The organism is Prevotella corporis DSM 18810 = JCM 8529, from assembly GCF_000430525.1.
GTDB classification, from domain to species: Bacteria; Bacteroidota; Bacteroidia; order Bacteroidales; family Bacteroidaceae; genus Prevotella; species Prevotella corporis.
The window spans coordinates 8,961-60,540 of record NZ_KE387158.1; the positions used below are offsets into that span (position 1 = coordinate 8,961).

At 44.7% G+C, this 51,580-nt stretch carries 37 protein-coding genes; 10 read left to right on the forward strand and 27 right to left on the reverse strand.

From position 1 onward, the window contains the following. The 4 genes from H515_RS13625 to H515_RS0111985 all read left to right on the forward strand — a co-directional run. Window positions 1-299 (forward strand): PcfK-like family protein (locus H515_RS13625; RefSeq protein WP_036891959.1); only part of this gene is annotated, 299 nt, incomplete at its 5' end. A 4-nt stretch (window positions 300-303) separates the two neighbouring features. Continuing rightward, the gene (locus tag H515_RS0111975) at window positions 304-1,578 is read left to right on the forward strand and encodes a PcfJ domain-containing protein (protein ID WP_028902005.1); all 1,275 of its coding nucleotides are present in this window, start codon (window positions 304-306) and stop codon (window positions 1,576-1,578) included. 34 nt (window positions 1,579-1,612) lie between these two features. Further along, complete coding sequence (locus tag H515_RS0111980) at window positions 1,613-1,867, forward strand: hypothetical protein (RefSeq protein WP_021668384.1); 255 nt, start codon at window positions 1,613-1,615, stop codon at window positions 1,865-1,867. A gap of 4 nt (window positions 1,868-1,871) precedes the next feature. Further along, window positions 1,872-2,102: a hypothetical protein gene (locus H515_RS0111985; RefSeq protein ID WP_025064844.1), complete on the forward strand. Its 231-nt coding sequence runs from the start codon at window positions 1,872-1,874 to the stop codon at window positions 2,100-2,102. A gap of 161 nt (window positions 2,103-2,263) precedes the next feature. On the opposite strand, the gene H515_RS0111990 is transcribed toward H515_RS0111985, so the two are convergent. The 18 genes from H515_RS0111990 to H515_RS0112075 form a co-directional block, all read right to left on the reverse strand. Next, window positions 2,264-2,626, reverse strand: coding sequence for a VOC family protein (locus tag H515_RS0111990; RefSeq protein WP_021668742.1), 363 nt, complete (start codon window positions 2,624-2,626; stop codon window positions 2,264-2,266). Window positions 2,627-2,635: 9 nt separating this feature from the next. Next, window positions 2,636-3,361 (reverse strand): class I SAM-dependent methyltransferase, encoded by a 726-nt coding sequence (locus H515_RS0111995; protein WP_021668741.1) that lies wholly within the window; start codon window positions 3,359-3,361, stop codon window positions 2,636-2,638. Window positions 3,362-3,374: 13 nt separating this feature from the next. Next, window positions 3,375-3,968 carry a type 1 glutamine amidotransferase family protein gene (locus H515_RS0112000; RefSeq protein WP_021668740.1) on the reverse strand — a complete coding sequence of 198 codons (594 nt, stop codon included), beginning with the start codon at window positions 3,966-3,968 and terminating at the stop codon, window positions 3,375-3,377. 119 nt (window positions 3,969-4,087) lie between these two features. Continuing rightward, complete coding sequence (locus tag H515_RS0112005) at window positions 4,088-4,594, reverse strand: glycoside hydrolase family protein (protein ID WP_025064845.1); 507 nt, start codon at window positions 4,592-4,594, stop codon at window positions 4,088-4,090. After that, on the reverse strand, window positions 4,581-5,066 hold the full coding sequence (locus H515_RS0112010; protein WP_025064846.1) for a DUF3872 domain-containing protein: 486 nt from the start codon (window positions 5,064-5,066) through the stop codon (window positions 4,581-4,583). The genes H515_RS0112005 and H515_RS0112010 overlap by 14 nt, the downstream gene beginning before the upstream one ends. Window positions 5,067-5,078: 12 nt before the next feature. Continuing rightward, on the reverse strand, window positions 5,079-5,672 hold the full coding sequence (locus H515_RS0112015) for a conjugal transfer protein TraO (protein ID WP_025064847.1): 594 nt from the start codon (window positions 5,670-5,672) through the stop codon (window positions 5,079-5,081). After that, window positions 5,666-6,616 (reverse strand): conjugative transposon protein TraN, encoded by a 951-nt coding sequence (gene traN / locus H515_RS0112020; RefSeq protein ID WP_028902006.1) that lies wholly within the window; start codon window positions 6,614-6,616, stop codon window positions 5,666-5,668. Before traN ends, H515_RS0112015 begins: the two co-directional genes overlap by 7 nt. Window positions 6,617-6,665: 49 nt before the next feature. Then, complete coding sequence (gene traM, locus H515_RS0112025; RefSeq protein ID WP_028902007.1) at window positions 6,666-7,934, reverse strand: conjugative transposon protein TraM; 1,269 nt, start codon at window positions 7,932-7,934, stop codon at window positions 6,666-6,668. Continuing rightward, window positions 7,927-8,229 (reverse strand): hypothetical protein, encoded by a 303-nt coding sequence (locus H515_RS0112030; protein WP_025878019.1) that lies wholly within the window; start codon window positions 8,227-8,229, stop codon window positions 7,927-7,929. The genes traM and H515_RS0112030 overlap by 8 nt, the downstream gene beginning before the upstream one ends. 4 nt (window positions 8,230-8,233) lie before the next feature. Then, window positions 8,234-8,857 carry a conjugative transposon protein TraK gene (traK, locus tag H515_RS0112035; RefSeq protein WP_025878018.1) on the reverse strand — a complete coding sequence of 208 codons (624 nt, stop codon included), beginning with the start codon at window positions 8,855-8,857 and terminating at the stop codon, window positions 8,234-8,236. Window positions 8,858-8,907: 50 nt separating this feature from the next. Next, window positions 8,908-9,945 (reverse strand): conjugative transposon protein TraJ, encoded by a 1,038-nt coding sequence (gene traJ / locus H515_RS0112040; RefSeq protein ID WP_025878017.1) that lies wholly within the window; start codon window positions 9,943-9,945, stop codon window positions 8,908-8,910. A gap of 51 nt (window positions 9,946-9,996) precedes the next feature. Continuing rightward, entirely contained in the window at window positions 9,997-10,626 is a 630-nt protein-coding gene (locus tag H515_RS0112045) for a DUF4141 domain-containing protein (protein WP_025878016.1), read from the reverse strand. Window positions 10,627-10,654: 28 nt separating this feature from the next. Further along, window positions 10,655-13,168, reverse strand: a complete 2,514-nt coding sequence (locus tag H515_RS0112050; protein ID WP_028902008.1) for a TraG family conjugative transposon ATPase — start codon at window positions 13,166-13,168, stop codon at window positions 10,655-10,657. Next, window positions 13,165-13,500 (reverse strand): DUF4133 domain-containing protein, encoded by a 336-nt coding sequence (locus tag H515_RS0112055; RefSeq protein ID WP_025878015.1) that lies wholly within the window; start codon window positions 13,498-13,500, stop codon window positions 13,165-13,167. The genes H515_RS0112050 and H515_RS0112055 overlap by 4 nt, the downstream gene beginning before the upstream one ends. A gap of 5 nt (window positions 13,501-13,505) precedes the next feature. Next, entirely contained in the window at window positions 13,506-13,808 is a 303-nt protein-coding gene (locus H515_RS0112060; RefSeq protein ID WP_004354999.1) for a DUF4134 domain-containing protein, read from the reverse strand. A 154-nt stretch (window positions 13,809-13,962) separates the two neighbouring features. Continuing rightward, the gene (locus H515_RS0112065) at window positions 13,963-14,736 is read right to left on the reverse strand and encodes a hypothetical protein (RefSeq protein ID WP_028902009.1); all 774 of its coding nucleotides are present in this window, start codon (window positions 14,734-14,736) and stop codon (window positions 13,963-13,965) included. Then, on the reverse strand, window positions 14,733-15,260 hold the full coding sequence (locus tag H515_RS0112070; RefSeq protein ID WP_028902010.1) for a DUF3408 domain-containing protein: 528 nt from the start codon (window positions 15,258-15,260) through the stop codon (window positions 14,733-14,735). Before H515_RS0112070 ends, H515_RS0112065 begins: the two co-directional genes overlap by 4 nt. Beyond that, window positions 15,247-16,050 carry a division plane positioning ATPase MipZ gene (locus tag H515_RS0112075; protein WP_025876768.1) on the reverse strand — a complete coding sequence of 268 codons (804 nt, stop codon included), beginning with the start codon at window positions 16,048-16,050 and terminating at the stop codon, window positions 15,247-15,249. Before H515_RS0112075 ends, H515_RS0112070 begins: the two co-directional genes overlap by 14 nt. A gap of 589 nt (window positions 16,051-16,639) precedes the next feature. Between H515_RS0112075 and H515_RS0112080 the strand changes: the two genes are divergently transcribed. The 3 genes from H515_RS0112080 (at window position 16,640) to mobC (ending at window position 20,397) form a co-directional block, all read left to right on the forward strand. After that, window positions 16,640-17,053, forward strand: coding sequence for a plasmid mobilization protein (locus H515_RS0112080; protein ID WP_025877523.1), 414 nt, complete (start codon window positions 16,640-16,642; stop codon window positions 17,051-17,053). Next, window positions 17,050-18,327, forward strand: coding sequence for a conjugal transfer protein MobB (gene mobB / locus H515_RS0112085; RefSeq protein ID WP_028902011.1), 1,278 nt, complete (start codon window positions 17,050-17,052; stop codon window positions 18,325-18,327). Before H515_RS0112080 ends, mobB begins: the two co-directional genes overlap by 4 nt. Window positions 18,328-18,393: 66 nt before the next feature. After that, window positions 18,394-20,397 carry a conjugal transfer protein MobC gene (mobC, locus tag H515_RS0112090; protein WP_028902012.1) on the forward strand — a complete coding sequence of 668 codons (2,004 nt, stop codon included), beginning with the start codon at window positions 18,394-18,396 and terminating at the stop codon, window positions 20,395-20,397. Here mobC and H515_RS0112095 read toward each other — a convergent pair. The 9 genes from H515_RS0112095 to H515_RS0112135 form a co-directional block, all read right to left on the reverse strand. Continuing rightward, a complete protein-coding gene (locus tag H515_RS0112095; RefSeq protein WP_021668932.1) occupies window positions 20,387-21,865 on the reverse strand; it encodes a RagB/SusD family nutrient uptake outer membrane protein in 1,479 nt (492 codons plus the stop codon). The two genes, mobC and H515_RS0112095, sit on opposite strands and share 11 nt — an antisense overlap. Before the next feature lie 12 nt (window positions 21,866-21,877). Continuing rightward, entirely contained in the window at window positions 21,878-23,551 is a 1,674-nt protein-coding gene (locus H515_RS0112100; RefSeq protein ID WP_244870084.1) for a TonB-dependent receptor, read from the reverse strand. Between the two features lie 21 nt (window positions 23,552-23,572). Then, on the reverse strand, window positions 23,573-24,886 hold the full coding sequence (locus H515_RS0112105) for a PKD domain-containing protein (RefSeq protein WP_021668934.1): 1,314 nt from the start codon (window positions 24,884-24,886) through the stop codon (window positions 23,573-23,575). Window positions 24,887-24,937: 51 nt separating this feature from the next. After that, entirely contained in the window at window positions 24,938-25,975 is a 1,038-nt protein-coding gene (locus tag H515_RS0112110) for a hypothetical protein (RefSeq protein ID WP_004350150.1), read from the reverse strand. Window positions 25,976-25,983: 8 nt separating this feature from the next. Then, entirely contained in the window at window positions 25,984-31,206 is a 5,223-nt protein-coding gene (locus tag H515_RS15175; RefSeq protein WP_021668935.1) for a fibronectin type III domain-containing protein, read from the reverse strand. 19 nt (window positions 31,207-31,225) lie between these two features. Further along, window positions 31,226-34,018, reverse strand: a complete 2,793-nt coding sequence (locus H515_RS0112120) for a SprB repeat-containing protein (RefSeq protein WP_244870085.1) — start codon at window positions 34,016-34,018, stop codon at window positions 31,226-31,228. Between the two features lie 446 nt (window positions 34,019-34,464). Beyond that, entirely contained in the window at window positions 34,465-36,522 is a 2,058-nt protein-coding gene (locus H515_RS0112125) for a fibronectin type III domain-containing protein (protein ID WP_025064654.1), read from the reverse strand. Window positions 36,523-36,524: 2 nt separating this feature from the next. Continuing rightward, window positions 36,525-40,934 (reverse strand): hypothetical protein, encoded by a 4,410-nt coding sequence (locus H515_RS0112130; RefSeq protein ID WP_244870086.1) that lies wholly within the window; start codon window positions 40,932-40,934, stop codon window positions 36,525-36,527. Between the two features lie 188 nt (window positions 40,935-41,122). Then, the gene (locus H515_RS0112135; RefSeq protein ID WP_021668939.1) at window positions 41,123-41,329 is read right to left on the reverse strand and encodes a helix-turn-helix transcriptional regulator; all 207 of its coding nucleotides are present in this window, start codon (window positions 41,327-41,329) and stop codon (window positions 41,123-41,125) included. A gap of 218 nt (window positions 41,330-41,547) precedes the next feature. Between H515_RS0112135 and H515_RS0112140 the strand changes: the two genes are divergently transcribed. The 3 genes from H515_RS0112140 (at window position 41,548) to H515_RS0112150 (ending at window position 51,395) form a co-directional block, all read left to right on the forward strand. Next, a complete protein-coding gene (locus tag H515_RS0112140; protein ID WP_025064659.1) occupies window positions 41,548-42,957 on the forward strand; it encodes a DUF3945 domain-containing protein in 1,410 nt (469 codons plus the stop codon). Between the two features lie 21 nt (window positions 42,958-42,978). Beyond that, window positions 42,979-45,090, forward strand: a complete 2,112-nt coding sequence (locus H515_RS0112145) for a type IA DNA topoisomerase (RefSeq protein ID WP_028902015.1) — start codon at window positions 42,979-42,981, stop codon at window positions 45,088-45,090. Between the two features lie 95 nt (window positions 45,091-45,185). Then, window positions 45,186-51,395, forward strand: a complete 6,210-nt coding sequence (locus tag H515_RS0112150; RefSeq protein ID WP_028902016.1) for a DUF2958 domain-containing protein — start codon at window positions 45,186-45,188, stop codon at window positions 51,393-51,395. Window positions 51,396-51,580 lie beyond the last annotated feature (185 nt).

Consider the following 51,580-nt stretch of genomic DNA (forward strand, 5'->3'; position numbering starts at 1 on the left):
CCTACATTCTTAATGAAGTGCAGAAAAGCGGTTGCAACGGCTTTGATGATGATGAAATCTTCTCTATGGCTGTTCACTACTATGATGAGGACAATTTAGAGATTGGCAAGCCTACCAATTGCCAAGTAATGGTTAATCACATGGTGGAACTCACGGAGGAAGAAAAAGCCGAAGCAAAGCAGGAAGCCATTAAGCAATATCAGCGTGAGGAACTTGCCAAGATACAGAGCCGTAACGCACGAGTGAAAAAGACCGAGAACGCAGCAACCCAAGTACAACCGTCACTATTTGATTTTTAAGCCTATGAAACCGAGAAACAAATTTGAAAAGGCTGTTTTGGAACAAAGCAAGCATCTTCGCCCAATAACCAAGATACAGATTAAGTGGGCATTCCGTGAGTGTATTGACCACTTCGCCTACCGCTTGCCAAAAGGTCGCACCACTTGTATGGATTGTGGGCATAGTTGGACACTGAACAAACATAGAAAAACTTGCACTTGCCCTCATTGCAGGGCTAAGTTGCAGGTCAAGGAAACATTCCAAAGGAAATTGCAGCAGAAGCACTATTTCACGACACTCACCGCTTGCGGAGAATACCAAGTGTTGCGGATGTTCCTCCTCGTGGCTGAAATGGAGAAAGGTTGCAAGGCAGAGTACTACGCACTTGAAATCGGTCAGTATTGGTGGAACGCACAAGGACGAAAGACGATTGTTGCCGTTCAGAGAGTATTGGGTAGATATGTTGATACATTTTCCTATTGCGCACCTATGGCAATCCGCAATGACAACGAAGCCTACAGATATGTAGCCTATTCGCAGATATATCCGAAGTTCAAGGTATCAGACACACTCCGCAGAAATGGTTTCAAGGATAATTTTCACAATATCCCCCCGACAACACTCATTCCTGCCTTGCTTTCTGACAGCCGTGCCGAAACATTGATGAAGTCGGGACGTACAGACCACCTAAGCTATTTTCTTGGCAAAAGAAGAGTGCTTGACGAGTATTGGCAGTCTTATAAAATTGCAGTTCGTAACGGCTACGATATAACGGATATTTCCCTTTGGTGCGACTATGTGGATATGCTCCGCAGATTGAATAAGGACATACACAGCCCGAAGTTTCTTTGCCCCACCAACCTCAAAGCCGAACACGACCGCAGACAGGAGGAACTCAATAGACAAAGGGAAAGGGAAGAGATAGCCCAAAAACAGCAGAAGGCAATGGAAGACGAAAAACGTTTCAAGGAACTCAAATCCAAATTCTTCGGTATCCATTTTACCGACGGCACAATCCAAGTCCACGTATTGGAGAGCGTGCAGGAACATTTAGAGGAGGGAGTAACCATGCACCATTGCGTATTTTCCAACGAATATTATCTTAAAGAGGACTCACTAATCCTATCGGCTACCATTGAGGGCAAGCGGATAGAAACAATAGAGGTATCACTGAAATCATTTGAGGTGGTGCAAAGTCGTGGAGTGTGCAACAAGAATACGGAGTATCACGAACAGATAGTGAACCTTGTCAATGCCAACCGCAGGCTAATCAGCCAACGAATGAAGGCAACGGCATAAAGTATAAAGTATAAATCATTAAATTATCAGAGATATGAAAACAGAGATAGAGAACGTCATTTTTAATTGGTCGGATGAGATACCTCCCATTCTTGTCCGGGTTATCAATGCGATAACCCTATCCGACAACAAAGAGGAGTTAAGGTCGGCTATCAACCAAATAGCCGAAGAAACAGAACTTGACAAGTTCTTTGCCTATGGTTATGGTGCGCATCACTTTTGGCTCAAACACCGCAGATTGTCAAATGGAGAGCCAAAGGAATATAGATTATTAAAAGTTGAATTTTAAGATTATGAAGAAGAAAGTTTACAGAGTACGGACACAATACATCTTCGAGGGAGTTTTTGAGGTGGTTGCCGAGAGCAGAGAAGAAGCACGACAAAAGGTCATTCGGGATTGCGGATTGGTGATGGGCGGAAATGTTCACAGCACCCTTCCCGATGAGGAAATCAATTGGGCTTTCTCCACGCACCCCGAAGTAAGGATGGGACGGATAACCATTCAAGAAGAACAGACGGAATAATGCGGTCGGCAGATTTGCCGACCGCTCCTTTCTTTCGTGAGCTTCGAGCGGACAAAGAAAGGAGCAAAGAAACCCCGATGAAAAACATTTCGTTACTTTTGACAGTGAGTTGAAACGGCTCAAAAGTAACAAAAAGCCAAAATCAAAAACTCATAGTTCTCTTAATCATCACAAGAAATTCTTTGATAAAATTCCAGCCAATGTCCGTCAGGATCTTGAAAGGTCAGCAATTTTCCGTAAGGCTCTGCTCTTATTTCTCCAATCATTTTTACTTTTTTCTCTTTTAACTCTTCATACACCAACTCTATATGGTCAGTCTCAAACATAATTCTTGTTTTGCTTGCAACTACATTACCTTTGTGTGCCGGTCTTTGAAGAATGGCAAATGATGTTTCACCTAAATCAAACTCTATCCAATCTCCATCTGTCAGTTTGACCTCAAAGCCTATATCCTGATAAAAACACTTTGACTTCTGCAAATCACTTACATAAATCCAACAGGCGTATATCTTTCTCGGTTTCATTCTTTCAAGTTATTGATGTTTGATTTTCAGCAGACCGAAGAATGGAGTTATCTCTTGAATGTCCACAAGTTTCAAATGTACTTTTCTCAATGTCGTTTTCAAATCTTCGATGGAGTGGAACCAATATTCAGGAGGCGTATTCTCTTTCATGTCCTGCCAAGTATAGACATGTCCCTCTTGCAGATATGGCTTGATATGATTTTCATACACTTCTTTCGGGGTGGTATATTCCAACAGATAGCGATAGACTTCATTGAACTTTTCGGGAGATACGTCCGGATTGAACAAGATGATTTCATCTGCCATTATCATTTCGCCATCTGCTTTCAGCACTTGCTTCACAGCTTCAAACAGTCTTTCCTGCTCGTTCCATTCCACTTGGTGCAGAACAAGCGAGGAGATGATTAAATCCACGCTTTCCGCTGACAGTTCCAAATTCTGAATGTTACCACACTGAAACGAAACATTATCATAGTGCTTATAAGCATCCTTTGCCTGTGCAATATTCTCTTGGCTCGTATCTGTTCCGAGAGCGAATAGAAAATGAGGTACGAATGGTTGCAGGGATTTTCCCCAACCGCATCCCAAATCCATCACCTTGTTCCCTTTCTTGACTGTCGCAAATTCAAACATCCGTTCGCTCAATGCCTGTGTGGACTCAAACGTGTCTCTGCCATCAGGACTAATCGTTCTTTCGATATATACGGATAAGTTCTTCTCCCAGTTCTTTTCCATATGAAATTATTTATTATCTCACGAAACTATTTTTGTAGAAATCGTACCAAGCATCTATCTGTTCGGGACTGTTGGCTTTCAGCAATAAAAGCATCTCACGAGTGAATTCCAAATGTCCTACACCATTTGCCGTAACAATATTCTTGTCACTAACGGCTTGTGCTTCCACATATCCTGCTTCATTCGTATATTTCTCACCGCCCCATTTTTTGAGTTGGTCAAGACCATTGCCTGTATGCTTTACATTGTTCAGGAAACCGTGTGAACAGAGGAATGAAGCACCGTTGCATATCGCCCCGATGATTTTACCTTTATCTAAAGCCTCCTGTACCAATGGTACGACAAGTTCTGCTTCAGGTGAGCCCCAATGGTTGCCACCGATAAGCACTAAAGCGGCATAATCTTTCGGCATATTCTCGAAAGAATAATCGGGCAAGGTTCTGAAACCTCCGATGGAACGGACAGCGTCTGATGTCGGGGCAACAGTATGCACTTCGTACTTCACGTCACTGCCCGGTATCACGCCCACATGAAGAGCCGTTGAGAGAAATGCTCCTTCCCAGTCTGTGTATTCATTTAATAAGATAAATAAAACTTTCTGTCTCATAAATTGTACATTGTTTAATCCGTCACAAAGTTACTCATTCATAACAAGAAAGGCGAAGGAAATGGTAAGAAAACGCCTCTTACGAAGCATAAAAATGTCGCAAGAGGCGTATTTGATAATCAGGGTATATAAAACAAGGCAAACTCCACTTTTCGTCGTTTGACGAGACCTCTGAGGACTTTGCCTTTGTATCGGCAGAAAGAGACAAATTCACGGTAGAAATTCCTGTCGCCCGATTCTATCTTCCGCAGCAATTGGCTCTTAGCATGTTTGCCGTATCCCAGCAATCTGCCCACTCCGACATTATAGGACAGGACGGCAAGCAGCAGGGCATCCTTTCCGTAGTCCTTGAACATCATCAGACGCTTCATCAGATCTGTCCGAAGCAGAGAGTCTGCCTGTCGTTCCGTCATCGCTGCCGTAAAGTGTTCGCCCGGCAGGAGTTGATGCCCATATCCCACATACGGATAGCAACCCTTTCCGTGTAGTCCCTCAAAGTATTTCACGACCACCACGGCGCGCTCAAAAGGAGGTAAGTCTGCCAACCGTACCCTGCGCTGGGCAAGGATCGGCTGGCAGAGCAAGCACATTATACAGAATAAAGCAAAGCGTTTAGCTGTTCGCATCGTTCAAGGCTCTGGTTACTACTGCGGTGGTCTTTCCCTTTTCCTCCGCCTTTTCGTTGTTGAAACTGAAAGTCAGTTGCTGCATCTTACCGAAACTGTCCTCCACGTACACGTCAATCGTCTGGCGGTCGGTGGAGAGCGAGGTGTAGTACAGACGGAACACGTCCTTTGTGAGCGGATAGCGGTCGTTGGGCTTGAATACCGTTCTATCGTCCATTTTCAGTGTTCCCTTGCCGTCGGGCTGGAAGTATCGGATGGTGTAGCGTGTGTCAGCAAAATCGCCCCCTCGCTTGAGCGTGCAGCGTATCTCTGCCGTCTGTCCCTTGACAATGTCCTTCTGAACGGGCATCGTCTCGACAGTGAACGGATAAGACTGCTGAACATCCAGCTCCCTATCACAAGCAGATAGACAAAACACGGCAAGGGCAAGTACGCCCATTACCCATATCGAACTTAATATCTTCTTTTTCATGTTTCTTTTCTATTAAATATTAAACCTAAGTCCTGCTGATAGCGCAGGACGGAAACGATGCACGTCCGTTCCAAAGAGGAACCGCCCTTGTGCCTTGACAAGAAACAGAAGCCTGTCCGTAAGGAACACCTCCACCGAGCCGTGAACGGCTCCGCCATAGACAAAGCATGAGCGGTCGAGCAACGTAGCCCCATCGGGCAGCAGCTTTTGATCCTCGTTGATTTCTTCATAACCACCTAATGCGGATATGCCACCATAGAGGAACACGTTCTTGCCATTGTCGGAGAGTATCTGGTGCATATAGCCTACCTGCAAAAGCGCATCCTTGAGGTTTACGTTATAACTCCTGTACGGCACATTCTGCTGTTCATACTCTGCCAAGACAAAAGTATAGTTCTCACGCTTCAAATAACGGGTAAGTGATATGCCAAGACCGAAGTTATCCTTGCCAAAGAACTTTTCTCCTTTGATAAGCGGAACACTCCCTACGACCTCTATTCCCCTTTGCTTGGGGATAAGTCGCTGTGCCTGCGATGGCAGACTGAAAGCCATTGCCACCGCCACGCAAGCCGATAAAATAAGTTTCTTCTTCATAAAACCTACCATTTGAGTTTGAGGTTGTCAATCTTCTTTGCCAGCTGCAAGTCTTCCTGCCCGACATAAAAGGCCAGTGTGCGTCCGCCGTTTCGCTCGTAGATTGTTACCTCCAGTTGTTTTTCCTCCGAGAGGGCAAACTGCTCCAATACGAACACGGAATGCTCGTGGCTTTGTCCTTTCACCTGCATCACCTGATGATAAGCACGCAAGGGCTGAAGTACTTGCTCCTGAATGGCGGTACGCTTTGCCATCTTCTTATCAACCACCTTGAAGGTGATGAAGTCCACCGAGTACGGCATATTCGTGCCATTTTCCATTCGGGTGTGGAAATACAGCAAGCCATTATGGGCATACAAGCCACGAAGCAGGAATTTCATACCAAACTGCTGCGCACCGATATGCTTAATGCAGCCTCTGTCATTCTGATAGATAGTCTGCATCATCAGTTTGACTAATATAGGCGACTCATTGCCGAGTTCCTTAAAATAAATGTCAGAGCGGTTGCTTGGCAGCCTGCCTTCTGTCGTAGAAAGAAAATCCTTCATCTCTATGCTGAGTTTCTCTGGTTCATCGGCATACTTCACGTTAAAAGCATAGAAAGAGCCGTCCTCACAGATAACACTCATATTGGTCTCCGTTTCAAAGCCCTTCACCGAAGCCTTTACACGCAACACGTTCTCAGCATCCTCCGCTTTCCCTGCAATGATATTCTGCGAACCTAAGTCTACATAACGAATAGTAGAAGGGAATATAAGATGCACGGTCTTGTCGAAGGTAACGCCCAAGCCGTAGGGCAAGACGACACGCCCATTAGGAATGGCACGGCTCATCCCTTGAAAGAGTTCGCCCGAAGTAAGCGGACGGTTTGGTGTCAAACCATCATTGTTTTCCTGTGCTGTGGCTGTTGCTCCCACCATGGCAAGCATAGCCATTGATAAAATAATTTTCTTCATTGTTCCTTTTTTATTTGATGTTATTTTTTACTTATCATTTTCGATTGTTTTATTTGGACTGAACCAGGAAAAGGCGATAGCCCCCTTTGAGCGTTACCTTGATAGTGCGCAGTTTCTTCTGAAGCAGCTGACTTGCACCCTGCATCACCCCACGGGCAGCCTCGGAGATAATCTGGTCCTTGGCAGAGGAAGCGAAGGTAAAGGAGGTTCCCATTGAACCACCGATGTTCGCCCCGACTTCCTTAAGCGCATTGATGTCCTCCGAACCTGGTATATACACCCCCTCCTGTCCGTCTATATCGTATGCTGAGAGCTTGACGGCTATGATATGCCCTCCAACCTCAATACTCTTAATGAGCAGGTGCATACGGTTGCCCTCAATCTTGGCAGATGCAATCAGCCGGCTCTGCCTTGGAATACGCAGTCCCTGAACCTTGGCAGTTTCCAGCAGGCGAAGCACCACATTGTCGCCCTCCTTGAGCGTGGTCGTTCTGTCCACTACCACTTTGAGCGTGTTGCGCATCGTGGGAGTGGCTGTGCTGGTGAGCGAATGGAAGCCCATGTTGCGTGCTTTCGTCCCGTATTCCTTGATGAAATCCGCATCGCTCATCGGCTGACCGAGTGAAGTCACCACCTGTTTGCGCTCCGCCAAGACCTCCATTGACGGTGTACCAACTTGCGCAGCCTGCCCTTTGGTCACACCCATATCGGTGGTAGAAGTGGTGTTTCCTTTGCTTTCCGTAAAGGCATTACTCAATGACGGTGGCACAGATGATGTCTTGGGTAGATACTTTGCTGCCATCTGATAGCTCTTTTCCATCAAGGCAAGCTGCCGTTTCTCTTCATTGTCCTCCCTGCTTTCCTTTTGGGATAGCTCTTTTTTGAGGTTATCTATCTCCGAGCGCAAGGCTTCACGCTCTTGCTCGTGCGGATCGGGAGTGTAAAAGGAGTTCAAAAGGCGATTATTCTCCTCATAACGATGCATGGAGTTTTCTATCTTTGCCGTAGAAGCAGCTGTCTCTGCACGCTGCTCCTCTGATGGGGCTGTGTTCTGTGCGAAATAGTCCGACAGCTTGCCCATCTCCTCGCGGGACTGTTCTTCCTCGTGTGCCTTGTCGCCTAATTCGTAGGCTTTGAGCTTGTTTTCGGTGAGCTTTTCTGTCGTTGCCTGCGGGATGCTGTCATTGAGCCCCTGCTCCGCAGCGGTCTTATCCTTGCCCGAAGGTGCGAAGATAAACCACATTGAAAGGGCAAACAGCAGTCCCAGACCTCCAAAGACCAAGCCTTTTTTCATTTGTTCTTTCTGTTTATTATCCATTTTCTTTGATTGTTTGATGATGTTGTAGGTAAAAATTGCCGTGTAACTCTTGTAAATTGCTGTCTGTCCGTATCGGACTGTCCGTCAGCTTTCCCGTGGGGATGGGTAGTTTTTCCTTCTTTGGAGGAAAGAAAAACTGCGCTATCATCCAAAGGGAACAGATGAGATAGATAAAACTCAGTCCATAGACGATAGCCTTGCGCTGCCTTATCGTGAGCCTTTCACACCAATGACGGAGCCAAAGGTGAAATCTCAGATAATGGTGAGCGAGCAAATAGTTTACTTTTCTTGCCATAGCCTTATCGTTTATAAGTCTGTATGTCTCTGTTCTCCTTGACGAGGAAGTTCTCCATCAGGAAGCCTTGCGGGTTGTTGTCCGAACGGACTGAGTTCTGCAGCGTGCAGGTCGTAACAAGACTGCGCTCTGTAACATTACTCTGACGGACGATAAACTCCCGTGCATAGGTCATTACCGCATAAGGGTAAGTATTAAAGTTGCAGTGGATAGAATCCACCTCTATGCGCTGATTGACATTACCCGATATGGCACGGTTATAATACCCCTTCTCTGCCAAGTCCTTGTAATAGTTGAAAGCCGACTTGTCACACAGTACGAAGGCACGTTCCATATTCTTCTCAATAGCATCCTTGTCAGGCGCAATGGTGAAGAACAGTTCATGGAAGCGACGTACATGCTCACGAGCTTCAACCGGTCGATTTCGGCTTGCATCCTGACTAAGGGCAAGCATGAGCGACTTTCCCTGATCAAGTACATAGATTTTCTCCCGCTGCTCCTTGGCGAAGCTGTACGAGGCATAGAGGGCATATCCGCTCACCACCACGCAGACAATGGCAAAGACAAAGGCATAGAGCCTTATCTGTCTGAATGAGGTCTCGATATTGTTGAGTGATTTGAATTCCATTTCTTTTTCCTTTTATAGCTGTTGATTAATTAAGTATTGTTGCTCCATTTCTATTTTCCTTTAAGCAGCGCTCCCTTGATGCGTCCACCGACATTTCCCACAGCGGCACCTGCGCCTGCCATGGCAGCCTTGCCGCCGGTATATGCACCTTGAGCGCCACGCTGTGCAGTCTGGTTGACATTGCGTCCGTAGGAGCCGATACCGCCTCCAGCTTCAATAATCCAACCTGCCACAGTAGGTACACAGAAGTAGCCTACAATACCGATAAGGAAGAAGACGATGTAATACCACGTTCCCGAATCAGGCAGATAATTAGGGTCACTGAGTGCCTCGATGTCCTTCTGCATCATGAGGACTTGTATCTTGGTGAGCAGAGCCGTAAGAATAGAGCTGACAGGCAGCCACAGGTAGACAGAGATATAGCGTGAGAACCATGCCGTAAGTGAGCCTGCTAGACCATCCCATACGGCTATGCCGAACACGATAGGTCCGAGTATCGAAAGGACAATCAGAATAAAGGTGCGAAGCGTGTCGATGATGAGTCCCGAAGCATGGAACAGCAATTCCAAAAAGTCGTGAACAAGTTTCATGAACCATTGCTTGGTCTGATAGGCGGCACGCTCGGCATACATCCCCGCAATTGTCACGGCATCTTCCGGACCGATGATGCCCATTTCCTCTATCTTCTGGTCGAACTTTTCGTTGGAAACCAAATAAGCCGTTTCAGGATTCCTAAGGTAGGCTTCCTCCTGCAGCTTATCTCTTTTTGCGGTCAGTTCCGCCAAATTGCCTTCCTGCTGGTGTACCATCATCTCCGTTCCTTGCACCACAGGTGAGAGTACGGCGTTCATCGTACCGAGTACGACTGTCGGAAAGAACATGATACAAAAGCCCAGCACGAAGGGACGGAGAAGCGGAAACACATCGATTGCCTCGGCACGGGCAATGGAAGCCCACACCCGAAGGGCAATATAGAAGAGCGACCCCAAGCCTGCAATACCTTTGGCAATGCCCGTCATCTGGGCACAGAGCGGCATCATCTCGTCATAGGTTGAGCGTAGCAGCTCATGTAAACTGGCAAAATCCATAAGCAAAAGTTTTTTATGAAAGTTTTTTCAAGTTTTATTTAGTCTGTGGAATTACCAGTACCTGCTTGCCGTGTTGCCGTAGAGTGCCTTGACAGAGGCAAGGTTGTTCTTCTCCCTTGCACGAACGTAACTCACGGAGATATTCTTCCTTGTATAGTACGACACCAAGGAGCGGTACTCGCGTAGTGTGGTATAGATACGGTCTATCTGCTGCATGCGCTCGTGGTCGTTCATGGAGAAGACATTACTCTTGACGATGGACTTGAGTTCCTTCAGGCTCTCACCGCTCTGTTCGAGCAGCTTGGTGTAGCCCGAAGCCATCGCAGCGAGTTCTGTCGGGCGGAAGTTCCTGTCTGAGAGCATCTTTTTGTAGGAAGTGACATAGATCTCAGAGATGTCGCCCACCATCAGAATACACTCCTTAACCTTATAGGCATCGCCAATAAGGTTATTCACTTTCTTGAGGGCATCGTAATACTTCTTTGTGTCGTTGTAGAGTTTCTCTACCTCCTTGAATCCGTCAAGGGTATTCTTTACTGTCTTGGAGGCTGTTGCTATCTCCTTGACCGTATTGGCAATGTTGCCGGCAAAGTTACCGGGATCATAGACCGTCCACTGTGCGTGTGCTTTGGGAACTGAAAGGCTCAATCCTAAGAGAGCCATGAAAATGTACTTTTTCATTGTTGCTATAGTTTTGATGGTTTATTACTTATTTCTTTTTATTGTTTCTTTTCTCTATGGCAAGCTGACGGATAGCCGTTTCGATATCTCCACCAAGCTGTGCTGCCCTGTTCATCACCTCTACCTTCTCGGTTTCCTCCGTGGTGTAGGTCAGATATTCCTCCATGCTCACCTCCGTAGCATAGACAGCACTCTGCATACCGCCCAGACCTATCCACACCTCCTTGTAGAGTCGGTTCGGGTCATTGTTTTGATTGATGGAGAGTATCTGGCTCTTTTCCTTTTCCGAAAGACCGAGCATCGCCTGTATACCGTCAAACTTGGTCATGTACTTGCGCTGGTCAAGCAGTATCTTGCAGTCGGAGTTATTGATGATGCTCTCCTTGACAATGGGCGACTGGATGATATCGTCCACCTCCTGAGTCACGACAATGGCTTCCCCGAAATACTTTCTCACCGTCTTGTAGAGATACTTGATGTAGTCCGCCATGTTTGCCGAAGCGATGGCTTTCCATGCTTCCTCAATGAGTATCATCTTGCGGATACCCTTTAATCGGCGCATCTTATTGATAAAGGCTTCCATGATGATAATCGTTACCACAGGAAAGAGGTCTTTGTTGTCCTTCACTTGGTCAATTTCAAAGACGATGAAGCGTTTACTTAGCAGGTCGATGTTCTTATCCGAGTTTAAGAGAAAGTCATATCGACCACCACGATAGTATTGCTTCAATGTAGTTAAGAGGTTGTTAATGTTGAAGTCCGAGAGTGTTACTTTGATGTCACGCTTTTCCATATCCTTGCGGTACACGTCCCGCAGATACTCATAGAAAGTATTGAAGCAGGGAGTGATGCTCCTGTCCGAGCGAATCAACTCTATATAGGCATTGACGGCAGAACCGAGTTCGCCCGCTTCTGTCTTGGTGATATGTTCATCAGCACTTTTCCAAAGCGTGAGCAGCAGCGTACAGATACTCTCCCTTTTCTCCACGTCGAAGAAATTGTCATCGGTATAGAAAGGATTAAAGGAGATAGGATGTGCATCAGTATAGGTGAAATACACCCCGTCCTCGCCCTTGGTCTTGCGGTGGATAAGTTCACACAAGCCCTGATATGAGTTACCCGTATCAACCAAGAGGACGTGTGCCCCTTGCTCGTAATACTGGCGTACCATGTGGTTGGTGAAGAAACTCTTTCCACTGCCCGAAGGACCTAAGATGAACTTGTTACGGTTGGTAATCACGCCGCGCTTCATTGGCAGGTCGGAGATGTCGAGGTGGATGGGCTTACCCGAAAGGCGGTCTGCCATCTTGATACCAAAGGGAGAGAGCGAGTCCTTATAGTTCGTCTCTGCCGTGAAGAAACAGAGGGCAGGCTCGATAAAAGTATAGAATGACTCTTCTGCAGGAAAGTCTGCCGCATTGCCGGGAATGCCCGCCCAATAGAGCGTTGCCGCATCAATGGTGTTGTGGCGAGGGTGGCATTCCATCAAGGCAAGGGCAGAGCCCACGTCATTCTTGATTTGGCGCAGTTCTTCCTTGTCGTTACTCCATGCCAATACGTTGAAGTGGGCACGGATGGAGGTCAGTCCCTGCGAGTGGGCGATGTTGAGATACTCCTGTATCCACTCCTCGTTGATTTGGTTGCTACGGCTGTAGCGTGCCAGCGAGTGCATATTTCTTGCCTGCTTCTCGAAGCGTTCCAAGTTGGCATCGCTGTCCTCGATGAAGATATACTGGTTATAGATGTGGTTACACGGTAACATCAGACCCACGGGAGCGGCAAAGGAAAGACGGCAGTCGCTCCTGTCGGTGGATAACCGTTCATATCGGCTATCAGTACTCACACTTGTGGGCAAATCATCTGTATCGCTTAATGTATGTAAGCAGAGCATATTGTCGCCCACACGCACAAGGTCTGCACCCAGACGGATGTCCTCCAATGAGGCATGTCCCTCTTCTGAAAGAGAGAAATACCTGTCAAGCAGGCCGCCCTTTTCATTTGTGCCAACTAACTCATCTTCAGTCATGCGGACAATCCTTATCTGCTCGGTATCGTTGATGATACGCTCGAACTGGTCTACGGCTTCCATAAACTTCATCACTTCATCCTTGTTGGTAATTTCCTTGGGCAGCAGATGTCCACGACAAAGCGAAGAAAAATTGCTCTGCTGTGCCATACGCTGCTTGTTCGTCTTGGTTAGGAAGAGATAGACCGAGTGGTGTAGATAGGGACGCTCGTTGAAGTGCCTTTCAGAGGAACGGGCAAGGAAGCTCAGTCCACCATCGGAGAGCTTTCCTTGATAGTCCTCCTTGATGAACCAGTCCTGCTTGTGTACGATGCTGTAATTGGGTAGCACCTTGATTGCCTTATGCCAGGCAGAGTGCATTGCCTCGTATTCTGTAGAGGTGACGGTAAAGAGTTCGGGCAGTTCCACACGGAAAGCCGCAGTGATGTCAGCATCTTTGCTCACCATACAGCCCTGCTCTACGGAGAGCAGTGGAAACTTCGACCCCAAGGTAGTTATCTTGCTTTTGTTTCTCATTTCTTCGCTTTCTTTGGTTGAAGATTACGGATAAGGTGGAAGACCGTACGGCGGTTCACAAGGTAGCGTGGGTGCATATGCACCGCTCCCTGCTTCATCAGCCCATATTGCCCGTACTTTCGGTTCATGGAGAACGTTTGCCACACCATGAGGGTGGCACCCACTACGCCTATGGCCAGACAGGCTATCTGGCTCACTCCGCAGAGATAGAGCACGACCACGAGGATGAAGACAGCCAGCAACCCTCCTGCAAAGAGGAATAGGTATTGCGCCTTCAAGCCCTTGAACTCCACCGTCCGACCTACACCTTTGTTGATTTCCCAACTCGCCATAGTGGTTACAGGAAGAAAGAACGTAGGATGGTGGCAGCCACGATGAGGAAGATACATGCACCGAACCAAGAGGCTGCGGTCTTGCTCGTATCGGGGTCACCCGAACTGAACTTGTTATAGACTTTTATTCCTCCTATCAAGCCCACCACGGCACCGATGGCATAGATAAGTTTCGTACCGGGATCGAAATAACTGGTCACCATCTTGGTGGCTTCATTGATACCCGCCATTCCATTGCCCTGTGCATAAGCTCCTACGGTGGCGGCAGCCATCAGGAGCAGCATTGTGATTTTCTTTTTGTTGTTCATTGCTGTTTTTATTTTAAGTTGTTAAACAAATTATTTTCATTTTGGTGAAAGTGACAAGGGGTAGCTCGGTTTTATCGTATGACAGATATTGGCAGATTGTTTTACTTTTGAGCCACCCCCGCATCACTTTACAATATGAATAAAAACATTAGTCTTACAGATAGTATGACAGTGGACGCTCGCCCATATCGTCAGTTTCCGTCATCAGATTGTCAGAAGAGTTCTTTCTGGAGGCATCGAAAGTGGACAATTCATCTGTCTGCTCTTCTCCTTCCTCTGCGCTTCGGATTTTATCTAGCAGGATGGACTGCTCACCTTGCATTTTGGCGACATACTCCTTGTATTTCTCCATAAAGTCAGTGCCTTTAAGTTGACCGACAATTTCCTTGACTTCGACATCATCTACCTCATCACTGTTCTTACGCCACTTTCTCATGCGACCTAAGTCACGTGCGAGGATAGATTGACTGGATACCTCGCCATCTTCAGATGCGGACTCAATAGGCAGACTCAGATCCTCGCGAGCAACCTCGTTTTCGTCCTCTCTTTCCATCTCATAGCTAACCTCCATCTCGTTATCCTCTTCCTTCATGTCATCTTTATTTTCGGAGTTTTGCGGTACAAAATTATTACTATTCTGCTTTGAATTTTCAGATGAAGAAGCAGAGGGAACTTGTGGGATAACAGGGGAAATGGAACGGCTTTTGCCAATCAGTACAAACTCGGCTTGATCTTCTGTTCCTTCTCCTTTTTGTCCGTCTTTTTCCTTCGTCGCTTCATTCTCCTTAGTCTGCTCATTGCACTTTTTATTTCTCTTGATAAGGACGCCATACGGAGATACATACCGCATATAGAAGTACAGGATACCCAGCATTATCCAAATGATGATGAGTATCAGTATAAAACTGAAAAGTATTGTTTCCATCATAGTGTTATTGTTGTCTTGCGTCTTTGTTTTGCTGCCGCACTGTTGAGCAATTCCAAATGTTCACGCAGGTGTTCCCTAAGAATGTTGTCTATATATGCGGCTATGGAAACACGCTCCCCCAAGTCCTGCAACACGTTGCGCAGGTTCTGCAGCGTTTCCAGATTAATGGAGAAGGCTGTCCGCATTTGGGAGCGGACGGGATGAAAGTACAGGGAACGGTAGTCCTCTATGGAAAGGGAGGACACGCAGGGCTTTTCCATTCTCGGCTTCCTTTCCCGTTTCTGTTCCGTGTTCCCCGTTTCCTCTCTTTCTATTTCATCTACCGGTTTTTCTTTTGCTGTTTTCGTTTCTTTCGTCTCTTCTAAATTATTGTCTTCCTCCCCTGATGTTGCTGGGGAGGACTCAGTATCCTCGGAAGGGTCGAAGGAGTTTGGTATCGTGACAGGTTTCACCACGACATTGTCCTCTGCCATTTTCTTCAGCTTGTTTTCCAGCTGTTGCTTTCTTTCTTCAATCGTTGCCATTTTCTGTTTTCGTTTTTAGTTTGAGACGTTGAATTATCTCATTGACGAGTTCGTCCAGCCCTGTACCCATTCGTAATCCCCTTGCAGGGGGCTGATAGGTAGAGCGGAACACTCCGCGCAGTCCGTATGTGGAAAGTTCGTGAGAGAAGCGGTGCGTGGCATATACATAGCCGGGCAGGAGCGTGAGTTCGTATTCGTCGATGAGCTTTGTATATTCATCGATGATGATGTTCCTTACTCTTCTGTCCACCTTGTTCCAGAACAGGATAATATCCTTTATCCGAGAGTCGGACATCGAAACTCCAATCTCCGTGATAGTCTTGGCGTATGCCAGACATGAAACCAGCGACTGAATGTCGGCTTCAATCGGAGAAAGGATATAGTCCATCTGAAGGGACAGTTCCATCAGTTCGGTTGTTCCGGCATGTCCCGGGAAATCAAATATAACCAACTGGTACTTCTCGTTGCTGATTCCGTCGATTTTACTTCGTGCAGCCCTGACGGCTTCCTTGGGTGCGGACTTGTAAATTCTGTATGCTTTTTTGCCAAGGTGATGAAAGTACTCCTGCATGGATTTGGAAAGTTCTTCGCTCTCCTGAACGATACTTTTCTCACGTTCCCTCAATTTGTAGAAAGAGTCTTGCGACAGGTCGCAGTCCATCACGAAGAGGTTGATGCCTTGTTCGTAGTACAATATGCTGCTTACGATTTCGGCAAGAGTACTTTTTCCCACTCCTCCCTTTTGGGAAGAGAACCCCAGGAAGAGGGGGTGTTGTTGTTTGTTCTCCATAATGATAATTTCTTAGTTTATATTATTTGTCTATTTGATGTTTGGATGTTCCTTTATTCTTAAGAGTTATCAGCAGACAGTTTGTTTTGACTACATTTGGTTCATACGATAGTCCTAAAGAACGATTTCGAGTTCTTACAATCTGTTGTACTGACAATAGTTTGTCATGACAATAAATTGTTATGAATATGCATTGTTCCTTCTTATCATCTTTGGTGCAAGCAGGCGGTAATATGATATGTCTTTTGCTTGTGACATCATACCATTGTTCGCTCGCTCTGACTGCAAAATAAATGATATTTCTGCTGATTTTATTACAGCGATGAAGTGCAGGGAAATACGAGGAAAAAGAGTGAATATCATTGATAATGAGATATTTGAAAATCCACCGTAACTTTGCAGGCAGATAGAAAACATGGAGGTAGACTATCCGAAGCGGACACCCTTACAGGTGGATGCTTCTATTGCATCATCTCTTGATATTGGCAAGGTGTGTCTTTGTGACACAAACCACCGTTTGTACCACAAAGACCCTTGCCCCGAAGGGGAGAAGGATTACTCCAAAGTCGTAATTAGAAACCAAATGGATATGGATAAAGAAAGAGAATACGGTTCAGAACGGAAAATGTCAGGCAAACCCCGTTGGGACAACTGGCATGTACGGTTGCCCAACCCCAAGGACCAGCGACGGGCGATAGATTTGTTTCAGCGTTCGGGTGCAGAAACCAAGTCGGATTTCGTGCGTGGTCGCATTCTTGGGGAGAGTTTCAAGGTGATAACGGTGGATAAATCCGCCGTGGAATATTACAGAAAACTCTCTGAACTGACGGCACAAATCCATAAGATTGGCGTGCTGTATAATCAGGCGGTACGGGCTTTGAACAGCTATCACGGTGTGAAAACCGCCCGAATTATGCTGGAGAAAATGGAGCGACTCTCCCAACAGATTATCGAATTACAGCAGCAGACCATCAGTCTGACCATTGATTACCGGAAAAAATGATAGCCAAGATTTCTTCCACGGAAAACCTTGGCGGAGCACTCGGCTATAACTTCAAAAAGGTGGAAAAAGAAGAAGCGAGCATTCTTCTTGCCCAAGGCTTGTATCAAAACAAAGAGGGAACTTATACGATGGCAGAGGTGTTTGCCGATATGGAGGCTCTGATACCAAAGAAATGCCGAACGAAGAAAACGGTGTTCCATTGCTCGCTCAATCCACATCCGGACGAGAAACTATCTGATGAAACGCTCACGCAGATTGCCAAAGAGTATATGGAAGCACTTGGCTATGGCAAGCAGCCCTATATCGTGTTCAAGCACAGCGACATCGCTCGTGAGCATATACACATCGTATCGCTAAGGGTAGATGGTGATGGTCGAAAGATCAACGACAGGTTTGAAAAGCGAAGGAGCAAGCAGATTACCGATGTCTTGGAAAGAAAGTATAACCTCATTCCTAGTTCAAAGGTCAGCGAGCATGCAGCAGAAACGCCCAAGGTGGATATTGATAGAGGAAATATCAAAGAGCAGGTGGCAAGCGTCCTCCGCATGGTACTGAAACATTATCGTTTCTGTTCCTTGGGTGAACTGAACGCGATTCTGAGCAAATATAACCTTGTCGTAGAAGAAGTAAAAACGGAGTTTCGGGGAAAGAAGTATGACGGCTTAGTCTATGTTCCAACAGATGATAAGGGCAACAAGGCAGGCACACCCATCCATGCCTCGGACATCGGGCGTGGCGTAGGTTATACTTCCGTACAGAACAGGATGCAGAAGTCGAAACAAGCTATCAAGCCATTGATATCAATCATAAGGTACAGGGTGTTACAAACAATGCGTACCTCTCCCAATACGGAGAAAGAACTTCGGCAAAGATTGGAGGAACAGGGCTTGCGGGTGGTTATCCGAAAGAACGAAAGCGGTCGTATCTATGGCATTACCTTTATTGACGATAAAGAGGGAATTGCGCTCAACGGCTCCCGATTGGGCAAGGGATATGCTGCCAATGTCTTTCATACGTATTTCTCCAATCCAACGGACAACCCGTTCTTGGACAAAACGCTGTATGGCTATCCTGCTGCCCGTTTGGATCAATCGACAACTGTCCAGCCTTTGCAGGCAAATACGGAGGACAGCGACAACCTTGTCGATGAACTTATCGAGGATATGGCAGATGGTTTTTTCCTATCTACGGGCAACGATGATTGGAAGGAGGCGGCATGGCAGCGTAAACTCCGAAGACAAAGTAAGGTAAATCTTAGACGAAGAAAACATTAAACAAACGAGCATTTCTATCTCCCCTCCTTAGGAGGGGTTGGGGGAGGCTCCCAAAACAATACGATTATGGCACAGGAAGACGATTTAAGGGCATTGGGTAAAGTCATGGACTTTATGCGGGGAATATCAGTGATATTTCTCTTGATTAACTGTTATTGGTTCTGTTACGAGGCGTTTAACGAGTGGCACTTTACGCTCGGTATCATCAACAAGATACTGATGAATTTCCAGCGAACTACGGGATTGTTTTCATCCATCCTTTGGACGAAACTTTTTTGTGTGGTGTTCCTTGCCCTGTCCTGTTTAGGGACGAAAGGCGTGAAAGAAGAGAAAATCACATGGCCAAAGATTTGGACGGTGCTTTTCTCCGGCTTCGTCTTGTTCTTTCTCAACTGGTGGCTGTTGGCATTGCCCATTGGCAAGATAGGGGCGGCTTCGCTCTATATATTTACGCTGTCCATTGGCTATATCTGCTTGCTGATGGGCGGCGTATGGATGAGTCGATTGCTCAAGAACAACCTGATGGACGATGTATTCAACACGGAGAATGAGAGTTTCATGCAGGAAACACGATTGATGCAAAATGAATACTCGGTCAATCTCCCCACACGCTTCTACTATAAAAAGAAGTGGAACAACGGCTGGATCAATGTAGTCAATCCGTTCCGCGCATCAATGGTGCTGGGCACGCCGGGCTCTGGTAAATCCTATGCCATTGTCAACAACTACATCAAACAGCAGATTGAGAAAGGCTTTGCCATGTACATCTACGATTACAAGTTTCCCGACCTTTCAGAGATTGCTTACAATCACTTGCTTCATCATTTGGATGCCTACAAGGTAAAGCCGCAGTTCTTCGTGATAAACTTCGACGACCCAAGAAGAAGCCATCGGTGCAATCCTATCAATCCCGCCTTTATGACGGATATATCGGACGCCTACGAGAGTGCCTACACCATTATGCTTAACTTAAACCGCAGTTGGACACAGAAACAGGGAGATTTTTTCGTGGAGTCACCCATCATCTTGCTGGCTGCCATTATATGGTTTCTGAAAATCTATGAGAACGGAAAGTATTGCACCTTTCCTCATGCCATCGAATTTCTCAACCGTCCTTATGCACAGATTTTCCCGATACTCACTTCCTACGATGAATTAGCCAATTATCTTTCCCCCTTTATGGACGCTTGGGAGGGAGGTGCACAGGACCAGTTGCAGGGACAGATAGCTTCGGCAAAAATTCCTTTGTCAAGAATGATTTCACCAGCATTATACTGGGTGATGACGGGCGATGATTTCTCACTCGACATTAACAATCCCAATGAGCCAAAGGTGTTGGTTGTAGGCAATAATCCCGATCGTCAGAATATCTATTCGGCAGCACTTGGATTATACAACAGCCGTATCGTGAAACTTATTAACAAGAAAAAGCAACTCAAATCCTCAGTTATCATCGATGAGTTGCCGACGATTTACTTTCGTGGTTTGGATAACCTCATTGCCACAGCACGAAGCAACAAGGTGGCGGTATGTCTGGGCTTTCAAGACTTCTCACAGCTCACCCGTGATTATGGGGACAAAGAAAGTAAGGTGATACAAAATACCGTGGGCAACGTGTTCAGTGGACAGGTGGTGGGCGAAACTGCTAAAACGCTTTCAGAACGTTTCGGCAAGGTGCTTCAACAACGGCAGTCTATGACCATCAACCGCAATGACAAATCCACCTCTATTTCCACACAAATGGACAGCCTTATCCCTGCATCCAAAATCAGTAACCTCACACAGGGAATGTTCGTTGGAGCAGTGTCCGACAACTTCGATGAGCGTATTGACCAAAAGATTTTCCATGCGGAGATCGTGGTGGATAGTGCCAAAGTCTCTGCTGAGATGAAAGCCTACCAATCAATCCCTGTAATAGCAAACTTCATAAACGAAAATGGCTCCGACAACCTCAAAGAGACTATCGAAGCCAATTATAAATGTGTCAAACAAGATGTATTATCTCTTGTGGATTCAGAAATAGAACGGATAAAAAGCAACCCAGCCCTTGCTCACTTAATCAAGGAGTAGGTTTAGGCAGAAAGAAAGATTGTTTATTAAATAATTTATCTTGTGAAGTGCCAGCTTCTTGAAGTGGAACAAACTGCAGTGTGCTATCTTTATATACTGGGTAGTGGTCTGTGCGCAAAATATCTGAAAGTTGTTTCATCTCATAGGGTAATTCTCTTAATCGCTCCAACCAAACTTCCTCGATAAACTTATTTACGGATAATACTGAAAGTTGTTTGCTTAATTCAATCTGAGAATCAGAGGTAGAGCGAGCCCGAACTTGGGCAAGATAATTTACAGTCTCCGGAGTAACTCCTTCGCTATGGGCTATGGCTTCTGCTGCCATAAGCAGGACTTCCGCATAACGATAAATCCCCCAGTACTGTTTGTTAGAAGCAGCTATATCTGTCCCAGAAGCAAGCCAAAAATAGGGAGCCGGATCAAATATTTCAAAGATTGTCTTTCCCTCATCTTTAACTTTAAAGAAAGTATGGAAATACTGTCGGTCCTTTCCTCTTATATCTCCATCGGCATAGCATCTCATAAACGCCTGAATGGGCTTGAAGGCATTGAAAGCTACATGCTCCTTGACATTTTCCCAGTTTTTGGCCATTTTGGGAAAAGCGAATGATGCCCGTGTCAATGATGTTTCCCCATAAACAACATAAAGGTACTCGTCATTGGTTGGAGTAGTTCGAAGCGTATTGATAGCAGACACTGTTTCGTTAGCACCATTAGCTGCGAGATGGTGCTTCTCCGACCGTATGATGGGGCGAAGAATAGCGGCGGCCTGTTCATATTTATTCTTCTGTAATGGTTTCCCACTCATATGCAGGTACACATCACCCAATAGGGCACGGGCGGTAAATGCCGTTACATGTGAATTGTTTTCTTGGAAATTCTTTTCCGGTAAGGTGGCAATGGCATCAAGCAAGTCTTTTTCCACTTTCAAATATGCCTTTTCCATACTCAGCCACGCGGAGGCATGCCTTTCATCCGGGAAAGAACCGAATGTACGGATAAGATAAAACCGATTGAATGCACGGAAGAATTTAGCTTCACCAACAAGTTTTGCCTGCTCTGCCGGGGTGAATCCCGACGTGTTGGGAATCTGTAAGATGACAGTATCGGCGGCCTCAATTCCATCAAAACATGACGTATATATTTGTTTGGCCAAATCCCGGACAGAAGGGTCTTCCAAATTTTGTTTTTCCAATGCCGGGAAATACCCTTGCGTAGCTTCACTTTCAAACAGTCCGGACAAATAGCTTCCCCATGCCAAGGGAATACCATATTCTTGGTCTGCCGAAAGATAAAGCTGTGGAAGCCCCGTTGCATAAAGAGCATCTACGGCAGTGTTGGCTGCAATCGTGTCACTATATGCTTTTACTGGATTTTCAACAAAGTCGGTAGTCTCATTTTGGCAAGAGAATAAGCAAACTACGCCTATGATAAAAATGAGAATTTTTGTTTTTGTACAATATTGCATGTTCTGGTTGTTTTAGAATGAATAACTATAACTTACCTGGCTGGTTAGGGATGAAGAGTTACTCAAAGATGCTTCTGACAAGGAGCGGTGTTGATAAGCTACGCTGGCATTTAATCCATGTCGTTTAAGGAAACGATAACTGGCATGCCATCGAATATTATAGATGGTTGCCAATTTCTTATCCTCTTCCTGAGTTTGATTCATCGAAAAAGTCAGTCCTGTGGTTAAGGCTTTTTTTAGTAACCGTTTTGTACCGGTGAGTGTAGGACCTAATGTCAGAACATTCTTGCGTGATGCATAATTGTTGCTGACATTTACTCCTGCTGTTATAGTGAGATCCAATGGGATAAAATCAATACCATAATTGGCACCGAGATTCATAAAGTGTGTCAGATTACCGGGCATGATATATTGCCCTTGTTTGTCGGCAGCTTCCTGATAACTCGCTGTGGCAGAAAGGTTGTGTGTCTGTTTCTCATTATTCAGTAATCGCCAGTTCATATTTATATCCATACTGTTATTCAATTGGGTAAACCTCAGGGTGTCAAGATTTTCATACGGTGTACGCTCATTTATATAATCAAATGAGGACTTTATATTGCGATGTGCCTGATAGCTTGACAAAGAAACAGAGGCTGAAAACTTCTCACTGGGAGTAAAATTGATATTGGCAGAACCAACAAACCGTTTGTTTTTCTCCTGCTTTTGTCCCGAAAGATCATCTCGCTGCACACCTCCGCTAAGTGCAATACTCATCTTGTTGTCAAAAAGGCTACGGCTGTAATTGACTGTAAGGTTCTCATAGTCATTATTGAAATAGTAGGCACCGAGTGTTTCATAATCCGGGCTGATTCGTTCATAGCCTATACCGATGGTATTCCCCAAGAAGCTATATGCTAAATCCGCTTTGATAGCATGATAATAGCTTTTCTCCTTTACTCTTAAATCTCGCTGCATGATGCTTAGACCATATTCTAAGGATAGTTTCAAATCCTTGATTATGCTAAGACTTCCTTCCAGTCCAATAGCGATGTTTCCTTTAGGATATATTCCCAAGGCATCAGCATCAAAAGAAATATTACTCCTTTTATCCTTTGCCGTAAAAACTGTTCCTCCTAACGCAAACTTATCGGCCTCATATCTGACCTTTGCACCATATCCCCATCGTTCATAGTTGGGACGGATAGATGGATTCAAAGAGTCAGTATCCACGCGTTTTAATAATCTACCGCCCATTGCGGCGATTTGCCATCTGCCTGGAGTCAGCTCAATACCGGCACCGGTGAACTGGTGACCGTTGAGCGTATAGGGGCTAAAGCTCATCGATACATCTCCTATATGTGCCCGAATCCATTTGTAGGAAGGATGAAGGCTCAGCCGATTAGGAAGAGATGGATAGGAGAATTTTGTTCCATAGTTATTCAGATTGAAAGAGATAGGGATATGAAACAACTCATACAGCGACATGTTTATAGAGCCTGACAGCTGATAGGTAAAAGACTGACGAGACTGCTTGGGCGTACTATTGAATTGAGTTGCGTTTGCTGAAATGCTACCACTGATTTTTAGCGGCTTCTTCTTGCGAAACTCTAATATCTCCTCCACATTTTGGGCTGATACGGCGCTGCTCCATGTCATAAACATGAAGAGACCCAAGACTATTCGTATGATATGAGGTCTGTTCATATGTCTTATATGCGTATATTGTTATTCCCCTGCTCTCTTTTCAAGTTTGACATCCGCAACAATATAAGATTGCGAGCCATCTTTGACGAACTCCTTGATTCTGATGATTCCCCTTCTACCATCAGCAGTACGTACCAGCACGAAATGTGGTGTACTGGTTTTGTTGAAGTTTGTTTGATTAGTTTCCGACCACTTTGTAAATTGATTCATGTCAGAAGATCTTTTGATGTTGTCAAAAATGGCATTTGTGATATTGATTCCCATTGAACTGGGATTATTAATAAAAGTAGCATCTTGAGCATTGTCTATCTTTGGGAATGAATTGGCTTTAGCCTGATTGGGTGCAAAGAAGTAGCAGTAGTTGAAAGAGGAGTTAAGGGCAAAGAAACCGAAGTCAACCCATGCTCCACACTGTTTCTCCACAATCTTACTTGATGTTACCACACCACCTTCCTTGGCTGAATAAAAACAACCTACACTATTCTTTGCCTCATTGATGCCAAATTTTAGATCATTCTGCTTAATAATGCCACTGTTTGGTTTGATAACAATGTTTTTCTCCACAACTTTTTTTTCTTTGCCATTGCCAGCAATCATCTGTAGTTTGTAAGTACCAGCGTCCTCGAAGCGAATGGTCGTCGTTTCACTTGTAGGAGACAGCACATTGGCTCCTGCACATACCCAATGATAAGACAACCCTCCTGTGGTGAGATTGGTTGTCTTCAACGTGAGTGGGGCTTCCCAGTCTTGATCAACAGGCAGAGGTGCATACGAAAAATCGGCTTGCATAGGAGGTTGTAGGGTTAGCGCCTTAGTACGTTCCTCGTATTTACTGCCATTGAATACTCTTAGGTGGATCTTATGCTCACCACCGTCCGCAAAGGTTATCGTGCCCGGATGCTGTCGGTTGGATGTAGAGGGAACACCTCCTTCAAATGCCCACTCGTATTGGCTTCCACCTTTACTCTTATTGGTAATAGATACCACGCCTGGGGCGATGTCATTGAGGGCGATTGAAAAATCAAAGTCTATAGTCATGGTGGAATCAACCCTTATGGTCTGCTGACTTGCTCTTTCCTCTACACTATTCCAAACTCGCAAGGTTATTTTGTGCTCACCTGCCTGCGTGAATACAACCTTTCCTGGGCTTTTGTCTGTAGAACTACTAGGTTGTCCTCCTTCAAATGTCCATTCATATTCGTCTGCCCCATAACTTTCGTTTTTCAATTGGATAGTTACAGGTGAGGTCTTATCTTCTGATGTCTCAATGGTGAATGCCGATTCGATAGGGACAGCAGTTTCTTTGAGGCAGGAAGAGACCAAGCACGTCAACATAAAGAGTAGTACAGCCCGATATGGCCTATGTATTGTATTCATAGCTTGTCATCAAATATCTTCTCGTTCAAAGATGTGTAAAGTATTTTTAAAGTCCTTTATGTATAATTTATTGCCTATCATATACAAAGGCTTGGAAGGCACTAAGTGGTTACGTGTTTGTTCGTATTCATCTATGCTGATGAGTTCATATTCCCAAACCAGCTTGCGAGCTTTATAATCGAAAATGCCGATCCGACGCATGTTGCTACCGAAGTCCTCCTCTTTCTCACCCAAAAAGGTAAAATAGTCTCCTTGAAGCATCGGACTGAATACTCTTCGGTATGTTCCTATACCCGTGGGATCAGTTTCAAGGAAATCATACCGTTCTATAACTGCTAACTTTTCCGTGTCGATTATCGTAATCACATTTGATGAAATTGCAAATATGTTGTTTGTTCTTTTGTCTAAATAGACACCAAAGCAATCAAATGAATATACTTTGTTTCCCGTTTCCAAGTCCAAAGCTACCAATCTATAAAAATCTGTATAAAACCAGATGTTCCCGTGAATAACTCCCAATATCTTGTCTATTTTGTCGGTTCCGTCAGGTTCATATTCCGTCCCTCCCAATAAAGAAAGAGGAAATTGCCAGAGAGTTTCGATTTGAGTATTTATTCGCTTGAACTCTCCGCTAAAATTATCATAGGCGATAATTATATCATCTTCCACATACAGCATGTACGGAATAAACTCAGGCAATATCAGTTGTCCATCAATTGGAGATGCGAAGTTATAACCCTGTCGAAAAGGATTAAATTCCTCATAGGTCTTACCTATATATTGAGTTTGCTCATTTAGCAGAATAACATTACGTTCTATACTGTTCAAAAGTGTGTGCCCCTCGTATAGTTCAAGACTCCCCAAATGACTATACCATACATACATATACTTACCTCTAAGAGAAAGCTCTAAAGGTGCATCATCTTTTTCTAAAAGCACGCCATCGATATACAAATAACCTTTCTGCTCTTTGGTATAGGCATAGTCCCCATTACTGGGACAGAAGCTTTTGACATTTTCTATTTTTTGTGACTCAATATATCTCATACTTGAAACTATTTTGTTGTTAATATCATATTTCTAAATGGTTCGTATTGGGGGCCTTTGGATAATGTGTGATTGTGACATAATTGTTCTAACAATTCAGAACGATTTATTCCTATTTTCCCCCATAATTTTGGGTTAGTCTCAAACACAGTTTTTGCATCGTTTGCTATGGCTTTTTCCAGCTTCTTGATAATATCTTTCTTTGTTACATCACGGCCTCCTTGCTGGATAATATAGAGTTGATCAAAATTGTCTATTGCTTCAAGATATGCCTTAAATTGCCTCAAATCTTTAAACATGTTGCGAGCAGACGAGTAGTTTTTTGTGTCCACAAAAATATTCACTTCTCGCCTCCCTGCTACATTTTGGTTGGTTTTTGCTTCCCATTTAATGTCAAATCGAAAATCACCTGTATCATCTGCATAAGCAATAAGATCTTCCAATTCAAGATTGCTGAGGGTATTGTGGTACGTATTGGAAATGTACTTTTGGGGATTACGTATTACCTCCAAAGTGGTGGTTCCCGCCTTGAACTTGTCTTTTGATTGCAATAACTCATTGATGAAGGCTGTTATTTGTTTCTTTCCATTGGGTCTTTTCAGCATGTCTGACAAGTGATGATCTACCAAGTAAACGAAGTCGTCCATTACATCCTTTAATGGTTTTACAGAGTTTGCCGGAACTGCTTTGTGCAAATCCTCAAATATTTTTGCTAAGTCCTCCAGTTCTATGGGCTTCCCCTTTATTCGTACCCCTTTGAGTACGTCCATGAAACTTTTATTAGAAGATAATGACTTTGTAAACTTAGCGGATGCTATTTCCTTCACCTCAGTAGACAGAGCATCTTCTATTTTCTGTGAAAGTTTCGACTCTTCTATAGCAACACCGCGACCTGCATCAACCTTAGGGTTACGAAGATACAGTTTATCCCCATCAAAATGTAAGGTGATATTATTTCCTATATGTATTTCAGGTACAAGCTTTCCTGCTTTCTTTATAAGTACTGTCGTAGCTTTCAGCCCCTTGGCTAATGGTCTTGTTATATCTGTTACTTTGTCGCAGAGCTGTAATCCCTTAATGGCATATCTTAGCCCACTACCGACTGTGCTCAACGTTTCCAATAGCCCTGGTGCTGCGGCATAATCTCCCAAAGTCAAAGCTACAACGGGTCCAACGACAGAACCCACAGTGTGAGCGAGTTTGCAGTCGTCCTCCACGAGTTCCTCAAGAGCAGCACCAATCATATGCTTTGCCTTGCAGAGGTATTCGTCTTGCTGACATAGAATATTACCATTCTCATCTTTAATCACTGCACTCTTAAAACTTTCCCATTGTGAAGATACTGATTCCGCACAATCTTCATGAAAAGCGCAAGTCAAAAGTTTAGCAAGTTTCGGTACCGACTGAATAATGTCAACAGTACCATTCCATAAACCGCAGACAAATGCAAATTTACTTTCGTCACTAAATCTGCCATCAGAAAGTTTATCTACTACAATCCAATAGTCTTGAGTATTCAATAAAAAGATGATGACATCTTTATAAATATTCGATTCTGTATTGCAACCCCATACGGAATCTGGAATTTTAAAATTTTCAATACCCTTGTCCAACAAGTCTGCTACCTCATAGAGAATAATAGCTTGTGCTGCCCAAGGTTTATCTTTGATTAGCTCACTGATATGTGATAGCTTATCTATAAATTCATCCGGACTTTCTATTCGTGAGAATTTGATAGTTCCATTCTCATTGGAAAAAATGAAATGTAAATATTTTTTATATTTACTTTTTAGTTCTTTTATTTCATTATCATCATACCCTTCTATGCTAATAATGATAACACGGTCCTTATCAAATTCTTTATTATCTGTCAGTGTGTTCTTTCGATTTGTCTGGAAAACCTTGGCCAGTTTGGACAATATTTGAAAACGAGAAATATTGGCGTGATCAGTAAAATGGATAAAAGACTGGAGAGAAGTCAATTTCTCATTCTCGGCGTTTGCAGCATCTTTACAAGCAGGTGAAGCATTTGCACCTTCGACCAAATCAAGCTCCCATTGTGATCCATCATCTTTGGCAATACGTTGTTTGATCAGTTCAAACTGAGCAGAAGTATATTTATATACGTCCAAAAATTTATACCAGACATAGCATTGGGGATTGCTGCTGTTTCTCCAAATAGCAACTTTCCCGGTCACCTTTACATCCGGAACTTTAAAAATATCTCCGTTATCGTTTATATAGATTCTTTTATCCCTATTCCATTTGTAGAATGTGCCTTTGTTATCTTTAAAAGCATAGATGAAGTATGTTGAATCATTGTCAAATATTCCAGCATATTCCTTGGGACGTGCTTGTATAATCCGACCATCAGGCGTAAACCCAAGATATTGTCCTTTAACTAAATGGATGTCCCCTTCATCAGTCTTATCCATCGCTGTAAACACGGCAGGATTGGCCATAACATTCCATTGGAAGGCGGCAAGTTCTTTTCCTTTTTCTGTGTAGTCAAGCAAATTGTTAGTTGTGCCCTGCGTGCCTTTGCCATACTCTGCATCAAAAGTATGCTGAAGTGTGAAAATGCCATGCCCTACTTCATGGGCAATGGTATGAACGATTTCTTCTGTATTAGGGCTGTTACCTGCGAAGATATACCCGAATCTGCTCTTGCGAGGCATTTCACCCAGTAAATCGCCTTTTTGCCCCTCAAGCCCCGTAGCACCATTCAGCACAAATAAATAGACACCATCCAATGTTCCTGCTGCTTGTTGGTAAGTCTTTTGCAGATTGAGCATCTCTGGAGTCTCTTTGACTTCCTTGTCATAGCCCCAAAAAGACTTACTAACGACACCCAACAGACTGTCTTTTTCTGTTTTTCTTTCCCTACTGTAATTGCCACGCATGCGCTCATCCACATTCACGGTAAACTGCACGCCAACAGGATTATAGATGGCATTGAGTTCCTGCTCAATGTCAGCTTTATCCAATTTTGCCTCGTTGATTGGAACAAGGGTTACCTTGTGCTGCTGATTGGCATAGCTTACCACGCGGAGTTTGCCAATGACCACTCCCTCGTAAACTGCAAAAACATCGTAACCGGAACCGGCCGATACAGAACGGAGACTAATCGTCCATGTCTGCTCCGCTTCGTTGAGTTGTGCAGGTAATGCAGCAGAATTCGGATCGGAAACAAAATGAACTTTCTTCAGGTCTATTTTCTTCTGACCGTCATACCTTGCCGTAACAATATCATTCTCTCCTGTCGGGACAAGTTTCCAAGGCGCAATATACCCCTTTGCAAACGGCTTGTAGAAACGATCCACCTTGACACTCTTCTTATACCATTTCTCCCGACCGGCATCAAAGGCATATTTCCCGTCTCCGCGTTCAAAGTGTATATAGCCATACTTGCTTGATAGGGATTCCGTATTGAAATCTCCAATACGAGTTACAGGCTCACAGGTGAGTTTTATGTTTTTATCTTGATTTCCATTTTCGGCATCATCATTTGTCCCTCCGGCATCCTGTTCTGCCGGACTGATCTGATAGGTATTTCCTTTATTGTCCGTAACCAACATGGGGAAAATACTCTCATACGAGGCGTTTTCCGGCACATCTATTTTGATGGTCTGTGGGTTACCGTCGGCATCGATCGTTTCTAACGCTCCACTCTCAGGATTATATGTAAACTGCGGTATGTCGGGAAGGGTAAAGTCCATTTTATGCTCACGCATACGGATCGTAGCCGGTTTGATGTCCTTGCCGCCGTCATCCACATAGTCAAGATTGGCTATCTTTGCTTTTTTCTCATCGTAGGACGCTTCCACCGTTCCGTCTATTTGGAAGTTATCCACATTGATACGGAGACGATCAAAACGTAAAGATACGGGAGCATCGATAATTGTCTTTAGTCGTGTTTTCCCACGGCCGGAATACCAACCGTCTCCTAATGAGACAGCCTCTGTTATGGTCATCGGATAGTCGCCACCAATGGTAACAATGTCTCCGGCTTTAATCCGCAAGTTAGGCTCCTGCGAAAGGTCTTCTCTCACAGGTTCCTTGCCACAGTCAGCCAGCAGCTCGTCATTCCGGCTACTGAGCGTAAACTCATGTACGTCCGAAAAGACAGGACGATCATCCGTGCAGAGCGTACCTACACGCCATTCGTATGTCCATCCCGGTTTCAATTGGGCAAGTGTAAGGTATTCGCCGGCAACACGTGTACTGCTCCATTCGTAAACATTTAGCTTCGTCTTAGGACGACATTCCACGACATACCCCGTTGTGCCAATGACCTTGTTCCATGAAAGTTCCACTTTGGCAAAGCGGGGAAGAGCTTTCAACCCAGTCGGTGCTTGACAATTGTCATTAAGATAGAACCAGTTGATTTCACTGAAACCGCCATTCTCAAACATGCCGACTTCATCAACCCCGTCACGGGCAATTGCCTGTACTTGCCAAGCGTAGCATCGATTTGGAAAAAGGATAGGTTCAAGATGGGTATAGTTCAACGTTGTATTACGGGTACGGATACGATATATCTCATTGCCATAAGCAAACGCAGACTGAGGAGCTGCGCCATTGTCCGGCAGTTCCTTCAATACAAACTCATACTCTGTTCCGGCAAGTCCCTGATGGCGGGGCATCCATTGGAAACGGATATAGAGAGGCTCTGTGATACCTATTTGGGCATCTTTCTCCGGGAAATTAAGCAAAGGAGGTTTCTTTACATCAAGATAAGAGCGGCCTGTATGCCAGTCAGACAAAACGCGACCGGTATAATAATCCACAACCTGAACAGAAATCTCTGTATATCCCACAGGAAGTTGTCCGTTCCTCAGATTCCCGCTGGTTTGGAGGTTTTGAGGTTGTAGATAAGGGGCGAGATCTATATTGGTCAGGCGGGTCGGGACATTTGCACTGAGCTCCAGCATCGGGTAGTTGATTTCCTCACGGCTAGTGGCAAGAAAACCTGTACTCTTAATCTTGATGCGCAGTCTGGCAAAGAGCAGGGGTTGCTGTAGGTCGCGGTTGAGCAGATTGACTATCAGCCTGTCACGGCTTCCGCTATAGTAATCAGACAAGTATGGACTTTGGGGTGATGGCCATTGGACAGTAGCATGAACAGGATAGTATTGGGCATAGAGTCGCCCACCTCCCACCACGGTAAGGAGGATGGCTACTAACAGTGTTTTGAATAGTTTACAAAAGTTCGTCGATTTTGTGCTCATACTTCCTGTTTATGTAGAGTTATTTCTTTTTCTTTGTAATCTTGAGTGTCGATTTCTCATTACCTACGGAAAGCTCCACTCCAAATATTCCGTCAATATCACCACGCAATTCATATTCAAATGTATGCTTAGAGACATTTTGTACAGCTTTTCTATCCATTTCTGTACCAGTCGGAGAGAGAAGGCGTAGGGTAAAGTCATGCGGTTCTTTCAGTTCAACATATACCTTAAAATCACCAGTTGTCGGATTTGGAGTAACTAAGAACTGTCTGATAAATCCGTCCTTACCGTCGGGTAGTACAACACTTCCTTCAGCGAGTACCTCAAGCCGTTGGGTTACAACGGTAGAACAGTCTCCCAAATAGCCAACGAGGGTTATTTCGTAAACACCAGCTTCGGGGATTGTAAAGGTTACCCTTTCATCAGATTTGCTTGTTACAATTGCATTTGCAGGCAACATCCACTCCAGTTTATCCGCACGGATTCGACTGATGTTGACTGCATGAATAGGAGCTCCTACAGTAACAGACGTAGGAGCTGTCATATCCAAAGGAAGTGCTGTACTACTTGTTTTGATTTCAATTTCAGCCATAGCGGTACATCCATTTTCATTGGTGATGACAACACGGTATTTACCCGCTTTTGATACAATTAGTTCCTTGCTCGTTTCCTCTAATTGTTGTCCATTGTGAAACCATTGATAAGTTACATTTTCCACATTAGGCAGAGCCGTTATCTTGCGAGACTGCTCATGGCAGAGTGTAAAGCCCGCACCAAGTTTCACAATTAAGGCCTCCGGTTGTTCAAGCACAACTCTATAGTGTAGGGAACAACCGGCTTTGTCTGTGATGACAGCAACATATTCACCTGCTTTCAGATTTTCTCGATTAGCTGTTGTGACATTATTATCATCTTCCCAACGTATGGTATAGGGTGCAGTTCCTCCTGACAATTCCAAAGATATGGCACCATTATTTGCATCATGGCAAGTTGGATTGGTGATAGTGGGTTTGATGGATATTGCATCCGGTGCTGTAACTTCTACATTGCCGGTAATAAAACAACCACGACTGTCAACAACTCTGACAAAGAAACTTCCCGCTTCCTCAATGGCCAGATTAGCCTCTGTCGCTCCTTCCTTATTCCACTCATAAGTATAAGGAGGCGTGCCACCTGTTACAGTTGTAGAAATAAGCCCACTTCCACTGTTACACGATGGAGGTCGTGTGGTAAATGATAGAGCAAGCAAGTCGGGCTGTTTGAGTTCAAAAACAGCCGATTCTGCGGAAATACCATTCGCATCAGTAATTTTGACTTGATATTGGCCTGCCACAAGGTTGTGCGCTATACTATCCACCTGCAAGGGAAGTTCTTCTTTGGCACCATCTGATACTTTGTACCAAGTGTAGGTATATGGGAGGCGGGCAGAAACGATAGGTTTGCCACCTTTCCCATGAGCCGTCAGTTCACCGTTACTATCGCCATGACAGCTGACGAAATGAGTTTCTTCAACCTCTACAGTCAACAAGGGAGGAGCTGAAAGGGTTATCGCTAATTGTGCATGACAACCACAAGGTTCTTGCTTGTCTCCGTTTTCAAGTGAGGAGTATCGCATATCTTCTGCAATAGCCGTATATTCCCCACGGGAAATGTTTCGAAGTGTATAGATGTATTGGGTACCGTCAGACCGTGATTCCGTTGGTGTAAATGATTGTCCATCACTTGTTCGGATAAAGTGAACGGTATATCCCGATGCAGATGGCGAACCTCCGGAAACTGCAATCTGTATGGAACCATCTGATGATTGATAGGCCAATGGACTTGTTTTTGCTATTTCCTTTATACTGACTGCCTCGTCAGGCTCTGTCAATGTTATTTGGTGGACAAGTTCTTCGCCTGAAGTTGATTTCGCAACACAACCATTACTGTCCTGTAGGCGAAGTGTATAGTTACCTGCCGATAATTGTTTAAACGTAGTACTTCCGGTATTGAAGGATTCTCTTTGTACAACAGAGCCTCCAGCATCCATCAATTCTGCAGTAAAATTTCCTGTTCCTCCTGATGCTGTCAGTGTTATCTCCCCATCATGGCCGGAGAAACAACTAACATTCTTTTGGGTGAAAGAATGAGTGATGGCTGGACGATTACTGATTGTAGTATTTAAGATGTGATAGGGTGTTTCAGTGTATGTGGCTAAGCCGTTGCTGTGTGTTCCCCTTAGCTGGTATGTATATGTACCTGCGACCAGATTGTTGATCCTAAAACTGTTTTCAGCATCAAGAGCATTCACATTAAAACCTGCACCTCCTACTTGAAAGAATGCCAAAACCTCACCTGGCCAAAGGGGTCTGTCCAGAAAAATGCGTATGGAGGCATCTCCCGATAGATGGCACTGTTCCAATGTTATATCATGGGATAGAATATGAGGGGCCGAGTAGGTCGGTGTCAATATAATCTTTTTATAATCTACCTCATTTCTTGTCTCATTGGTTATGGCATTGATGCGGAAAAGAATATTCTTACCTTGCTGTATCAGGCTGTTAAATATATTTTGGTCATATAGGTCTGTTCCCTTGAATGTAACAACAGATTTTCCTTCGCTGTAAGATACTGTATTAGGCATGTCATGCCAAGTACTTTCCCCCGATACTTGGTATTGCCACTTATAAGTAGATTCGACAAATCCCTTGGTTGCTTTCAGCGTAATAACATCATTGTCTGGTAACAGTTTCAATGAACTTTCTGCTCCTTGTCCTCTATCTGTAAAATAGTGGAGGTTGATGGAGATAGGAATAATTTCTAGATGAACCATTAAAGTCATCTTATCAATAAAGGACTTCTCAGCATCTCCTTTGTCAAAATCCATTTTAATATAAGGCAGATTATTATTCCATCTTTTTATATCCTCTGCATAATATTTTCCAGGTTTTATCCAAGCTGGTGTTTGTTTTTTGCTCCATATTCTAATTTGACTAGGTATATTTTTTGCAGTTGTCAAATAGTCCCTTGTGAATGTAGGAGGGGCATCTCCTATACTATGCTTATCTATGCCACCATGTCGCCAACGAAATAACTCCTCTTCATGCCCATAGCTACTTCCATAAAATTCAAGTTCGACAAATTTCATCGAGTTGCCATGATTTACAATTCGGTCAAAAGACAAACTAAGCCTATATTTTCCATCTGTTTGTCCGTATACCCACAGTGGTAATAAAGTCAAAAATGTAGTAAATAAAAATTTGCGGATATATGTCATTTTCATAATGCTACACCTTTTTTGATGGTTATTGGTTTATGTGCTCTTGTTTTAACAACTATCATATATTCATTTTTCCCCCCTTGTAATATGTCAGCATCTACTAATTCTCCTGATACAGGCAAGTTCTCTCTGTAAAGAACTCGTGTATTTGTGTTGTCTATCTTATATAAAGAAATAGAGATAACATCCTTGTTGGGTATATTCCATTTAATAGCGATGCCTTCTGGCAAGACTTCCAAATCAAATTTAATAGCTTCATTTTCGTCCTCTTCTTTTAACGATTTTATCTTAATGGGAGAAGATAAAGGGGAGCGCTGCTGATTGGCGGAATAAGCCATCACTTGATATTGATACGTTTTTCCTGATTCAATATCATTATCTTCGTGTCTGATAGCTGTAGGATTCTCAATACGCAAAACTTTCTGTTTTTCCTCATTTTCAGCATCTTTACGAAGCACAATAAAACCATCTATGGATATTTCATCTCCACTGACCCATTCTATAATATTCTTGCCTATCTCTGCAATCCCTCCAGTGATGATCGGTGCAGCAGGTGGAATAGTCTGTGGTTTGGATACTTCAATAGTTTCGCATTGTCCAGATTGGTTGTATCTCTCATCAAGGGATGTCAAAGCATAGTAAACCTTATCGTTAAGATTATTGATGTTTACACTATCCGTGTAGTATGTTTCGCGAATAGCCAAGTCAGTAATGGGTATCAGCTCTTCTCCCCTGGTCTGCCCACGATAAAGGCGATAACCGTAAATGTCGGCATCATGATTGGCATCCCAAGAGAGATGTACTGCACCAAGACTGTCTATATGAGCTTTCAGACCTTGTGGAATTGCAGGTGGAACACTGTCAACAGGTTGGATAAGTACAGGAAGCGAATGGGTAGATGCTCCGTGCTTAGCTTTAGCTTCTACCTTATAATATATGTTTTTCCCAATTTTTTCTATATGGTAATTTCTTTCGTTTGCTCCGATATTATTGGCTAGGGTACTATAGGTCTTATCATCCGTAGAGTGGAGTATGTTAAATCCACTGATAAGGTCTTGATGTGCACTATCAAATTGCCAAGCAATGTCTGCTCCACCAACCTTATCAAACTTTGAATCAGTAATCATAGGAGCTTCTTTCAATGCAGGATAAGCAATTCCAGAGACAACAGCACTATATTCTCCTTTGCTACCAAAGGGCGTAACGCCAACCACACGATAATATATGGTCTTACCTAACGGTATGCTATCCAAATAAGTAATAGGAGCATGAGGATTTTTGTCTGTATCCGCCATGCGGGTAACCGGTAAATCCGAAATCTGCTTAAAGTTCCTACCATCCTCACTCCGTTCAATGAAATAGGAGGAATAAAGGTATGACAACGTATTATAATCCCATGATAAAAGCGCACCAGACTCGCTGAACTGGGCAGATAGGTCTATGGGCTTTACTAGTTTGACAGTCTCATCTGCAATAGCAAATACTGCCCCTTGCTCGATATTTCTTTTTTCCTTTGGAACAAGAGATATTGCACGATAAAGATAACGCTCGCTTTTCTTAACATCCTTATCTTCCCATCCCCATCCAACTTCCTTAGCTACAGGGAAACACAGATCTGCTGCATAAAGTGAGAATAAATAACGCTGCTGACGCATTTCATCAAGAGAGATGGCTTTAGATATAGAATTATCACCAAGACTGACTTCAAAATCCTCTCCAAAGATTGCTTGCGCAATGACAGCTCCCATAGGATATTCAGCAGCAAGTTTTTTTAGCGTTTCCGTTTCTTCCGGCTTGAGATTTTCGTGGAGTATCTTGATTTCCGGATGTTCCAGAACAACACCAGAACGGGCTACCGTTAGACGTTCCAAACGCACCCCATACTTATTAAGCAGTTCCCAACTTTCTGCATCGGTTGAAATCCAGCGTAGCAAGATACGGTCAGATTGTGCTTCTGCACGCATCCTAATAGCTGGTGTTTGACCCAACTGGGCCATGCTCATAAGGGGGTATATGCAAAGAAAAGCAAAAAGGCTTATTACTTTTATATGGCGCATGCTTATTTATTTAAATTGAGTTGATTCGTATAGATGAACTCATAATCACTTGTCACAGTCCCATCTGGCAGGGTATAACTTATAATTGACTTGTATCTGCCCTTCTTCAATATGGGCAACGAGCCGATGACAAATCTGGTATAGATCTGTGGAGTAACGGATTCCCGATTATTAATGATGGAATTCTGCAAATCTCGGTAGTCGTTGAATGACACTAGAGATGCATCGAATGTGAATGGGAACCGGAACAGGGACAGGTTTATTGATCCAGACTGCAACAAGGAAAGATAATTCTGACTTGGCGAGAATGCCTTATATGGAGGAATACCTGTTGGCAGTTCTTCCCTTCTTACAAGGTGTATATTACCATAAGGATATCCTTCATAGACAAGTGGAATAACTGTGTTTGTAAAATACTCCTCATTGAGGTCGGAATGAAAAGAGAGCAAAGGTATGTATTGTGTCTTCTCCACGCCTATGACTTCTGCTTCGTCAAAGGATTCCTTACTTTGCACTTCCGCACCCAATGTAAGGCCAACACCTGCATCTATGGCAACATCGTCACGGACTTTCACACCTCTCATCTTATCCCTAAACGTCTCATAAAGGCTGGTTGCGAAGTGGTATGCCAGGATAGACTGTTCAAGGTTACTGGAAATCATTGCACTGGCCTTATTTCCGCCAATATGCCCGGAAAAGTCTTCGTCGCCATTTGTTTCTAAGCCTTCGGAAGATTTATCACTTGTGTCTGCATTGTCTTTCTGTGTGGCAGAATATGATAAATCCAATGTATATTCAGTTTGCCTTTTTAAGACAGGAAGGGTGAACTCCAGACGATTTTCAGCTTCATTATAGCTAAAGTCAGTAACTATGCTTTCATTCTGCTTCGTAACGAAAGCCAGCTTGTAGTCAAACCCTTTCTCAAACAGGTATTTTTGTCCAAACTGCAATTGTACATATCCCTTGCCATACTCCTTGGTCAGAAGGTATTTCTGGCCAAGCACAGGGTAAGAATATACAATGTTCTGTACAGGTATATCCGATGGAGCACCTCCTGTAGTAAAATGGCATACCTTCTCTTCATAGGCAGGCTTACCGGAAGTCATCACTGGTTTCCATTCGCCATTCTTCAGTTCTTCAAAAACGATGCGGACCTCAGCCGTTAATTCTGTGTTAGGTGGAAGGATCTCTTTAGACTGGAAGCGGACATCAGTCTTATCTTTTCCCCAAATGAGTTTTCCTGCAATGCTATGATTTTCCTTATCTTTAACGACAAACTCCTTGAGACTGATGCGATAGTAAACAGTCTGCTCTTCTTCACCAGTCGCCTCAAAACTCTTATCCATTGCAATATTGAATGTTGCCTGTGGTACAGAGAAAACACTGACATCCTGCTCGCCATCAGCAGGGGCCAGGTCATTGATCATAGGTTCATCTATAGGAGAGCTGCCAGGGATGATGACATCGCATTTCTCACCAATTGTCAGTTTAAACCGTGCCCTGCCCTTGATTAGCCCAAGAACATTGAGACTCACTCCTAAATATCCCTTAAAATATGTTGGGTCTGGTAATCCCGCTTGCAAAAGCGCAGCCGCGCCTCCTTTAATTACAGGTACGCGGATACGGATGAACCATAGTTTTACTTTTACGCCTAATTCTCCTTGTAGATAGGCATAGGTCTGTCCTTGAGCATACCATCCATCCATACCAATGGTACCGGAGCGTCCCTTGCACTGCGCCTGTGCATAGTCTTTTAACATGATGTCAAATCCAATCCCAGCATTGAAATTAGCATACATCATTAGGAACTGAAGGTCTCCGGTTTTCACTGCAAGTTCAGAGCCAAAGGCAAACCCCTTACCAGTGCTTAGTGCATCAAGATTTCTCCCAAGGCTAAGTCTTCCTATGTCTTGTCCCAAGAGGTCTGCAACGGCCTGCGGAGGAGCGGGCATATCGGGGATACGATTTCCTGCCATAAAGTATGACCCTGTTTTTACGGCAAGAATATTTCCAACAGCTAGCTGTACTCCCAACCTGTTAGTTGGTGTACCAAGATGTAGATACCATTCTTTTGGATCTATATGTAAAACACTCCAACCAGCCTTCCCACGTTCTCCTACGCCACGGATAAATTCCGAAGGGGTGTTGAGGTAAACATCTGAACGTGCATACAGTACATTGTTCTGGAAGTCCATTTGGAAACATAAAGTACCTGATAATCCCATATCTTTAATGGCATCAGGCATGGATTTGATGGCTTCAGCCAGTTGCGTCCAGTCATTCTGTTTGAACTGTTCTGATAACTTGGCAGGGAAAGTACGTTGCTGTTTCTCTAACTTTTCGCTGGTAGAGGCACTACCACCTCCTCTGTTAGGAAACTCTCCATAACCATAAAAACCTGCTGATTCCAAGCCACCTGCTTTTGAGAAAACCATTTCAAAAGCAGCCTCTCCATAAGCCGCCTTGCCTATTTCAATAACCGTAGAAGCCTTGAAGCCAAATCCCATAGAAGCATCCGGAATATAATTGGCATTCGTGAAACGGCCACCATTAGGATTGCGACCTTCCGCACGTACGCCTGAGGTTAATGCGCCTCCAATACCATTCAATGTCATTGCGCCAACAATGGGCACACCGGGCTGGAAAGTCGCCATTCCATCTGCATACCAATAGTGAAAATCCTCTTTGCACCCGAAGGCTGCACGTGCAGTAATGGATGCATCATATTTAGCCCGTTCTTTTGTGTTTTTGTCTATTTTGCCATTAAAGGAGAATCCCAAAGTTACGTCTCCAGCAAAGCCATAACCATATATTGCATCTCCTCTATGCCAATTGAGTTCTCCTTTCATCTGTATAACTCCTGCTATGACAGAATTTACGGCAACAGTCCCTACTTCCAACTTATCAAACATCCAAGTGTTTTGCTCATATTTGGCAAGTAGAGATAGTTCCGTAGCGCCGGAGAATAAGTTTTGTCCAAGATTTAGCCCCGCACCAATGGTCAATCGGACGTGTTTAGTATCAGAATTGTTAAGTGCTATTTTATTTATAGATAATGGAAAGTTTCCTAGTTTTGCTTCTCCTTCATAACCGAAATATTCTGCGGAAATATAAGGTGCTACGGTTGTTAGTTTAAGACTGCGGAAACTAATCTTATCAAATTTTGTTTGTGATGTGGAGTCGCTGTTTCCCTCTTTTCCAAGAGTCATATATCCATGAAGTACAGCTTCCGGGACAAAATGGTCTTCTACTAAACGAAGAGTTATATTTGAGTTCTTCTCAAGATATGCCTTTGCATTAAAAATAGAGAAATCAAGAGACTCTTGATTTTTAACCCGCAATGTATACGCGTTGTTGGGCTGCAGATAGCCTTCATAGCCCAAAGTTGTATTCTTGCCTTTAAAAGGTAAGCCAAGCTTACCGGAGAACTCTGCGGAAACAAGTTCATTGGCAATAAGGTTTAAACCGAAATGATCAACAGAGAAACGCCATCCGTCTGCACTACCTCTATCTAGTGAAAGAATGCTGTCGGCAGCGAATAATCCTGTAATGCCATAATCGTCTATTAGTAATCCCTTGGCAGAAAAACTTGCTCTTGAAAAGGCCTTCGGTAAGGTTATTGACACATTCTCTGCATACACACCCCTCCACAAAGCTTGTTCATCAGGAAGATAACCTTGCTGGTATTCTTGTGGAAAACGTGTTATGTTGGAATTTCGCCTGCTACTGAAATCCAAAATGACATTATCAAGTGAGAATATATAGTCTTTCAACCCTTTTATCTCAAAACTTGGCAGATTTAAAGAAACAAGTAAATCATCCCAACTTTCTATGACTGTGCTGAAATGCCCGATAACCTGATTTAAGGAATTACTTTCTTTATCAAAATCATCTGCTGATAGTCCGTTCTTTGTTTCGTTTCTCTCTATATTTTGTCCCCCAGCCTTTACTATCAGTGAGGTTGGGAAATGGACTTCTGCATCCATTGCAAGATTATGGAAGCCATCACACCCAATTGTCATATAGGTGTTACTTTGAGAAAATCCTCGCTCTTTATTAAGTCCTTTTCCCTTTAGGACAATTTTCGTGTTACCTCCATTAAAGGGTATTTCGACATCATGCAGAAGCGAAAGTTTTAGTTCTCCTGTCAATCCACCGGTATGCGTTCCTTTTATTCCTTCTGCCCCAAAAAAAAGAACCGTACGTTTGCCATCTGCCCCCTGTGGAATAACAGCTTTTGCATAAACGCCAATTTCTGTGGAAGAAGTCCGCAATGCAAAGCGACTTATGGCGATAGTTATCTCCATACCTCCAATCGTACGTTTCATGGCGATTGGAAGGTTTATTACCTCCTCTTCGTTATAATTCAGATCCTCTACATATGCATTGGTTTCCGCAATACGTGCAAACATATTGTTCAGATCACCTATCTGTTGTATGGAATTGCTTTTTGTCTGTGAAAAGGATACATTTGTACTCAATAGTAAAGTACAGAGTAATATGCTTATTCGATAACAAGCAATATTTTTCTTTAAGAGGGCTATGAAAACTGTCTGTATTTTCATAATGGCAAAGATTGTAAAGATAAAGAGACAAACAGTTATGTGCATTTTGTCGATACAAGAAGTTCTCTAATATCAATATCAAGTACCAACGCTATTTCTAAAAGAGTATCCAAAGAAGGCTGGGTCTTATTGGAGCTCCATTTTGAAACTGTATTCTCGGATTTTCCAAGTTGCTCTGCCAGCCATTTGCTTGTACGCTGCTTCTCCACAAGCACAACTTTAATTCTATTTATTATCGTCATACGATGATTTTATTTATTTCTTCATCCATTAAATATCCTACAAAGTTACTCATTGTCTATTGGATTGACGAAGAAAATGACAGAAATTTTTGAAAATCCGTCATTTTTCCCAATATTTCCCGATTTATCCTACCTAATCCTCGATTTCTGCCTTTTCTATTATATACTTATAACTTCGCTGTGTTACAGTTATTTATTCATCTTAAAAACAAAAAAATATGGAACCAAACAACAATGACAACTATGTGCTGGTCTTGGAAGACCGCACGGAAGTGAAGAATGAGAAAGAAGCGGGAAAACTCTCCGTAGTTTCAGGTATTGACGACAAGGGTAACCTTAAAACCACCGAAGCAATCGCTGCGAATCAGGCAGCGTTCTTGAAGTTTAACAACAAGGACGGACTTCTAAAAAACTTCATGAGCAATTTTCTCCGTCAGTTCAACGACCCATCTCGTTTCGGACTGTACAAAGTTTTGGCAAACAATGTAGAACAAGGTGTGGACAATCTTCGCACCATGTTGCAAAGCCGCGAAAAGCCAGAAAGCAAACAGAAACTGACAGAGATTGGAGTATCCTTTGACGATTATCTGCCGAAAAAGAAGAACACCACAGTCATTGATGAATCAAAGATTGATTGGAAGCAACTCGACAACCTCGGTCTTACCCGTGAACGACTGAAACAAAGTGGAGAGTTAGAAAAGATGCTTTCTTGGCAGAAGAGTAACCTTGTTACTATTGCCGTACCTATTGGTGATACAACTATCTACACCGAAGCCCGCCTTGCTTTCCGTACGGACGATAGCGGCAATATCGGCTTGGCTATTCATCCTTTACGCAAGGAGCCACAGCTTGACTTCCCCTATATGGGCTACAAGTTCTCTCCCGAAGAGAAAGAACAACTACTCACTACGGGCAACCTTGGCAAGACAATCGAAGTAACGCCAAAGAACGGCAATCCTTTTTCAGCCTATGTCTCCATCGACCCACAGACCAACGAAATTGTAGCCCTGCGTGCCGACCGTGTGAACATTCCCAAGGAAATCAAGGGCGTTACCCTTTCTGACGCTCAGTATAAAGACCTTGTGGAAGGCAAAGCCGTGAAGGTGGAGGATATGACCGCCAAGAGCGGCAAGTCTTTCAACGCCACCTTGCAGGTCAATGCCGAGAAGAAAGGCATTGAGTTCATCTTTGGCGACAACAAGAGTTTAAGAGAACGACAGGAACACAAACAGACACAGCAGCAAGGCGTCCCACATAAGCTTTGCGGCTTAGAGTTATCTGATAAACAGCGTGAAGCCTTGGATAGCGGTCGTACACTATATCTAAAGAATATGGTGGACAAACAGGGACAATCATTCAACGCCTATGTTCGCATGGACAAGGAACAGAACCGCCCACGTTTTTACAAGTGGAATCCTGACAAGAAGCAGGAAACTGGCAAGGAAAAGGTGGTTGCCGTAGCCGAAGAACACAAGACGCAGGTAGCGGTCAATAATGACGGCAAGACCAACGAAGCCACGAAGAATGTGAAAGAGCCATTGAAGACTGGGCAAACACAGCCCACTGCCGCCCAAAAGCAGAAACCGGACGAAAACAAACAGAAGAAGTCTCGTGGACGTAAGATGTAACCCTTAATTCTATTATCGACTATGACAACTTGTATTATCGCCGAGAAACCCTCGGTAGCCAGAGATATAGCCCGTATCGTTGGGGCAACGAACAAGCAGGACGGATATTTGGCTTCCACTCCGTCCGCCGATTTTCAATTGGAAGGTAACAGCTATTTTGTTACATGGGCGATGGGACACCTCATCACCCTTGCTATGCCTGAAGCCTACGGCTTTTCTGCCTACAAAGCCGAAGACCTGCCCATTCGTCCCAATCCTTTCCAACTTATTGTCCGCCAAGTGCGCAAGGACAAGGAATATATATCAGATCCTACGGCACTAAAACAACTCAAAGTCATACGTTCCTGCTTTGACAAAGCAGACCGCATCATCGTAGCCACCGATGCAGGACGGGAAGGAGAACTCATATTTCGCTACATCTATCAACATATTGGTTGCAGAAAACCTTTCGACCGTCTTTGGATTTCATCATTGACGGACAAAGCTATCCGTGAAGGACTTTCCAATCTTAAGCCGGGAAGCCATTACGACAATCTCTATTATTCCGCCAAGGCAAGAAGCGAAGCCGACTGGCTCATGGGTATCAATGCAAGCCGTGCACTGTCCATCGCCCGCAAAGGAGGCTATTCCTTAGGACGGGTACAGACTCCAACCCTTGCTATGGTCTGCCATCGGTACATAGAAAATCGTGATTTTTCTTCCGTACCTTATTGGAAACACTCTGCACTCATGGAAAAAGAGGGCTTGTCGCTGAAAGCCATTGGCAGTAAAGACTATGAGAATGAAGCATCGGCACAGACTGCTCTCGCCCAGCTTCGCAGTCAGAGCCAGCTTACGGTAGAATCGGTCGCAAGAAAGGTAACACATACCGCACCACCACTCTTGTACGACCTTACTGCCTTGCAGAAGGAAGCCAACAGACGCCACGGCTTTTCAGCAGACAAAACCCTCTCAATAGCCCAGAGCCTCTATGAGAAGAAAATCACGACCTATCCCCGAACAGGCAGCCGATACATCAGTGAGGATGTTTTCGAGGAAGTACCCGTCCTGCTCCGCAAGATAGGAGAAACACTTCCGACTCCGCTTAACCGTCATTCGGTGGACAATGCCAAGATTACTGACCACCACGCCATTATTCCTACAGGAGAAACGCCTTCAAGAATGTCGGCAGATGAAACAACTATCTATCAAATGGTGGTTAATCGCTTTGTCGAAGCCTTTTCCTCCAATTCAGAGGAAGAGCATATGCAGGTACGGTTCACGGACGGCACCAACACCTTTACTTGGAAAGCATGCCGACAAATCTCTTTGGGTTGGAAAGCCGTACAGAAAGAACTGGTTGCTGATGTAGAGAAAAAGGTAAACGATGATGAACAGGTGTTGCCTTCCCTTCCTGACTTGACAGAGGGAGAGATTTTGCCTCTTGTTTCTGCTGAGATCACCGAGCATAAGACCAAGCCAAAACCACTCTACACGGAGGCTACTTTACTTTCTGCTATGGAGAATGCGGGTAAGGATGTGGAGGAGTCAGACAAGCGTAAGGCAATGGCGGAGTGCGGTATAGGAACACCTGCTACCCGTGCCAACATCATCGAAACGCTTATCCTCCGTGATTACATCCGCAGAGAGAAGAAAGCCATTGTACCGACCGAGAAAGGCTTGGCTGTCTATGAGATTGTCAAGGACAAGCGAATCGCCAATGCGGAGATGACAGGCTCATGGGAACTTACCCTTGCTGCCATCGAAGCAGGACAGATGCCGCCCGAAAAGTTTGCACAAGGCATCAACTCCTACGTTGGCACCATTTGTGAGGAACTGCTTTCTCTTGCCCCCAAACAGAAGTCTTATCCCACCTATCGCTGCCCCAAGTGTGGCAGTGAGAGCGTGGGCATCTATACCAAAGTCGCCAAATGCAGGCACGAGGGCTGCGACTTCCGCGTCTTCCGTGAGGTTTGCGGCACGCTTCTCACAGAAGACCATATCCAGGACTTGCTGGCTACAGGACATACACCCATCCTCAGAGGATTGACGAGCAAGGCAGGCAAAAAGTTCAACGCCCGACTTGTCCTTAATGAAGATTACACCACATCTTTTGAATTTGAAAACAGGAAAGGAAAACAACGAGGGAGATAATCTCTATAGAAACAAAGCGGAACAGAAGAGGTCGGAAGGTGATATTCTTTTATCTTCCGACCTTTTTCCTCCTCCTTAATTAAAAAAGAAACACTATGGCATACAATAAGAAAAACGTCCTTGAAGCCAACACAGAAGCCATCCGTGTTGTGCTTCGCTTGGAAAAAGAACGCCGCGAAGCCACCGAAGCCGAGAAAGACATATTGCGCAACTATCAGGGCTTCGGTGGCTTGAAATGCGTGCTGAACCGATGTGACAGTCCCGATGATCTCCGCTATTGGAGCCAGTCGGAGCAACAACTCTTCGAGCCTACCCAAAGGCTCAAACAGATGATTTACCGTGATGCCGTCGATGCCAATACCGCCAAGCGGTACTGGGAGAGCATCAAGGCAAGCGTACTAACGTCTTTCTATACAGATACCCGTATCGTTGCCGCCATTTCCGATGCGCTTACTTCTGTAGATGTACCCATACGTCGCTGCTTGGACCCTTCGGCAGGCATGGGAGCCTTTACCGAGACTTTTGCTAAAAGGGCTGGAATGGTCGATGCAATGGAAAAAGATTTGCTCACTGCCCGTATCTCACAATCCATTCATCCTTATGGGCAAGGCAATATCATTGTCCGCCAAGAACCCTTTGAAGCCATCGGAGAGTTGGAAGATAAGGAAAAATACGACCTTATTACAAGTAACATTCCTTTCGGGGATTTTATGGTCTATGACCGTGAGTACAGCAAGGGCAAGGATGTTCTTAAGAGGGAATCCACACGAGCCATCCACAATTACTTCTTTGTAAAGGGATTGGACTGCATCAAGGAAGGTGGCTTGCTGGCATTCATCACCTCGCAGGGTGTATTGGACAGTCCCCGCAATGAAGCCATACGTCGTTATCTTATGCAGAACAGCCGCCTTATCTCTGCTCTCCGACTGCCATCAGGTATGTTTTCAGACAATGCAGGAACAGACGTAGGCAGTGACCTCATCGTCCTGCAGAAGCAGACTGGTAAAGAAATCAGCGAGGGGATTGAACAGCAGTTTGTAGAAACTCTTTCCGTTCCCAAAGAAGAAGGCTCTTCTGTCGTCTTCAAGCACAACTCACTTTTTGCAGGAGATTGGAAAGACATTGCCCACCGTATCATCGCCACGGAACGCATAATGGGCAAAGACCCATACGGCAAGCCTGCATGGGAGTATCGCTTCGATGGCAGCATTGACGATATGGCGGAGAGTATCAGGGCACAGCTCTCCTTGGAATTTGAGCAACGCTTTGATCGAAAACTCTATGAAACAGGCATACCTATGACGGAGGAGGAACGGCAGAAAGAAGCTGAAAAACAACTGAGAAAGTTAGGTATAACGGTAAATTTACCCAAAGAGGATCCCAAAGTGCACAAGGAGGCGAAGAATGCCTATAATTTGATGCCCGACAGTATCAGGAAGCAACTACCTAAACTTTACAGCACGGAAAAGGAACTTATTGGTGATAAGGTCGCCTACGCACGTTATTTCTTCCCGATGGGAGCATATACGGCTTATCTCTTAGAATATGACCCCAAAACTCGCATTGGTTTCGGTGTCGTAACAATGGGCTACGGCTGGGAGTTGGGTAATATGTCGCTTGACGAGATGGAGGAAGTGAAGATACATGGATTGGGTATTGAGCGAGACCTGTACTTCTCTCCTAAGAAATTGCACGAGATAGCCGAACTGGAAGAAGTCGTCAGGGGACAATATACCAAAGAAGAAGTGGTGACAGAGGAAATCAAGGAAAAGGCTGCACCCGAAGTTCAGACTCCGACAATGGAGGATAGCCTTTCTACGGAAAATGCCAAAGAGGAAGTCCAAGTTGAAAAGGTAAGTGGGCAAGTGGATAAAACGGGCGGTGAGCAGACAGTACAGATACAAGAGGCAGGCTCTACTATTGAAGAATCAGTCCCAGAGGGCGTACCCGTACTTAGCCTTCACCGTCAATATGAGCAGAAGGTGAGAGAAATTCGCACCGATGTGGAAGCCCCACGGGAGATGAACGGGCAGACTGTCTATTTTGATGATGACCACCACCCGGTGATGGACAGCATGGACGAGCGACAGGAAACGGAGCAGCCTTCACTATTCGCTCCGGTGGAATACAATCTCTGGACGCAGGAAGTAAAGCGCGTGAACGGCGAGATTAAGGAAGCCCCTAAACCACAGGTTCAGACAGTCCAAAAGCATCCAGAAAACAAAGTAGGAAAGGAGAACAAGGAAACACACTCGACTGTCACTCCGGGGCGTAAAACCAAAAGAAAGGGCAATAATAAGACTGCCTCCCCTTCATACCTTGAGCCATCCCTCTTTGACTTTATGAACGAAGCCGAAGAGCGGAAGCCACAACCGATAACAGAGGTTAAGAAAGAGTTTGACGCTTCACCACGCCCTTTTCTATCATTGCCGGACTCTCACCTGAGAGATGGTTCCATTGTCGTGCAGAAAGGTCAGGTGGGGTTTCTTTCCGACTTAAAGCGACATCCAACCTTTAACCCGATGGACTTGCCGTATGCGCAGCTTTCCCGACTAAAAAGCTATATCGAGATACGGGAGTGCTATCATCGTCTCTATGACTACGAGGCAGAGAACCATGCAGAAGACAGGGAAGATAGAAACAGGCTCAACCACCTATATGATGACTATGTTGCACGCTGGGGCTACTTTAACCAGAAGGCGAACACCGACATCATCAAGATGGATGCCACAGGCGTGGAAATGCTCTTCTTGGAACGCTCTGAAAACGGCAGGTACGTCAAGGCGGACATCTTTGACCATCCAACAGTTTTTTCTACCACGGAGCTGACCGTTGCCACAGACCCGATGGAGGCACTGGGCGCATCGCTTAACAAGTACGGTACGGTGGAACTTGACTATATGAGTTCGCTTTTACCTGATATGGAGGAAAGCGACATCATTTCTTCCTTAGAAGGCCGCATCTATTTCAATCCCGAAGAGAATGCTTATGAGGTTGCGGACAAGTTCATTTCGGGCAATGTAATAGAAAAGGCGGAGCGTATTGAGTCATGGCTCTTGGAACATCCCGACCACGAAGAGGCAAAGCAGAGCCTTGCTGCGCTGCGTGCAGCCACGCCAACACCCATTCCTTTTGCAGACCTTGACTTCAATCTCGGTGAACGCTGGATACCTGCCAAGGTCTATGGTAGGTTCGCTTCGGAGTTTTTCGGCACGGATATTGGCGTATCCTACCATTCCAACATGGACGAGTACAGCATTGTCTGCGACCGAAAGAATGCCAATATCTGGCACAAGTATGCCGTACAGGGTGAGTTCCGCCGTTATGACGGTATCAATCTCCTGAAGCACGCCCTGCACAATACCATTCCCGACATCAACAAGAGCAAGGAGGTGGCGGATAAGGTTACGGGAGAAATCAAGACCATCAAGGTGCGTGACGGACACGCCATACAGATGGCAAATGCCAAGATTGAGGAAATCAGACAGGGCTTTGTCGATTGGCTCGGACGCACGCCAGACACCTTCAAGCAGCAGTTATCCGACCGTTACAACCGCCTTTTCAATTGTTTTGTACGACCCAACTTTGACGGCACGCACCAGACGTTTCCAGACCTTGACCTTAGACGATTGGGCATTGCCGACCTCTACAAGAGTCAGAAGGATGCCGTATGGATGCTCAAAACCAATGGTGGCGGCATCTGCGACCACGAGGTGGGAGCGGGAAAGACACTCATCATGTGTACGGCAGCCTATGAGATGAAGCGGTTGGGACTGGCAAACAAGCCGATGATTATCGGACTGAAGGCAAATGTATTCGATATTGCCGATACCTTCCGCAAGGCTTATCCCAATGCAAGGATTCTCTATCCGGGCAAGAATGATTTCAGCAAGCAGAACCGCCAGCGCATCTTTAATGACATCAAAAACAATGACTGGGATTGTATCATACTCACGCACGAGCAGTTCGGCATGATACCGCAAGCCTTGGAAGTACAAGAGGCTATCTTGCAGAAGGAGAAGGACTCTGTGGAGGAAAACCTCGAAGTCCTGCGTATGCAAGGAGCGGAGATTTCCCGTGGTATGCTCAAAGGCTTGGAAAAGCGCAAGCAGACACTTGAAGCCAAGTTACAGAACATACAGGACAGCATCGCCGAAAAAAAAGACGATGCCGTGGACTTCAAGATGATGGGTATCGACCATTTGTTCGTGGATGAGAGCCACCAATTCAAAAACCTGATGTTCAACACTCGCCATGACAGAGTGTCGGGCTTGGGCAATCCGGACGGCTCGCAGCGTGCCCTGAACATGCTCTTTGCCATTCGTACCATACAAGAACGGTCGGGCAAGGATTTGGGAGCTACTTTCCTTTCAGGAACGACCATTTCCAATAGTCTGACGGAACTGTATCTTCTGTTCAAGTATCTGCGCCCGCAGGCTTTGGAGAAGCAGGGTATCAACAGTTTTGATGCTTGGGCAGCAGTTTTTGCCAAGAAATCGACCGACTATGAGTTCTCCATCACCAATGAGATTATCCAGAAAGAGCGGTTCCGCACCTTCATCAAGGTGCCAGAGCTGGCTGCCTTTTATGCGGAGATTTGCGATTTCCGCACGGCAAAGGACATCGGTATCGACCGTCCCGAGAAAAACGAGATACTGCACAACATACCGCCCACGCCAGAGCAGGAAGAATTCATCGGCAAGCTGATGGAGTTCGCCAAGACGGGCAATGCCACACTCTTGGGACGTGCACCGCTCAGCGAGAGCGAGGAAAAGGCAAAGATGTTGATAGCAACCGACTACGCCCGCAAGATGAGCTTAGATTTACGCATGATAGATGAAAATGCTTACTCAGATCATATCGACAACAAGGCAAGTCACTGTGCCAAGATGCTCAATGACTATTATCAAAAGTATGATGCGCAGAAAGGGACGCAGTTTGTTTTCTCTGATTTGGGGACTTACAAGCCCGGCGAATGGAATGTCTATTCGGAGATAAAGCGTAAATTAGTGGAGGACTACCATATCCCGGCATACGAGATACGTTTTATTCAGGAGTGCAAGAACGAGAAAGCAAAGAAAGCGATGGTAGATGCGATGAATCGTGGTGACATTCGCATTATCTTCGGTTCTACCTCTATGTTGGGAACTGGAGTCAATGCCCAGCAACGAGCTGTGGCTATCCATCATTTGGACACGCCTTGGCGACCTTCGGACTTGGAGCAGCGCAATGGGCGTGCCATCCGAAAGGGAAATCTTGTCGCCAAGGAGTTTGCGGACAACAAGGTCGATGTCATCATCTATGCCGTAGAGCGTTCCTTGGATAGCTATAAGTTCAATCTGTTGCACAACAAACAGCTCTTTATCAACCAGCTAAAAACAAACACCTTGGGTAGCCGTACCATTGATGAGGGTTCGATGGACGAGGACAGTGGTATGAACTTCTCAGAATATGTAGCAGTGCTTTCAGGCAACACAGACCTTTTGGAGAAAGCAAGATTGGATAAGAAGATTACCACCTTGGAATCAGAGCGCAAGAATTTTCTCCGTGAGCGTGATGCCGCAACGGGCAAGCTGGCAGAGATTGAGAGTTCCGTGTCCTTCCATTCCGACAAGATTAAGGAAGCTAAAGCTGACTTGGCTTGCTTTGAGCAGCGTGTGGAACGGGACAAGGAGGGACTGCCCGTCAATAAACTGACAATCAAAGGTGTAGAGGACAGCACCGACATAAAGGTCATCGCCGCCCGTCTGCATGAGATAGAGGAAAAGGCTCGTACCAAGAGCGAGTACAACAAGATTGGCGAGGTTTACGGCTTTTCCATCATGGTCAAGACGGAGAGCACTTCCAAGGACTTGTTCGACTGCTCGATGAACCGCTTCTTTGTCAAGGGACAGGAAAGCATCCACTATACCTATAATAACGGTAAGTTAGCGGCAGACCCGAAACTTGCCTGCGAGAACTTCGTAAATGCCTTGGAGCGTATCCCTAAAGTGATAGAGTCGCATGAGAAGGAAATGGCAAAGGCAGCAGCCAACAAAGACGTTTACACCAATATAGCCAAGGGCTCATGGAAGAAAGAGAGCGAACTGCGCGTGCTCAAGGGGGAGGCAGCAGAATTGGACAGAAAGATTGCGCTTACGCTTGCACCGCCAGAGGAGGAAAAAGAAGAGACGGAGAAAGTAAACCAAGGAGAGAATTTGTCTAACAACAATCACTCAGCTGGAGTAAAGAACGAGAGTTATCCTACTCATGACAAGAAAGAAGACAATCGTTCACAAAACTTCAGACCCAAATGGAGACACTAAACGCATGTTTATTATCCAATGGAAGCAAAAATGTCTTACTTTCATTTTTTTTAGTAGACATAAATAAAGTACGGGAATATTGCAATTGAAATTCCCGTACAAAATTATTGCCAGATAGATTCCCTATTCCAATGGTCTGGAAAACCTATCTTATAAATAGGAATGTCCGGATTTTTCTCTATCAG

Bases quoted from the DNA above. Each gene is read 5' to 3' on its own strand.
- H515_RS0112030 (WP_025878019.1), bottom strand. From the start codon at position 8,229: ATGGCAAGAAAAGTAAACTATTTGCTCGCTCACCATTATCTGAGATTT.
- H515_RS0112110 (WP_004350150.1), bottom strand. From the start codon at position 25,975: ATGAGATATATTGAGTCACAAAAAATAGAAAATGTCAAAAGCTTCTGT.
- H515_RS0112105 (WP_021668934.1), bottom strand. From the start codon at position 24,886: ATGTTGACGTGCTTGGTCTCTTCCTGCCTCAAAGAAACTGCTGTCCCT.
- H515_RS0112100 (WP_244870084.1), bottom strand. From the start codon at position 23,551: ATGAACAGACCTCATATCATACGAATAGTCTTGGGTCTCTTCATGTTT.
- mobB (WP_028902011.1), top strand. From the start codon at position 17,050: ATGATAGCCAAGATTTCTTCCACGGAAAACCTTGGCGGAGCACTCGGC.
- H515_RS0112130 (WP_244870086.1), bottom strand. From the start codon at position 40,934: ATGTTTGCACGTATTGCGGAAACCAATGCATATGTAGAGGATCTGAAT.
- H515_RS0112005 (WP_025064845.1), bottom strand. From the start codon at position 4,594: ATGCGAACAGCTAAACGCTTTGCTTTATTCTGTATAATGTGCTTGCTC.
- H515_RS0112125 (WP_025064654.1), bottom strand. From the start codon at position 36,522: ATGCGCCATATAAAAGTAATAAGCCTTTTTGCTTTTCTTTGCATATAC.
- H515_RS0112075 (WP_025876768.1), bottom strand. From the start codon at position 16,050: ATGGAGAACAAACAACAACACCCCCTCTTCCTGGGGTTCTCTTCCCAA.
- H515_RS0112045 (WP_025878016.1), bottom strand. From the start codon at position 10,626: ATGAAAAAGTACATTTTCATGGCTCTCTTAGGATTGAGCCTTTCAGTT.
- H515_RS15175 (WP_021668935.1), bottom strand. From the start codon at position 31,206: ATGAGCACAAAATCGACGAACTTTTGTAAACTATTCAAAACACTGTTA.
- traN (WP_028902006.1), bottom strand. From the start codon at position 6,616: ATGAAGAAAATTATTTTATCAATGGCTATGCTTGCCATGGTGGGAGCA.
- H515_RS0111980 (WP_021668384.1), top strand. From the start codon at position 1,613: ATGAAAACAGAGATAGAGAACGTCATTTTTAATTGGTCGGATGAGATA.
- H515_RS0112000 (WP_021668740.1), bottom strand. From the start codon at position 3,968: ATGAGACAGAAAGTTTTATTTATCTTATTAAATGAATACACAGACTGG.
- mobC (WP_028902012.1), top strand. From the start codon at position 18,394: ATGGCACAGGAAGACGATTTAAGGGCATTGGGTAAAGTCATGGACTTT.
- H515_RS0112120 (WP_244870085.1), bottom strand. From the start codon at position 34,018: ATGGTTCATCTAGAAATTATTCCTATCTCCATCAACCTCCACTATTTT.
- H515_RS0111985 (WP_025064844.1), top strand. From the start codon at position 1,872: ATGAAGAAGAAAGTTTACAGAGTACGGACACAATACATCTTCGAGGGA.
- H515_RS0112140 (WP_025064659.1), top strand. From the start codon at position 41,548: ATGGAACCAAACAACAATGACAACTATGTGCTGGTCTTGGAAGACCGC.
- H515_RS0112060 (WP_004354999.1), bottom strand. From the start codon at position 13,808: ATGAACAACAAAAAGAAAATCACAATGCTGCTCCTGATGGCTGCCGCC.
- traJ (WP_025878017.1), bottom strand. From the start codon at position 9,945: ATGGATTTTGCCAGTTTACATGAGCTGCTACGCTCAACCTATGACGAG.
- H515_RS0112080 (WP_025877523.1), top strand. From the start codon at position 16,640: ATGGATAAAGAAAGAGAATACGGTTCAGAACGGAAAATGTCAGGCAAA.
- H515_RS0112135 (WP_021668939.1), bottom strand. From the start codon at position 41,329: ATGACGATAATAAATAGAATTAAAGTTGTGCTTGTGGAGAAGCAGCGT.
- H515_RS0112065 (WP_028902009.1), bottom strand. From the start codon at position 14,736: ATGATGGAAACAATACTTTTCAGTTTTATACTGATACTCATCATCATT.
- H515_RS0111995 (WP_021668741.1), bottom strand. From the start codon at position 3,361: ATGGAAAAGAACTGGGAGAAGAACTTATCCGTATATATCGAAAGAACG.
- H515_RS0112010 (WP_025064846.1), bottom strand. From the start codon at position 5,066: ATGAAAAAGAAGATATTAAGTTCGATATGGGTAATGGGCGTACTTGCC.
- H515_RS0112055 (WP_025878015.1), bottom strand. From the start codon at position 13,500: ATGGCGAGTTGGGAAATCAACAAAGGTGTAGGTCGGACGGTGGAGTTC.
- H515_RS0112015 (WP_025064847.1), bottom strand. From the start codon at position 5,672: ATGGTAGGTTTTATGAAGAAGAAACTTATTTTATCGGCTTGCGTGGCG.
- H515_RS0112095 (WP_021668932.1), bottom strand. From the start codon at position 21,865: ATGCAATATTGTACAAAAACAAAAATTCTCATTTTTATCATAGGCGTA.
- traK (WP_025878018.1), bottom strand. From the start codon at position 8,857: ATGGAATTCAAATCACTCAACAATATCGAGACCTCATTCAGACAGATA.
- H515_RS0112150 (WP_028902016.1), top strand. From the start codon at position 45,186: ATGGCATACAATAAGAAAAACGTCCTTGAAGCCAACACAGAAGCCATC.
- H515_RS0111990 (WP_021668742.1), bottom strand. From the start codon at position 2,626: ATGAAACCGAGAAAGATATACGCCTGTTGGATTTATGTAAGTGATTTG.
- H515_RS0112050 (WP_028902008.1), bottom strand. From the start codon at position 13,168: ATGAGAAACAAAAGCAAGATAACTACCTTGGGGTCGAAGTTTCCACTG.
- H515_RS0112145 (WP_028902015.1), top strand. From the start codon at position 42,979: ATGACAACTTGTATTATCGCCGAGAAACCCTCGGTAGCCAGAGATATA.
- H515_RS0111975 (WP_028902005.1), top strand. From the start codon at position 304: ATGAAACCGAGAAACAAATTTGAAAAGGCTGTTTTGGAACAAAGCAAG.
- traM (WP_028902007.1), bottom strand. From the start codon at position 7,934: ATGGATAATAAACAGAAAGAACAAATGAAAAAAGGCTTGGTCTTTGGA.
- H515_RS0112070 (WP_028902010.1), bottom strand. From the start codon at position 15,260: ATGGCAACGATTGAAGAAAGAAAGCAACAGCTGGAAAACAAGCTGAAG.